The organism is Thalassospira lucentensis (genome assembly GCF_001613805.1).
In the GTDB taxonomy this organism is placed as follows: Bacteria; Pseudomonadota; Alphaproteobacteria; order Rhodospirillales; family Thalassospiraceae; genus Thalassospira; species Thalassospira lucentensis_A.
On sequence record NZ_LPVY01000002.1, the window covers coordinates 230686 to 288356 of the forward strand.

The window sequence follows — 57671 nt, forward strand, 5'->3', positions numbered from 1 at the left end:
GTCGATTTGCCCGATCGCTGCACCGTGCTGGAAGTAAGCCCGCTTCTGCGCGAACTGATCCGGGCCGCGACCGAAATCCCGATTGAATATGACGAAGCCGGTTCGGATGGTCGGCTGATCCGCGTGCTGCTTGATCAGCTAAAACCACCCAGAAACGATAACCTGCATCTACCCGCTCCCAAGGACGTGCGTCTGGCGCGTATTTGCGAACAGTTGCAGGCCAATCCGTCCGATAACCGGACTCTTGATGAATGGTCACGTGATTGCGGTGCGTCGTCACGCACCTTGGCCCGGCTGTTTCAACGCGAAACCGGCATGCCGTTTCGCGACTGGCGGCAAAAGCTGCGCCTGCTTTACGCGCTTGAAAAACTGGCTCATCATCGACCGGTTACCGAAGTTGCCCTTGATCTCGGCTATGAAAACACCTCGGCCTTTATTGCAATGTTTCGTAAGGCAACCGGCAAAACACCGGGTGGATATTACCGGTAACACAAAAACAACTCAGCAGGAGGAAATACATGAGCGAGAAATCATATACCGGCGGCTGCCAGTGCGGTGCCGTGCGCTATGCGGTCGACAAACTCGATCTTGACCACACCATCACCTGCAATTGTTCACGCTGCCAGAAACTTGGATCGGTCCTGGCCTTCACGCCGCGCGATAATTTCGTGCTGAAATCAGGCGAAAGCAATCTGACCGAATATCTGTTCAATGCCAGAAAGATCAGTCACCAGTTTTGCAAAACCTGCGGCATCCAAAGCTTCGCTTATGGCGAAATGCCCGACGGTGCCAAAATGGCCGCCATCAACGTCAACTGCCTTGACGATGTCGACCCGCGCAGCCTGACCCCGCATCATGTCGATGGCAAAGATCACTAATAGCCCACTCACAATCCTCATTCCCGCGAAGGCGGAAATCCAGGCGGCAGCGCAGGAACACATGACAAGTTGGTTTATCGACTATCCGCGATCCCAACATCGACCACTGAGTTTCGCTCCACCCTGATATGAAAAAAACTCAGTATTTCACACGGCTTATTCGGGTTACTGCTTGATTGGCGGGACATCCTTCCCGCGGAATGCAGGATGATCCCGAAAATGGGCAGTGTATGGTCCGGGATCGGCTTGCGGCTTGCCGCCACCGGTCTGTTTGCAGTGATGAGTTTGTTTGTGCGTCTGGCCTCGTTCGAGGCACCGGTCGGGCAAATCATGTTCTGGCGAAGCTCCGTCGCCCTGATCCCTATTGTCCTGTATCTGATGTGGCGCCGCCAGTTTCCGCGTGGCCTTCGCACCGCCCGCCCGTTCGGTCATCTTAAACGCAGCACATTCGGCCTTGTGTCGATGTTCTTTTCGTTCCTGTCGCTCGCCTATCTGCCGCTGGCCCTTGCCACCGCACTTGGCTTCCTTGCCCCACTTCTGGTGTTGCCGGTCGCGATGATCATGTTGCGCGAAAAGCCCGGCATGGCGGTCTTCACCGCGACCTTTGCCGGATTTGGTGGCGTGTTTCTGATGCTGTGGCCAACATTCTCGACACCGGGCATTGATACCGGCGTTCTGATCGGCATTGGAGCCGGTCTTGCCATGGCAGTCACCACCGCCTTTGCCAAGGTCCAGATCAAGGCCCTGACCAGTACCGAATCATCGGGCACGATTGCATTTTATTTTGCCGTGATCTGTTCGCTTGGCGGGTTGCTGACCCTGCCGTTTGGCTGGGCCGATCCATCGCCTGAAATCCTGATGTGGCTGATCGGGGCAGGGTTGACCGGGGGGCTCGCCCATATCTTCATGACCGAGGCACTAGCACGCGCCCCCGCTTCGACGCTCGCGGCATTCGAATATACCGCAATGATCTGGGCGTTGTTGCTGGATGTGACGGTGTTTGGTCTGCTGCCCGAACCGGTTTCCCTGTTTGGTGCCTTCCTGATCGTAATGGCAGCGGCCATCGTGATGTTTGGTGATCGGCTCGGTGTGCCGGTCCCCAAACCCGATATCGCCGCGGCACAGGCCAAGCAGGCGGAATAACGCGGACAATCCGGAAAATGACCGGTCGACTCACCGGATGCCGGGATCAATCCCGGCGTTCGCGCAACTTCGTCATCGCATGCAGTGCAAGATTGGTCGGTGTTGCAATGCCAAGCTCCGTCCCCTTGCGCACGATATAACCGTTCAGGAAATCGATCTCGCTGGTTTTGCCGCGCGCCAGATCCTGTGCGGTGGATGAATATTGCCCCGGCATGGTTTCGGCGATCTTTTCAATCGCGCCCCAGATGTCACCGGGCACTATCACCCCGCATCCCTTGGCAACCGCAAGGCATTCATCAACCGCATTGCGCATGACATCCCAAATACCTTCGCCCTGCACCAGCGCACCGTAGGGCATCTGCGATATTGCCGATAACGCGTTATAGGCACAGTTCAAAATCATCTTGGCCCAAAGTGCACCTTCGGCATTATCGGAAATCTCAACCGGGATATGTGCCGGGCGCAAGGTCTCGGCGACTTTTTCACTTTGCACAGACGTTCCGATCACCAGTTCGCCGCGCCCATGATGTTTGACATGCCCAGGACCTTCCATGCTGGTCGCGACATAGACCACCGTCGGGATCACCGGCATGCCGATCACGGCGGATAACCGTTCGGCATTATCAACCCCGTTCTGAAGACTCATGACGATGGTATCAGGGGTCAGAAACGGCTTGATCTGTGCCCCGGCATCGCTGGTATCGGTCGATTTGACACAGAACAGAACCAGACCTGCACCGGCAATCGCGCTGGCGTCCGAACTGGCGCTCATTTCGATATACTGCTGTGTTCCACCAAATTCCAAAAGCAGTCCGTCGCGATTGATGGCATCAACATGGGCAGGCCGCCCGATCAGGGTCACATCATGCCCGGCACGCGCCAGCATGGCCCCGTAATAACAGCCAACAGCCCCCGCCCCCATTACCGCGATTTTCATGTCCGATATCCTGCATTGAATGAATGTTGCTGCCGTTACCTTTTCATACCGGCGGGCATTCTGCCAAGCAGGAAGGTGGCATCAGATAATCCCGGCTTCCCGCAATCTGGCAATCTGCCCGTAGCTAAGGTCGGCGACCTTGCGCAGGATTTCGTCGCTATGCTGGCCCAGCATCGGCGGGGCGGTTTCACCGGCAATCGGCGTTTTGGAAAATTTGATCGGATTGGCAACCGTTGGCACCTTGCCCGCGGTTGGATGATCAAGATATCGCACCGTATCGCGATGTTTGACCTGCGGGTTATCAAACACCCGATCCAGCGTATTGATCGGGCCGCATGGCACATTGGCCGTTTCCAGAATGGCGATCCAGTCATCGGTGGTTTTCATCACCATCGCCTGACGGATTTGCGGCACCAGCGTTTCGCGGTTTGCCACCCGTGACCGGTTGGTGGCATATCGTGCGTCATCGGGAAAATGCCCGATCCCCGCGACATTGCAGAAGCTTCTGAACTGGCTGTCATTGCCGACCGCAAGGATGATGTAACCATCCGCTGTCGGGAACGCTTCATAGGGCACGATATTGGGATGCGCATTACCAAGCCGCCCCGGGGCCTTCCCGGTTGTCAGGAAATTCATCGCCTGATTGGCAAGGATCGCGGTCTGCACATCCAGCAATGCCAGATCGACATGTTGTCCCTCGCCCGTCGCATCACGGTGGCGAAGGGCGGCAAGGATGCCAATCGTCGCATAAAGCCCGGTAAAGATATCGGCAACCGCCACCCCGACCTTCATCGGCTGCCCACCCGGATCCTGATCCGGGGCACCGGTGATGCTCATAAGTCCGCCCATCGCCTGGATCATGAAATCATAACCCGGCCGGTCCTTGTACGGGCCATCCTGCCCGAAGCCGGTGATCGAACAATAAACGATCTTGGGATTGATTTCCGATAACGATGCGTAATCCAGCCGGTATTTGGCAAGCCCGCCGACCTTGAAATTCTCGATCACCACGTCGCATTCGGCGGCAAGTTTATGCAGGATTTCCTGCCCCTCGGGCTTGGTCATGTCAATCGTCAGCGATTTCTTGCCACGATTGGCCGACAGGTAATAGGCGGCCTCGCTGGTGTCGTTGCCTGCTGCGTCCTTGGCATAGGGTGGGCCCCAGCCGCGGGTATCGTCGCCTGCCCCTGGACGTTCGATCTTGATCACCTCGGCCCCCATATCGGCCAGCGTCTGGCTGGCCCAAGGCCCCGCCAATACACGCGAAAGATCAAGCACACGAAGTCCAGAAAGCGCGCTGGTCATCATTCCATCCCGGGATCGTCATCAAAAAGGAAAAAGGGCGACACCAAGGATCGGTGCCGCCCGTCATCGAAGTCCTTAGCCCTCAGCGCTAAACGCCTGAATGCCGGTCTGGGCACGGCCAAGGATCAGGGCATGCACATCATGCGTGCCTTCATAGGTATTGACCGCTTCAAGGTTCATCGCATGACGGATGACATGGAATTCATCGGCAATACCGTTGCCGCCATGCATGTCACGGGCAACACGCGCGATATCAAGCGCCTTGCCGCAGTTGTTGCGTTTCATCAGCGAAATCGCCTCAGGTGCGGCGGTTCCGGCATCCAGCATCCGGCCAAGCTGAAGCGCGCCCTGCAGACCAAGGGTGATTTCGGTCTGCATGTTCGCCAGTTTCAGCTGGATCAGCTGATTGGCGGCCAACGGACGGCCGAACTGTTTGCGATCAAGGGTATATTGACGTGCTGCATGCCAGCAGAATTCAGCAGCCCCCATCGCACCCCATGAAATGCCGTAACGTGCCTTGTTCAGGCAACCGAACGGCCCGCCAAGGCCCTTGGCATTTGGCAGCATGTTTTCCGCCGGGACAAAGACGTTATCCATAACGATCTCGCCGGTGATCGACGCACGCAGCGAAAACTTGCCTTCGATCTTTGGCGCGCTCAGACCCTTCATGCCTTTCTCAAGGATGAAACCGCGAATGACACCTTCGTCATCCTTGCCCCAGACGACAAACACATCGGCGATCGGGCTGTTGGTGATCCACATTTTCGATCCCGACAGGGTGAAACCGCCGTCGGCCTTGCGGGCGCGGGTTTTCATGCCGCCCGGATCGGAACCGTGGTCCGGCTCGGTCAGACCAAAACAGCCGACCCATTCACCGGTCGCCAGTTTCGGAAGGTATTTCTTGCGCTGTTCTTCGCTGCCATAGGCATAGATCGGATGCATCACAAGCGAGCTTTGCACCGACATCGCCGAACGATAGCCGCTATCGACACGTTCGACTTCGCGCGCGACAAGGCCATAGGCGACATGGTTGACACCCGGTCCGCCGTATTCTTCTGGGATGGTCGGGCCAAGCAGGCCAAGTTCGCCCATCTCGGTCATGATTTCGCGGTGGAAAATCTCGTGCCGGTTGGCTTCGAGAACACGGGTCTGCAGGTTTTCCTGACAATAGGCGCGCGCCGCGTCACGGATCATGCGTTCTTCTTCGCTCAGCTGATCTTCAATCAGCAGCGGGTCTTCCCAGTGAAAAGGTGCGCGGCTTGCCATCGTCCTGATCCCTTATGAAATTTTTGAAACCAAAGCAGGGATGACACCATAGAAGGGCGAGACGGCATCATCCCTGAAAGCTTATCGCTTCTGAGCTAAAGCTAGGGATTGGCAGGCAAGCTTGCAAATGATAAATCGGATATAGTTTATGCGTAAAACTCATAAACTAGCGATAACAAACCCAGATAAAGTGCAAATATCCTCATATTTCGAGCAATTAGATCATGAGCCGCCGCATCCCGAGCCTGAAAGCACTCAGTTGTTTTGAGCAGACCGCCCGCTTTGGCAGCGCCTCACGCGCGGCCGAGGAACTCTACCTGACACAAAGTGCGGTCAGCCGACAGATACAGGGGCTTGAAGACTGGCTGGGCTGCAAGCTGTTTGCCCGCCAGAAACAACGCCTCGTCCTGACATCAGAGGGCGAAAGCTATCTGCAGGCAATCCGCCCCGCGCTGGATCAGCTTGAAACCGCGACCCTGACCTTCCTGTCGGGCGGGGCCGAAGGCGGGGTTCTGACCATCGCCGCCCCACCGACTTTCGGGTCGCGCTGCCTGATCCCGTTGCTGCCCGATTTTCGCAGCACCCATCCCGATATTGTCATCAATTTCATTTCGCGGATCGGCATCCCCGATTTTGACCGTGAACAGATCGACATTGCAGTTCTGTTTGGCGATGGAAACTGGCCGGGGCTGGATGCGCATTTGCTGCATGGCGAGGAAATGGTGCCGATCTGCAGCCCGAAACTGATCGAGAATCTGGATTATTCACCAAAACCAAATAATCTTCGTGATTATTCACTTTTACACATAGCCACCCGCCCGCGTGGATGGAGCGACTGGCTGACCGCAAGTGGCCTTACCGATATTGATGGGGAAAACGGTCCGAAGTTCGAACATTTCACCATGGCGATGCAGGCTGCCATTGCCGGCCTTGGCGTGGCCTTGCTGCCGACATTCGCCATTGAGGACGAACTGGCCAATGGCCGGATTGTCGCACCGTTTGGTCCGCCGCGCGCAAGCCCGTTTCATTATTACGCCACCACCCCGACCGGCCGGTCACGCAACCCGAAAATCCGGGCTTTCATGACCTGGCTTGATCAGCGCAAAAATCAGGAAGCATAAAAGAAGAAAAAGAGCGACTAGCTTGCCTTTTTGCCTTCAAGCGCGCGCAGCGCATTCATGCCGCGACGGCGCAGCAGATCGGCTTCTTCGGGGCCGTCGATGATTTCAAGAAGACGGACAATCGCCATCAGGTTGCGCTGCGCATTATCAAGTTCGTCAGCATCAAGCCGTCCCATGCCATCCACGCCGGCACGGCCAATCTGGTTCAGCTTTTTCTTGAGCTCCACCACCGCCTTGGTTGCCGAACTTTGGGCCGCCAGAACGTGGGAAATGCGCGCCGTTTCAGCAATCGCCTCGGCCGATTGTTCGGCGGCAAGAACCTTTTCCTCGTCAAAGGGCTGGGCGAAAATCGGGCGCACACCCTGACGACCGGAACCCGGCCCCTGCTTGTTTTCAAGCAGGGGCAGGGCATCGATGATGCGATCCGGACTGGCGCCAAACATGGTATTGGCCATCGCCTTGGATACGCGACGGCGCGTTTCCAGAAGCTTCTCGCCCCAGCGACCATCCTTGCGGATATTAAACTCGCGCGTGATCCGGGTGAATTCGGACGCATACCAGCGGGCAAGCGACAGGATGTGATGCTCGCCCTTGCCAGTGCCGATACCCTGTTCGATCTCGGTCACGGTTTCGGCCAGAAGATCAATGATCAGATCGCCGGTGGTCGCCAGATTGGTGCTGGAAATTGTTCTGTCGTCGGCCTTGCTCGATAGCACGCGGATCAGTTTGAAAAGCTCACTCGGACGCAGCAGGCGCGCCAGAACCGCCAAAAGATAAACCGGTTCGTATCCCGGTTTTTCCTGCGAGATCTCAATAAACCGGTCGCGCAGCCAACTGATATCGGCCGTGCCCAGACTTCTGATCGGAGCCGATGGGAAACGTTTGCGCATCTGGGTGATTTCTTCGGCAACGTTCAGGATTTTGCCGATTTCCTCAAACGCGCGAAGATGACTGCGCGAACCAAGCCGCGTTGCCAATGCACGTTCGGTCTTCACCCCGTTCAGCGAATTTTCGATTTCTTGCGCAATACAGACCGACGCCAGCTTCCACATCCGGCGTTCAGCCTGTTCGAGCATATCCTGATCGCGCTTGGCAGCCGCCTTTTCAATGTCGGCAATCGCCTTGGTCATTTCAGGACCGCCGGACGTTTCGACCACCTTCCAGATCGGCATCAGTGATGAACGGCTGATGCGAATGCTTTTTTCCGCAGGTGGTGCCGACGTTAGCAAATCCTCGAACGGATCGCAGAACTGGCGCATCGGAGTTGGATATCGTTCCGGTTTTAACGATGCCAGACGCGGACGCAGAATTTGCAAAATCTGTTCATGGGGCAGCGGCAGCTTGGGGTCGGCACGGTCACTTTCGATCGCACGTGTAAAACGCGCGATTTCCGAACTGTTTAACGATTCAAACAGATCGCCAAGCTGGGAAACACCCATATTTGCGGCATTTTCAACCTTCACGCCGACTGCCTCCGGAACCGCTCCAGCCGGTCAACCATATCGGCGTCAATTTCACCACTGCCCAGTTTGCGCAATTCGGACGCCCAAAGCATCTGGTTAACACGTACATCGACCCAGAATTCATATTCAAGTTTCTCAAGCTCTTCGATTGGCAGGACCGGTGCGAAACTTGCGATTTCCTCGACAATCTCACGCTGGCGTGCCCTGTCATGCCCGGGGCGTGACCGCCACAAATCAATCAGTTCCTGCCATCCGTCAAGTACCCACCACAACCGGCCTATATCCTTTTGCAGATCGTCCCTGGCTTTGGACCAGTCTTTGAGAACCTTGCCAAGTTCATTATTCCACAAATCGATTTTGCGCAGCACCCGCACCGCATGATCGTTGGTTGCGCTGGCGGCATTGATCACACGGGTCGCCATGAAACGGAAATCTGACTGTTCGGAAATCGACCATTCCTCAACATCACCGGCAAGTTTCTGCAAACCCAGCGCAAGAAGGCGAAGCGGCCCTTCACAACCTTCGATCCCAAGGCCGACCGGCGCGCTCAGAACGCTCCATTCGCCAAGGGTATCAATGATCGAATCGTTTTCCAGACCGGCTGACGCCGCAAAGCGGTTCAATGCCTTGCGTGCGCGTATCTGGCCTTCCATCGTCAGAAGGTCTTCGCGTTTCATGTCCTGAACGTCATTACCGCCAAGCTGGCGCAATGCCTGATACAGCAGGGTCAGTTGCCCGAGTTCGCGCGCGGCTTTTTCTTCCTTGTTGCCGGTAATTCCGGCACGCGCCAGCGCAACGCCGCCAACACCGGTTACTGCCACCGCACGCGCATGTTCGCGCACAACTTCCGGGGTAAATTTTTCAAGCGTGATCAGGCGGTCAAACAGCATCCGGTCATGAACCGACAGATCAAAAACCTCGCGCAGGGTTTCAAGCGGCATTTCATAGGTGCCAAGCCCGCCCGAAAGCCCCGGCAGACTGACAAGCGTGCGACCGCTTTGGCCAATCAGCACACGGGCATAACGCAGGCTTTTGGTCGTGAAAGGTGTCCGCACACCGCGGGTAACGAATGACGCGGGCAAACAGGACAGTGCATCCGGCTGACCTGCACGACCAGAAGACGACATGCTTGCGTTATTATTTGCTAATTGCTGTTTGGTCATTCTCGGCTTTGATCAACCCATCCCGACAAATTCTATTCGTTGGCCATCTGCGCTGTCAGGTTTACGCCACGAGTGCCGCTGCCAAGCTTATACTATCGCGCAAGCCAGTCCATGACAAAGGAACCGGCATTTTGCAGATAAGCAGATTACCGGGACATGCTGATGAAACCCTTAACGTTCCGGATAGGTCAAACAAATCCGAAGATCAATGCCGAATGGTCACAAAAGTGCAGAAAGCCGCCTTGAAACAAGCACGTGCAACCATGAGCATGGCATCACAGTGTTTCTTTCGCCTTTTCCCACGTGTTGACATAGGCCTTCCATTCCGCGCCGTCCGGAATGCTTTCGTCAATATTGACCATTTCCGCACAATCAATCATCACAGCCACCTCGTCGGTTTCGACCGGCACCCTGATCATGGTTTTCTGATACGAACATGGATGCGGTCCATGCGGGAAGCCACTGGGATGGAAGGTTGCCATGCCCGGCTTGATATTGCCCCGGCTGTAGAATTCACCCCGGTGATAGAAGATGAATTCGTCGAAATCCTCGTTCGAGTGATAGAACGGCACGCGAAGCGTCCCTGATTCACCTTCGCCAATTTTCGGCACAAAGGTACTGATGGCAAACCGGTTGGCGACAAAGGTGCTGTGTGCCGCGGGCGGCACCGGCTGGCCCGGTTGGCGGTCCTGTCGCAAATCGCGCCAGTTCAGCCGCACGACACTAAGATCCCCCTGCCAGCCCACCGCATCCAGCGGGTTATAGGGATAGGTCAGTGTCGAAATCGCATTGCGACGCTTGATGTGAATTTCCCAATAGGCCTCGTCCTGCTGGGCGCGGAATTTATCGTCAATTCGTGGCACTTCAAAACGGGTCGGATTGATCGATGGATGACCGGCTGACTGGGTTTCGTTTGGCAGGCCAAAGGCATCATTGGTGGCCTCGACAAACAGGAATTCCGATGGTTCGGATGCCTCGAACCGCCAGGCCGTACCGCGCGGCAGCAGGATATAATCCCCATCACGATAGGGCATGTGACCGTAATCGCAATAAAGTGCACCATTGCCGTTATGCACAAAGGCCAGCGTATCACCATCGGCGTTACGCGCCAGCGCATGCATTTTACCATCCAGCCGCCAGTAACGGACTTCCATCACGCCATTATGCAGAATGCGGCGCGCCTGCAAGGGGCAATCCGGCCCGGCGGCAAGTTTGTTCAGATCAAAGGCACGCGGTCGAAGTGGTCCTTCGAATGATGCCCACCCTGCGGGGGGATGTTTGTGATAAATATGGGCCGATGGCCCAAGGAACCCGTTGCGTCCTATTTCGCGTTCATGAACGGTAACGGATGGGGAATTTGTTGAACCTGCGGCATTCTTGGACGCTGCAACGCAATTGCCTTCGCTGTTCGGAAGACGAATCCAGTTCTTCACCTGACACCTCCCGGCCGGATCGGCCATATGAAAGGGCTTGTCGGATTTGCCCGTTATATAAGGATATGTGCAGGCGCAAAGATCATTTCAAGACGAGCAAGATTTTGGGAAGTCACAACTTTTCGCTGTATTCGCCGCAAAGAAGCATCCTGAAGAACCGACCGCTATCGGCAATGGGTGCGTGGTCAGGCAGGTTTCTGTATTTCCTGACAGGCGAGGCCATCGCAAAGCGTGCCGGTAAATAAATGGCGGCGAACCCGGTTCCGATCGCCGCCATCATTCGCCATCTTTAATTCACAGGCCCCCTGGCCTATTTTTCGGCGGCCTTTTCGACGTTGAAACCGTCAAAATTATCAAAGACACCCATGAAACCGGGGACGGTTGCCTCGCGTGCCCAGTCCCGCTGGAGCTCGCAATACATCTGCACCCGGCTGATCAGTTTGACACCAGCCTGTTCCATACGACGGAGTGCCGCTTCGTGGGCGGCAAGCGACGTTCCACCAACCGCATCGACCGGCACGTAAACTTCATAGCCTTCCTGAATGGCATCAAGTGCCGGGAATGTCAGGCAGGCTTCGGTCCAAAGGGCGGTCATGATCAGCTTCGGACGACCGATCTCCTTGACGGCTTCCTTGAACCCGGTGTCCTCCCAGCTATTGATCGAGGTACGATCATAGGTCGGCAGATGGCCAAGCACGTCCTGAAGTTCCTGAATAGGCGGCTTGTTGCGACCGGTTTGGACATTGACGGTCGAATGGATGATCGGCAGGTCGTAATTGATCGCGGCCTTGGCGACGCTGGTGATGTTGAAGACCAGTTCTTCGCGGGGCATCGAACGGATTGAGGAAACCTGGATCGGCTGATAATCAATGACTATCAGGATCGAATTTTGCGGCGTCAGAAGTTGGTCGGTATGGGGATTACGGATTTTCTCGCTTGCCATCTGGCAGGTCCTTTTCCTTGGTTAAAGACGCGCTTCTGTTCGGGCAAATGGGATAGCGCGCGCCCCTTCACGATTTCGGCGAATTGCAGCCATGACTGCGGGCCTGGCCCTGACAATCGACGGCCAGTGAAATGAAGCTCAATGTCGGTGATATCGGTTAACCCGATCACCGGTCAGACGGCGTAAGGATAAATTGGGGATGACGAGGCAGGCCAAGGGCCAGCATTGCAGGGGGGCACTTTCGTCATCCCCGCCCGGATCAGTCCCGGGCGTTTGGAACCGGTGTGTTAAGCAGTTGCTGTTCCCACAGGAAGGCACTGCCGCTTGCACCGGCATGGTCTTTGAGGATTTCGGCCATTTCGGCAACATGTTCGGTCCGGGCCCAGTCACGTTGCCATTCGGATGCAACGGCCAGCCATGTCATCATGTTTGCCCCGGCGGCAATCATGCGCTGGATGGCGACTTCGTGGGCTTCGACCGAAACACCGCCGCAGGCATCGGTCACCACCGTCACATCCCAGCCTTCACCAAGCGCCTGTATCGTTGGCATCGCGACACAGACCTCGGTCCAAAGACCTGCAATGATAAGCTGCTTGCGACCGGTTTCCCTGACCGCATCCACCACCTTTGGATCCTGCCAGGTGTTGATCAATGTCCGGTCAATAATTTCCTGCCCGGGGAATACATCCGTAATCTGCGGGAAAAGGCGACCACCTTGGGCGGCGATCACGGTTGTCAGAATGGTGGGCACACCAAACGCCTTGGCAACCTTTGACAACCCTGCTGTATTGTTGATCACCATATGGGGATCGTGGCTGTTCAGATTTGCAAGCTGGTAGGGCTGATGATCGATAAGGACGAGTACCGAATCTTCGGGGCGAAGAAGTGAGTCAAGGCCGTTACGAAAAGTCATGATAATCCTCTGCAGCTATCGTGTGATTATTCTGCCGCAAGTCATTCTTGGGCTGCGGCTATATCCAAACTCTCATGGCTGCTGATGTTGCGGTACCGACCAACTCTGCTACGCTGTGTCGCAAAAACGGGAACACCAAATTGGACATAGAAGATCTACAAACATTCGTAGAAGTTGCTGATACTGGTGGTGTTACACCCGCCGCGCGTCGGCTTGGCGTGTCCAAGTCTGTCGTCAGTCGGCGGTTGATCCGGCTGGAGGCGGAACTTGGCGTTCAGCTTCTGACGCGCTCCACGCGCGGGGCTTCCTTGACCGAAGCCGGGGCCGTGTTCCGCGACCATGCGGCCAAAGCCTGGGCCGAAATCAACGAGGCAAGGGAAACCCTGCTGCCGACCGGCCAGCTTTGCGGACTTTTGCGGGTTTCCTTACCGCTTTCCTTTGGGCCTGATCACTTCGCGCCAATACTGTCGGAAATGGCAAAGCGCTATCCCCTGCTGCATATCCATACCTGTTACAGTGATCACGTCGTCGATCTGATCGAGGGGGGATTTGATTGCGCCGTGCGCCTTGGACATCTTCAGGATTCCAACCTGATCGCAAGACGTGTCGGACCGATCTATGGAACGGTTGTTGCGAGCCCTGACTATATCAAAGCGCACGGTGCCCCCGAAACACCGGAAGAATTGCAGTTGCATCAGGCTCTTATGAAGGGAAACGAAGCATGGCAACTTATGGATGGCGACAAAGTCATCACGGTTCGCCCGCAAGGCCGCTTCAAGGCCGATAACGGCACAGCACTGGTTGCAGCCGCACTTGCGGGGCTTGGCATCGGCTATCTTCCCGATGGCCTGATCAGCGATCATATTGCGTCGGGCGCGCTTGTTCCCGTGATGCAACGTTATCCCATTCCACCTGCGGGCATTTATGTTGTCCGCCCGCCATCCCAGCATCCCGACAGAAAGGTTCGCGCCCTAACCGACCTTCTGATCGAGTATTGTGGTACGGACGCCCGCATTCAGTAATGCACAGCAGTTTCACAAAGGAGGAAGCCAATGGACAAAATCACTGGTGGTTGCCTGTGCGGCAAAGTCCGGCTTGTGGCATCCGGAAAGCCATACCGCGTGGGCCTGTGTCATTGCCTTGATTGCCGGAAACATCACGGCACGCTTTTTCATGCATCGGCGGTTTATCCCGAGGATGCGGTAACAATCGAAGGCGACGTCCGCGATTATCAGGGGCGCTATTTCTGCCCGACCTGCGGATCATCGGTTTTCGGGCATAGCGGGGATGAAATCGAAGTCAATATCGGGTCGCTTGATGCCCCCGATCAGTTAAAGCCCACCTACGAACTTTGGACCATCCGCCGCGAAAACTGGCTGCCTGAATTTCCGCTTGCGAAGCACTATGAACGGGATCGGGAAGGTACGGGTCGTTCGGAAGAATAGCCGCCCGACAGCTAATTCTGACCATCAGTAAGGATCGCAGGCTAAGTTTTTCATGCTTTGCAAACGATTTTCATGTGCAGCACGTGATACGTGCTGCACAAGATTAAAGCCGCTTGCAATCAGGCATTTTGCATGGCCGCGACATGTCGTACCAGTTTATCGAGTGTCTGATAACCAAACTCAACGGCACCAAAGCCAATTGTAGCCTCGCGTTGCTCTTTTGTCGGGTGCAGCTGGCGCAACGTTACGACGGTTTTGCCATCGTTTTGTTCATCGAATGTGACGATGACCCGGAACCGACCGGGGTCGTTATCCTTGTCCGAACCATGGTCCATTTCCAGCAATTGCGGGGCATCAACCTTCAGAAATACCATCCGATTGTCATAGCGTTTTCCATCTGGTCCCCAAAAAATGAAACGCCAACGCCCCCCGACACGAATGTCGATTTCCAGTGTTTCGACACCAAAGCCCTCTGGCCCAAACCATTTCGGCAGGTGCTCGGGATCGGTCCAGACTTTGAATACCAGTTCTCGCGGCGCTGCAACGACGCGCGACAAGACGATTTCGCGATCACGTGACCAGATATTCAAGGCAACGTTATTTTCTTGGTTTGCTTGTGTCATGTTGTGCTTTCTCCGCATGAAGTTCGAGAGCAAGAGCTTCCATCCGATCCATGCGTCCCTCCCAAATCGCCCGTTGGTCGGCAAGCCACTTGTTCGTTTCATGCATCGCTTCAGGTTTCAGTTGACAGACCCGCTCGCGCCCCACTTTCTGCGAAGTTACAAGGCCACTTTCTTCGAGAACCCGGATGTGCTTGAGCAGTGTCGGCAGCGCCATCGGCATCGGTTTAAAAAATTCACCGACCGCGCATTCCCGTTCGCTCAGGCGCATTATGATTGCCCGCCGAGTGGGATCAGACAGCGCGTGGAAAAGACGATTCAAATGGACATCATGGTTAGTCATATGGGTAACTATATACCTTCCACATAAGTCGTCAACAATAGTTACCCATTTAGCTATCTATTGTTGACAACTTATTCTGTATAGACGGGAAATATTGGTGCTGGAAAAATGGTGCGCCCGACAGGATTCGAACCTGTGGCCCCCAGATTAGGAATCTGGTGCTCTATCCTGCTGAGCTACGGGCGCACTTTATCGGCAAGAGGCATTCAATTAGCAGCTTCGATAGCTGCGATCAATCCGGCAGCGAACCAAATTTCGCCCTTCATTGACCAGAAACGCAAAAAGCCCCGCAGATACCGGGGCTTGGTGCATCGTTCCAAAGCGAAGATCAGTTAAAGATGGCGTCGATCGGAATCGCATAGGTCAGAGACAGAATTTCCGTACCCGGGTTTTCGTCGCCGATGCTGGCATTCGAAATGTGAGCAATGCCAAGACTCAGACGTTCGCGGCTGTCAAAGCGGAAGCCGAGCTCAAGGCCCGAACGGAATTCGATCCAGTGACCAAGGTCTTCGCCGTCACCCTGATGATAGGCACCGACCGAGGTATAGATGCTTGAAACGAAGTGATCGCCCCAAAGCACATCCATCGCAATCCCGCCATAACCGTGTGCCGCCTTGTCGCTGGTGACCATCAAACCGGCAATCGGGCGGGCAACGCCAAACATCGCATGCTGGAAACGGTAATCAAGACGGAATTCAGCCGCCTCGTCATCCTGCGTGATATCGACCATACCGGTCGAAAATTCCAGCAGGCCGGAATCGTTATTATTTCCAAGAAATTGCTGCGCCTGTGCAGCGCCTGCAAATCCTGCCACCAGAAGCAAGGCAAGGATTTTCCCCAAAACCAACCGCATCAACTTAGTCCCCTCTAAGATCATGTCGGGCGTATACTACCCAACCGTATGATATAGACAACAAAACAATGAACCGGCAGTTTTAATTTTTATCAAATCCGGTGCCATTAAAGGAGTTCGTGGCGCGCACAAGTTCACGCACGATCCCCGGCTCACTTGCCGCGTGACCGGCATCCTCAACGATATTCATTTCAGCATCCGGCCATGTCGCGAGCAAATCAAACGCGGAAACCGGCGGGCAGACGATGTCATAGCGGCCCTGAATGATCCGGGCGGGCAAATGACGAATGCGATCCGTATTCTGAAGTAACTGGTCGGGCGTGAAAAACCCCTTATTGACGAAGTAATGATGCTCCAGCCGCGCCAGCGCAAGTGCGATCCCGTCGCTTTCGAAATCCTCGACCAGACTGTCATCGGGAAGCAATGTGCAGCAGGTGGCCTCATAGCCCGACCATGCACGCGCCGCGGCAATGGCAGCGGCCTCGCCTTCCTTGCCGGCAAAGACATCACCAAATCGCTTCAGCAGGGCAGCACTTCCGGGATTGCGATCAAACCCCACAGCCGCAAGGAATTTCTTCTCGGCCTCGGCAAAGATTTTGCCCATGCCATCCATGAACCAGTCGATTTCCTGATCCCGGCACAGGAATATCCCGCGCAGGACAAAGCCCAAGGCACGTTCCGGATGGGCCTGTCCGTAAGCCAGCGACAGCGTCGATCCCCACGAACCACCAAAGACCAGCCATTTATCAATACCGCGATCCTCACGAAGGGCTTCGATATCGCCGATCAGATGGTCGGTCGTATTGTTTTCAAGACTGCCGAACGGACGGGATTTACCGGCACCGCGCTGATCATGCAGGATCACCCGGTATTTTTCGGGATCAAAGAAGCGCCGCGCATTTGGCGACATCCCGGCACCGGGCCCGCCATGCAGGAAAACCACCGGAATGCCGTCGGGGTTGCCAAGTTCTTCCCAATAGATTTCGTGCCCATCGGGCCGTTCCAGCCAGCCGGAATAAGCGGGTTCAATCTCGGGATAAAGCATTGGGGAGCCTCTTGGAATCTATCGTCCCATTCTTCTACACGTCTAAAGTGTTATTGGACAAGTCCAAAGCCGTTTACGGCTGACCGACAGACTGTTCCACACACAGGGACGCCGGATTGGCGAGTTCAAGATAGGGGCCACCGCGGTCTTCGATCAGGCCGCGGACCCGGATTTTCCGGCCAATCCAGTCTTCCATATGCTGCCCGGTGGCGGCGATGACGTTACGACGGTCGCGGTCGATCATCACGGTGAAATCGTCGCGCCAGTTGGAACCGAAATTAAGATAACTGCGCCATTCCCGGTCTTCGATACGTTCAAGAATCCCGTCAATCACCGCAAACCGCCCGATGGCCTGCGCGGCATCGGGCAGATCACCCGCCAGCCCCGATGAACCGGCATAATGGTAAGCCGGGTTTTGGCTGCTCGCCCAAAGTCCGGCCTGCTGCGTCATGGCGGATTGTTCGGCTTTAATCAGGGTATCAATCGGGCGGTCGCCTTCGGGCAGAAGGATCACAAGCCCCTGTTCCAGAAGCTTTTCCTGCCACAACCCGCCTGCGTTATCCTGCATGTCGGCGACGTGACGCCCGGCAAAATCCGGATTCTGGCCATATGCGACGAGGCCGGTGATGGTATTGGCTGTGCCCTTCATCAACACAAGCGCGGCATTTTCAAATTCCGGCACAAAGGCGATATCGGCCAGACGCCATAGGATATCGGCCTGCGCGGCTGTGATCAGAGCATCAACAGCATCAAACCTTGCCATTCGGACCGGCATGACAGGAAGATCACCGCCACGCGCTCCAGCGACAACCCCATCAGCATTGGCCACGTCAATTTTGGCAGAACCAAAGTCAGGGCCACATATCCATTCCTGTGCATGCGCGGGGGTGGACGTGACTGCAATCAGGGATGCCGCAAACAGGCACCCTGCAACACGAACAGCAAAGTTCGCCGCAAAATTTCCCGATTTTTGCGAATATGTTTGATTGCTGCAAGATATTGATTGGCAAGCCAACACGCGCTACCACATCGTAAGGGATAAAATGGCGTTTCCGGCAAAGGATACGCATCGCGGGCATAAGAGGAAAGACTTCAATGAGCTGGCTTTTTCATCGCAAGACAAGACGATTGGCAACCGCCATTGGCGCACTTGGCCTGATTGCCGCCCTTGCGGGTTGCTCGACCAATCGTGCAACAGGCGAAGACAGCTTTACCGCCTTTATGTCCCCCGAGCAGGAAAAACAGGTCGGTGCCGAGGAACATCCGAAGATCGTCCGCGAGTTTGGCGGCGATTATGATGAAAAAGACCTGCAAAGCTATGTCACGGAAATCGGCAACAAGCTGGTGGCAGTATCCGAGGCACCGGATGAAAAATTCACCTTTACCGTGCTTGATTCACAGGTGATCAACGCCTTTGCACTGCCTGGCGGCTATGTCTATATCACCCGTGGTCTGGCGGGACTTGCCTCGAACGAGGCGGAGCTTGCCGGGGTTCTGGCCCACGAAATCGGCCATGTGGTCGCCCGCCATTCCGCCCAGCGTTACAGCCGCGGTGTCCTGACACAAATCCTTGCCGGGGGACTATCGGCTGCCCTTGGCAGTGGTGCGGGCGATATCGTTGGTGCCGGGGCGAATGCCTATCTGAAGTCGTTTTCGCGCGAACATGAATTTGAGGCCGACATGCTGGGCGTGCGTTACATCACGCGCGCCGGATATGACCCGGAAGGCATGGCATCTTTCCTGAAAAAACTGCGTGCCCATTCGCGCCTGCAGGCGAAGCTGGCCGGACGGTCACCCGACGAAATCGATCAGTTTGATTTCATGGCTACCCACCCACGCACCCTTGACCGGATCGAGCAGGCCCACAAAGCCGCCAACGTGACCCCGGTCGCCAATCCCGAAGTCGGCAGCGTGCGTTATATGCGTGCGATTGACGGTATTATTTATGGTGATGGCCCGGATAACGGTTATGTGCGGGGCACTGCCTTTATCCATGTGCCGCTTGATTTCCGCTTTGACGTGCCCGACGGATTTTCAATGATCAACCAGCCCGATGCCGTCATCGCCCAGGATGACGGCGGCGCGCAGATCGTGTTTGAAGGGGCGCCAAAGGCCAAGGGTGTCGGACTTGATCAATATCTGGCACGTGGTTTTTCCAGCAAGATCGCGATTACCAATATCGAGAATATTGATATCAACGGTCAGGAAGCCGCCACCGGCTATGCCGACGTCAATCTGAATTCCGGCGGGAAGGCGCGCCTGCGTGTGGTCGTGATCCGGCACGGCGAAAACGCCTATCAGTTCCTGTTCATCACACCACTTAATAAGGTCGATGATTATAACGTGGCGTTACGCCGCACGACGTACAGCTTCCGGCCGCTCACCCGCGAGGAACAGCAGAAATTCCATCCGCTGCGGATCAAGGTGCGCGCGGTGAACCCGGAATATGACCTGTCGACCTTTGTCGGTCAGATGGCGGTATCACGCGAACCATCCGAAACCTTTGCCGTGCTGAACGGGCTTGCACCCGGCCAGCCACCGGCAACCAATTCGATGGTCAAAGTTGTGATTGATTAAACAAAAAGGGCAGCAAATCCGGTTTGCTGCCCTTTTTATCTGACATTTTTCAAATCAGCTTTCGATGCGATCAATGATCGTGCCGTCACGGCCAATCGCAACCGCGATCAACTGACCACCCCGCCCGGCCCCGCCATCAATCGACAGGGTGAATTCGCGTTCCTGCAAGCCGGCATTGCCCGGTGCCGATCCGCGGACGATCCGGCGGCAATCGTAATAACGGTCCGTGATGCTTTCAAACATCGACCCGCCCCACCAGAAGGTATCCGTCTGCCCGGTCAGCGGGCGCGATCCATCGAGCCCCGCATGAACGAAAATCAGTGATCCGTCGGTGGCATAGGCCGCGTGTTTAAGATCAGACAAAAGTGAACTGTGCCCGGGCTTTCTGCGGAAGGCTTCGCCGAACTGGCCGGTCCATTGCGAAATGGCATGTGCACCCTGCCGCATCAGGGCCTGCGTATGCGACGGATCAAAGCCATAGGCCCGAAGTGTTCCGGCAATACCGCGCGACAGCATCCAGTCAAATACCTCGCCCGGGTTGGGGGCGAAATGAATCTGCTGCAATTTACTGAGCATTTCTTCGCTCGCACCGCGCAGAAAGGCGATATCGGCGATATCAACACCATCCTTGGCAAGGAAATAGCGGCGGAACAGCAGCACTTCATTGATGGCGCCCGATACGGCCTCGGCCGTGCCATCGCCCCAGTAATTGCCAAGATAGATCAGACGATCACCCGCCGCGATTTTACCCCGAAGCTTGCCATGAATGGCCTGCAGCGCGGCAAGATCGCCATTGATCGCACCAACGGTCCAAATTTTGTCCGCCGGTTTTATCGGTGCCAGAACTGCGCTCATCGCCATAACGTGCCCAAAATAAACAAAACCGGCCCAAGATTACCTTGTAGGCCGGTTTTTAAAAAGAGGTCTCTGTATAAGAAAGCTGTACAGACGTATCAGGCAGCTTTCTGCAACAGTTTTTCGAGCTTGCCCGATGCCTTGTCCTTGTCGATCTTTTCGATCGCGGCCAGTTCATCAACGAGGCGTTCAAACGCTGCTTCGTAAATCTGGCGTTCGGAGAACGACTGTTCAGGCTGGGTGGCGGTGCGATGCAGGTCACGAACCACTTCGGCGATCGAAACCGGATCACCGGAATTGATCTTTGCTTCGTATTCCTGCGCACGGCGCGACCACATGGTGCGTTTGACGCGTGCACGGCCCTTAAGGGTGATAAGCGCCGAGTCCATCTGTTTTTTCGAGGACAGCTTGCGCAGTCCGGAGTTGCCCACCTTATTGACCGGGACGCGCAAGGTCATGCGGCTCGATTCAAAAGTGATGATGTAAAGGCGTAATTCCTGACCCGCGATTTCCTGGGTTTCCAGGCCATCAACACGGCCAACACCGTGTGCGGGGTAAACAACGTAATCGCCAACAGCAAAGGGCAACTTATCCGACATCAAGCTTCCTTCCGGCCCAAACAGGCCTGGTCATTCAACTGTAACACTATAGACCCAGCGACGCGAAGAGCTTCACACGACCATGCTTTTGGCGAAGTCGCGGTTTTTGACAGGATATAATAACGGAGATCCGACTGCGCGGAGCGAGCCTGCCGAGCCCTTGAACGCGAGTTGCCCACAATAACACAAAGAGCCGGCCTATCACAGATTTTTTCCGTGCGACCGGCTCAATGCAGCCATGCGCCAATAAAATTAGGGCGCAAAAACAGTTGTTTTACAGGCGCTTAACGCGTGCGATCAATCACCGGTTCCCGGTGCTTCGCTAAGCAATTCGGTCTTGCCCGACTTGCCATTCCATTCGTCGGCATCGGCCGGTGCATCACCCTTGCGCGTAATATTCGGCCAGACTTCCGCGAATTTGCGGTTGATTTCGAGCCAGTTATCCAGATTCGGCTCGGTATCGGGAATAATGGCCTCGGCCGGACATTCAGGTTCACAGACACCGCAATCAATGCATTCGTCCGGGTGAATAACCAGGAAGTTTTCACCTTCATAGAAGCAATCGACGGGGCAAACCTCGACGCAGTCCTGATACTTACACTTGATGCAGTTTTCTGTCACCACATAGGTCATGGTGTAACTCCGTTCAGGTTGCGAGGCCGTGATGCGGCTGCGCCCGCGCTCGGCCTTGTTCTCTCTCGGGGATTGGGTTATCACGCACGACGCTTGTGTGCAACTCCAATAAAATCCCATTTTTTTTAGTAGTATTGCTCTTTCGACGCATTGCGATATCGCAGATTTTTAACGCGCATCGGACAGGCAAAATCGGCTTTGGGCGGAAAATACAGATTTCGTCGCCTTTTTCCAGTATTAGAAGCCGTGCAACAATTGCTTTTGACGCATTAAGCACATAGTCTTGACTGTGCAAATGGTCATAGAGCCATGCAGGGGTGTGGATTGGCGGAGGGTAGCCTGAAAACGCAACGGCTCAGATGGCGTGATCGCTTGTCTGTCAAACAGGCACGTGCAGCCGTCATAATCACCCTTTTGATTGGTCTGTTTTTCAGTTTTGCCCAAATTGCCTGGGACCTGCATGAAGAACGCAACCTGATCGACAGGACCGTTAATCAGGTTTTGTCGACTTTGCGCGAATCCGCGACACAGGCGGCCTATGGCCTTGATGAAACGCTTGCCGCGCGCGTTGTATCAGGCCTGTTTGAATACGAACCGGTTTACAGCGCAACCCTTCGTGACAATTTCGGCAATGTGCTGGCGCAACAGTCACGCCCGCAATCGTCATCGGGCCGCTCAGCCCTGACCGAAATGATGTTTGGTAACAACCAGCAATATGATGTCCCTCTTGAAATCGGCGAGAGTCGCGATCTTGTCGGGCATCTTGTGGTGCGGATCGATACCGATCTGATTGCTGACGGTTTTATCAATCGTGCAACCCGTATCCTGACATCTGGCATTTTGCGCAACTTCCTGCTCGGCCTTGCGCTGGTTGCATTCTTCTATCTGACCCTGACCAAACCGCTTTTGCGCATATCCCAGGCCGTCATCGGCATTGACCGCGACAATCCCGATGCCACCGGCATCACGGTTGCCCGCCATCATGAACGCGACGAACTGGGTCTGTTGTCGCACTCGGTCCGATCACTGGTTGACGGTATTGCGACCTCGCTTGGCAAATTGCGCCAGACCGAACAGCAGATGCGCGATAACGAATCCCGTCTTCGCGCCATCGTCCAGAACGTTGCCGACGGCATCCTGACGATCACACCGGGCGGCACCATTGTTGAAATCAACAACGCATCCTTCCCTTTGCTGGGACTTTCCGAAGACGAAACACCAAAAGGCCGGTCCTTTCTTGAATTCGTCGCCCCGCGTGCGATCCCGCATTTCGAAGAATGCCTGACCGAGCTTGCCGGTTTCCAAACCCGCGACCATGTGGCCGAACAACGCCTGACATTGCCGCTGGTACGTCAGGACAAGACCGAAATTGAAGTCAGCGCGGCCTTCCGCCCGATCCCCGAGGCGGAAACACCACTGATCACGGCTGTTCTGCACGATATTACAGCGCGCAAGCGCTACGAGGAACAACTGGTCTATATGGCCAACCACGATGCGCTGACGAACCTGCCCAATCGCAGCATGCTCGAATACAGTCTGAAAACGGCTCTGGAAGGTCACAAGCGCGATGCACAGGGACCGCGCGACCGGGCCACTGCCATCCTGTTTATTGATCTGGACAGATTCAAGCTGATCAATGACAGCCTTGGCCACAATGTCGGGGACTTGCTGCTTAAGGCCGTTGCCGACCGGCTGCGCCGGGTTGTCAGCCGACAGGAGGTCGTTGGCCGCCTGGGCGGGGACGAATTTCTGATCATCATTCCGCGCCTGCGCGAAACACAGGACGCCGCAACACTTTCGCAGGCGGTTCTTGATGCCCTGTCCCCGGCCTTTGATATTCAGGGGCGGCAATTGTTTATCACGCCATCCATCGGGATCGCCCTTTGCCCTGCCGACGGGGATGATTTCCCGACCCTGATGCGCAATGCCGATACGGCAATGTATAGCGCAAAGGCCCGTGGTGGCGGGACCTATCACTTCTTTACCAAGACGATGAATGAAAGCGCGGTTGCCCGTCTGGCAATTGAAAACGATCTGCGCGAAGCCCTTGCACAGGGTCAGTTCGAACTTTACTACCAGCCTAAAATAGATTTGGCTTCCGGCGGTCTTGCCGGACTGGAAGCCCTGATACGCTGGAACCAGCCGGGACGCGGATTTATTTCCCCGATGCAATTCATCCCGGTTGCCGAAGAAACCGGCCTGATCGGCAAGATCGGGGAATGGGTGCTGCGCCGGGTCTGTGACCAGATCCGCGAATGGGATCTGCTCGGCCTGCCGCCTGTCAGCATTGCGGTTAACCTGTCGCCCCGCCAGTTGATCGAAGGCAGGATTACCGAAACGATATCGCGCATCCTTGACGAAACCGCGACACCGGCATCACGTATTGTCCTTGAAATCACCGAAACGGTGATGATGCATGAAATCAAACGATCCGCATCAATCCTTGATGAATTGCGGAAACTTGGCCTGCAGATTGCCATTGACGATTTCGGTACCGGATATTCCTCGCTGGCCTATCTGAAACGGTTGCCGATCAATTCGATCAAGATCGACCGGTCGTTTGTCCGCGATGTGACGACCGATCCCGACGATGCCGCGATCACAAATACGATTATTATCATGGGTCATAATCTGGGCCTGAAAGTCGTGGCAGAAGGTGTCGAAACCCAGGAACAGCTTGATTTCCTGCGTGAACATGGCTGCGACGAAATCCAGGGCTTCCTGATTTCCGAACCGCGGCCGGCAAATATCATCGCCAAACAGATCGAACAGCTTTCGCGCAAGGTTGCGCCTACTCTATAATCGGACCTATCCTTGCGGATGGCGCTGATACCACAAAAACACAAACCGAAGATCCGAGAAAAACATGTCCCAGAAGCGATCCGTCCTGCTTGTCGATGACAGCAAATTTGCCCGACTGCTGGTTAAGGCCTTTATCACCAGCAACTTTGCCGACTGGCGGGTGGATGAAGCCGAAGAAGCCGAAAAAGCGCAGGCAATGGCGGCCGAGCACGCCTATGATTACCTTGTGATCGACTTCAACATGCCGGGCATGAACGGGCTGGAATTGGGCGAAAAGCTTCGCGCGGCTTATCCCGATGCTGCAATTGCGCTTCTGACCGCCAATATACAGAAGGAAATCCAGAACAAGGCGGCGGGACTGGGCATGGATTTCATTGCCAAACCGCCGACCGAAGAAAAGATTTGCGATTATCTGAAAGGCAAGGAAGCCGGGCGATGATCGATCTGAGCGAGCTTGAACATGACACGATCAGTGAACTGATCAATATCGGGGTCGGTCGCGCCGCCGCGTCACTTTCGGAAATGGTTGATCAGCCGGTCGAACTGACGGTCCCGACCATCACCTTTGTCGAACGGTTTTCCGATTCAAACCTGACATCGTCGCCCGAAGAAGTGGTTTCCGCCGTCAGCCAGACATTCGATGGCCCGTTCAAGGGCGAGGCGATGCTGGTTTTCCCCGAAAAACGCAGCCTTGAACTGGTGCGACGGTTGCTTAAGGTTGATGTGCCGCTTGATACCCTGACCGATCTGGAACAGGAAGCCCTGATGGAGGTCGGCAACATCATCCTGAATGCCTGTCTTGGCAGTATTGCCAACGTTCTGGGCGAGCCGATCAATTGTTCGATGCCGACCTTCCGCAAACGCGAAACCAAGGCGCTTTTGAATGATGAGGCCGCGTACGATACCACCTCGGGTAAAATGCCGGTTCTGATGATCCTGCATGTGCAATTCATGCTGCGCCAGAATGATATTGATGGTTATGTGCTGTTTGTCATGGATCTTGACTCGATCCAGACCCTGAGGGAACTCGTGCGGCGTTTCCTTGAAAACTCGCTCGGTTAACGGGCAGCAGCGCGATGACAAAACCCACCTCCCCGATTGTCGATATCAAGGATGCCGCAGAAGCCGCCGACCTTTACGGCAATCTGCTTGATACAGCCGATGTCGGCCTTGTGGTGATCGGGGCAGACCGGGCCATCTGCCACTGGAACCAGTGGATGCAAAGCCGGTCGGGGATTTTGCACGAACAGGCAATCGGTAAACGGTTAAGCGCCCTGTTCCCCGAAACCCGGTTGGGGCGCCTGTGCCAGGCCATTCAGGATTGCCTGGAATTCGGCATGCCTGCTGTGATTTCGCCGTCCCTTAATCAGGGGGCCCTGCCGCTTCGTCCGCTGCCGCAATTTGCCGCGACATTTGAACGCATGGAACAATCCATCCGTGTTCATCCGATCACGACATCGCGCGGGGACAAGCTGTGTTCACTGACTGTACGTGACGTCACACTTGCCGTGCAGCGCGACCGGCTTTTACGACAGCAGGCCGCCGAATTGGCCGAGCTGGTGACCCAGACCCGACGCAGTGAAGACCGTACACGTGCGATTTTGCAAAACACCATTGATGCGATTCTGGTCGCATCCGATGACGGCAATATCGAACCGCTTAATGCCCGTGCTCAGGAACTCTGCGGCCCCGAAGGCGACCCGGAACTGAGCAACATCATCCGGTTTTTGCTCCCCGACAGCAAACATACCCCACCGCAACGCCCGACTGCGGACCGTCTGCTGACCGATCTTGGCACAGGCGTGATCGAGGTTCTGGCCTGCACCAAAAACGGCCGCAACGTGCCCCTTGAAGTCGCAATCAGCCACTTTTCGGCTGACGGGCGATATCATTACATCATCACCCTGCGTGACATTTCCCAGCGCAAACGCCATGAAATGGAAATCCAGCGCACCATGGCGGAACTGGAACGATCCAACAGCGAGCTTGAACAGTTTGCCTATGCCGCGTCCCACGATTTGCAGGAACCGCTTCGCATGGTGTCGAGCTATACGCAGTTGATCGCGCGGCGATACAAGGACAAGCTTGACGAAACCGCCGACGAATTCATTCATTATGCGGTCGATGGCACCCAGCGCATGCAGCGCATGATCGATGATCTTCTCACCCTGTCGCGGGTCGGGCGGCATGGCAAACCGTTCCATGCAGTGCCACTTGACAGCCTGTTTGACGCGATTGCCGCCAATTTCCGGCGGGCGGGACTGGGTCCGGCGGGCAACATTGTTCGCGATGGCTTTCTACCAACCGTGACCGGTGATGCCAGCCAGCTTTTGCTGCTGTTCCAGAACCTTGTTTCGAACGGCCTTAAATACAGTGATCCCGACAAAGGCGAAGTGCGGATCTATGCCGGGGAAACCGATGAAAGCTGGAAGGTTTTTGTTGCCGATAACGGCATCGGTATCGAACCGCAATATCACGCGACAATCTTTGAAATCTTCAAACGTCTGCACGGTTACGGGGAATATGCCGGGACCGGCATCGGGCTTGCGATCTGCAAAAAAATCGCTGACCGGCATGGCGGCACGATCACGGTTGAAAGCGAACCGGGAAAAGGCAGCACGTTCTGCGTTGAATTGCCAAAAGAATTGCCGATTGTGATCGCACAAGAAAGCATGTAGTTTTCGTTTACGTAAGCGTAAACCTGAACGGGATGTCATGAACGACAGCTATTCCATCACCGACCTTGCCCGCGAGTTCGACGTCACGACGCGTACCATCCGTTTTTACGAGGACCAGGAACTGATCGCGCCAGCGCGTCAGGGGCAGACCCGCATCTATAGCCAGCGTGACCGTGTGCGCCTGCGTCTGATCATGCGCGGCAAACGGCTTGGCTTTTCGCTTAAGGAAATCCGTGATCTGCTGGACCTGTATGATACGGACCGCAGCGAAATCATGCAGCTGACCATCCTTGTCGACAAGATCAATGAGCGCCGCGATACCCTGCGCAAACAGCGTCAGGATATCGACGCGACACTCGATGAACTCGATAAGCTCGAAGAAACCTGTCAGGAAGAACTGACCCGTAAATCGGGCTAAGCGGCAATACCCCAACCCCCGACAGCATCAGACGCCTGTGCCCGGCTCCCCGCCCTGTGTTACCGGGATGGATGCGGGAATGCGCGACGGGCGTGACAGGATGAAACAGCTGACCGGGATTGCGACCAGCAACTGGATCATCACGACCCAGCGGTTTTCAACAAAGATCAGGGATGCGGCAATCACCACGACAAAGGCCGACATCGCCATGATCTTGGCCCGACGGTTGATCACGCCATGTTCGGTCCAGTGACGGATGGACGGGCCAAAATGTGGATGGTTGTAAATCCACGCATGCAGGCGCGGCGATCCTTTGCTAAACAGCCAGGCTGCCAGCAGCATGAAGGGGGTGGTCGGCAGAATTGGCAGAAATGCGCCCACAATGCCAAGTCCAACCGAAAGCCAGCCCAACGCCAGATAAAGATACGATGCCTGCACGTCTTATTTCCTGTTTACAGCCCTGCCCGCCCCTGACAGGGTAAGTGCCTTCAATGTAGGTGGAATGCGATCGATTTTCAATCGACAGCCCCCACCGGTTTCCGGGCATCCGCCGTGCAAGTTCGCCGCACAACTTATCGCCCCATTACTTAGACGATCCGCCATGCTCGAAATCTCAAATGATCTTTACCTTGATGAACGCCACCTGCAATTCCAGTTCGTGCGTGCATCCGGTCCGGGCGGCCAGAACGTCAATAAAGTATCGACCGCGGTTCAAATGCGCGTGCGCATCGATGATCTGACGGAATTGCCGCAACGCGTGCGTGATCGCCTGCGCGAACTGGCAGGCAGCAAGCTGACCAATGACGGGGAAATCATCTTTGACGCGCAGCGTTTCCGCACACAGGAACGCAACAAGCAGGACGCGATAGAACGGCTTCTGGCACTGCTGCGCAAAGCCGCCGAACGCAAAAAGTTCCGCGTCAAAACTCGCCCGTCCCTATCGGCGAAACGCAAACGGGTCGACACGAAAAAGAAACGCGGCGATGTCAAAAAGATGCGCCAGCGACCGATGGATTAGACGGCAAAGCCCGATCACGAAACCGGGCATTTATGCAGCCAGTCATCCATAAGGGCCGCCATTTCCGAATTTTCCACGCCCGTCTGTGACAGCGACTGCCATGTCGCAAATTGCACCGCGTGCCGCGCAACAGCCTTGCACATTTTGCCCTTGCGCCGGGCGTCGGGAAGGCTTGCCAGCACATCAACACACAGCATGTCGAGATAGGCATCAAAGCCCGTCATCTGTTCGTGAAGCGCCGCAACGCTCTCCCGATCCCGATAGCAATGATCCCACATATAGGCCGTCTCACCATAATAGTGATAAAGCATGCTAAGGATCGCAAGGCCCCAGTCACCCTCTGCCACCGACTCGCGCCATGATGCGGGATCAGGCGGCGGGTTAAGGCTCCGCCAATGTAACAAGCACGCATCAAGCAGTTCATTTTCTTCGGTAAAATGCCGATAGACCGTCAGGCGCTGCACCCCGGCGCGGTCGGCAATCGCGCTGATGGTTGTGCGTGCAGGGCCGACTTCACCATGCAAACTCATCGCGGCCTCGACAATCTTCAGGCGCGTTTCATCTTCTTTTTCTGCGCGTAACGTCTTGTTGTATTTTCGCTTTTCCATTTAATTAAACATCACTGTTCTTTTAAATTCAATCCAAGGGAACTGTATTCTTCGTTTTAAATGAACGCATATGTTCATTCACTTTTTTGATAGTTCCCCAAAGAGCCACAAAATACACATGATGCAGCCCACCCCTGAATTTAACCATCATCACCAGCTTTGCCGAAATGAGCAAGATGAACCTTCGGGACATCCCGGTTCGTATTGCGAATTTGCAGTCCGGATTTGCAAGCAGCCAACCGGGTTTCTATAACTGTCATCGAATGACACAGGATTGGCCGACATGATCATCGATTGGGACGAAATCGCCAGACCGGCCCTGCCCGCCAATTGCGGATGGCGCGGCACCTATCGCGTGCGATATTCGGAAATTGGGGATAACGGCCTTGCGATGCTGCCGGCCCTCGCCGATTACATGCAGGATGCGGCCGGCTGGGGCGCCCGTATCCTGAAACTGGCCTATGACGATACGATGGATCAGGGCATGGCATGGGTGCTGGCGCGCATGGTCATTCATGTGCGGCGCTATCCCGGCAATGGCGAGGATATCATTGTCGAAACATGGCCATCGGGCGTTGCAAGACGTGTTGCCACCCGCGATTTCCGTCTGATCGACGGCAAGGGTGATGTGATTGCGGTCGCGCAAAGCTTCTGGGTGATGTTCGACCTGATTGAACGGCGCGCGGCAAGCTGGCCTGACTGGATCGAGGAAAGGCTGCCAAACACGCCCGGCCCGAAACTGATCGCGCCGCCGTTTCGGCCGCCCTTTACCAGCGACCCGTTACCCGAAATCGACAGCATAAAGGCCCGGCCATCCGACCTTGACCTGTATGGGCATGTCAACAATGTCCGCCTGATGCAGTGGGTCCTTGGCGCAACCGGTGCGGATGCAAAACCGGACTTCCATCCCGAAAGCATCGATATCCAGTTCCGTACCGAATGCCGGGTTCAGGAACGGGTCACGGTGCGCCAGAAGGACGGATTTGCCGCGATTACACGCGACGGAGACGGTGTTGATCTGGTGCGTGCGCACGTCGTGCCCAAAAACCGTACCGCATTAGCCTAGGATCAGGACAGAATTCCGAGCAATTCGGCAATCGGCCTGAAACTGCGGCGGTGATGCAGGGTTGGGCCAACAATGCCAAGCCCGTCCATATGCTTTTTCACCCCATAACCGGCATTGCCATCCCAGCCGAAATGCGGATAGCGCACGGCAAGGCGGGTCATTGCGCGGTCGCGCACGACCTTGGCAACGATGGATGCCGCCGCGATGGATAATGATCTGCCATCGCCCTTGATGACCGTTTCCACCGCACAGGGCAGCCCCGGGTCACGATTGCCGTCCACCAGCGCCTGATCGGGGCATTGCGGCAGGCGCGCCACCGCACGGCGCATGGCGACATATGTTGCCTGCAGGATATTGATCCGGTCGATCTCGCGGACAGATGCCGCACCGATGCCAACCTCGGCACAGCCCATGATCAGCTCAAACAGAAAGTCGCGTTTCTTGACCGACAGCTTTTTGGAATCGTTAAGTTCCCCCAGAAGGACTTCCGGCAACCGTTCATCGCGCGGCAGAATAACGGCCGCCGCAACCACCGGCCCGGCCAACGGTCCGCGACCGACCTCGTCGATCCCGGCGATCCGCCCGCAATACTGATCTTCGATGCTGAAATCCGGCATGTGAAACGCGCCCCTCCTGCCCCTTGTCATAACAAGATCAGAGGCAGATCGGCAATGTCATCTATGAGAACGTTTTGCAAAATCATCCGCCGTGATCGCATATTGCACGATATCGTTGTCGTCCTTGTGAGGACACATGCCGATCTTTCGCGCCACCGCAAGTGACCCGATATTCCGGGCATCGATACAGGCAATAAAACCGGGCAGTTTCATTTTTTCAAACCCATGCGCCAACAGGGCATTGGCGGCTTCGGATGCGTATCCCCTGCCCCAGAAAGCCGGTTTCAACCGCCAGCCGATTTCGATCTCGGGCCCAACCGCATCCTCGGGGATCAGGAGTACCCAGCCAATGAAACGATCCGGTTCCGTTTTTAAAAACAGCGACCAGTATCCAAGCCCCGGCCCGTAATCCATGGTGATGCGATCATGGATAAAGGCACGATGTTCGGTTTCGTCCGCCCATGGCCCCTGAACAAAGTCGGTCACACCGGGTTCACGATCCATCGCAAAGCAGTCTTCAAGATCATCCAGTGTTCGCGGACGCAGCCAAAGCCGTTCGGTTTCAAGGATCATGCGGTTTTCCTGTTAACAGCATACCAAAACGGCACCGCATGAACGGTGCCGTTTGCAAATCTCCACCCGTGTTCACTTCTGATCGGGTTTGTATTCCTCGCTGGGGTCATAGCCATCCGGGCCGACCGGATCAAAGGTTGCCCAGCCTTCGTCCTGACCGCTTTTCGGAAGGTCCGCGTGCGGATCGACATGACGCAGCATATAGGCCTTGGCGATCAGGTTCGCGGTAATCGGTGCCGTCAGGAACAGGAACAGCGTGATCAGCAATTCATGTATGGTGAAATGCCCGCGTTCGATCCAGAAGAACAGCATCGATGCGATCAGGATTCCGCCAACGCCAACCGTGGTTGCCTTGGTCGGCGCATGAAGCCGCGGCAGCAATTCGCGCAGTTTGAGCATCCCGAACGACCCGATCAGCAGGAACAATCCGCCAATCACGATCAGAACGGAAATGACGAGTTCGGCAATAAACGGCATCGTCTCTCTCCCTATTCGATGATGTCGCCACGCAAGACGAACTTGCAATAGGCAACGGTGGAGACAAAGCCGAACATGGCAAACAGAAGCGCCCCTTCGAAATACATCGAGGTTGCGCGGCTGATCCCGTACAGCACCAGAAGGGCGATGGCGTTGATCGCCATGGTATCGACGGCCAGAACACGGTCCGCGATGGTCGGTCCCTTCGAAAGACGCCAAAGGTTCATCAACAGGGCGACCGCCACACAGATAAAGCCGAAATTCAGTGCATATTCGATCATTCGAAAATCTCCTTCAGACGGCCTTCATAGCGGGTCTTGATATCATCAACCACGCCCTGCGGGTCCGGCGCATGCAGGCAATGCACCAGAAGGCTTTTGGCATCGGCACTCAGATCAATGGTCACGGTTCCCGGCGTCATGGTGATCGTCCCCGCAAGGGTCGTGATCGCCTCGGGCGAGGTCAGATCAAGCGGAACGACAACGCATTTCGTTTCAAGGCTTTCGGCCTTGCGAAACAGGATCAACCCGGCAACGACAACATTCGCCACCAGAATATCCCACAACACGATCAGGCCGTATTCGCAGATCGCATAGGCATTGCCAACCTTTGGCGCCGCCGGCCAGAAACTTGACGTGATCAACGGCACCACAATCGCCAGGATCGCACCAAAGACCACGGCACCGGCCGATATTTCATTGACCAGCAACACCCAGACAACCAGCAGGGCCAGCGACAGAAGCGGGTGGGGAAGACAACGTTTCAACATCATCACTATCCTTTCATCACCGCTTACTGGCCAAGCTGTGTGGCGGGTATTTCACCCAGCACAGCCCGGATGTAATCCGTGGTGTCAAACAACTGCGCTGCCGTGCCCTGCAGGTAATCCATGATCGGTGCGGCAAACACCGTCAGGGCAACAAGTGCACAAAGCATTCCGCAGGCGGCAACGATCGGAAGAACCGGCCAATTTGCCCCCTCGACCTCGATCACACCTTCGGCCGACGCACTTTTCCAGAACAGGACACTGCCTGCACGGCCAAAACCGACAATGCACATCAGCGACGTCACAAGAATGACTGACCAGATCCAGACAGACAGGTCGCTGTCACGTGCCGCATCAAGGATCATCAGCTTGCCGATAAAACCGCTAAGCGGCGGCATCCCGGCCATGGCGATGGCCGCAACAAAGAACAGAACCGCCAGAAGCCCCGATTGATGGAAAACCGGTGCCGTTTCAAGTTTGTCGCCATAGATGGCCCCCCGGCGTGACGCCACCAGATCACCGATCAGGAACAGGGCCGCCCCGGCAAAGGTCGAATGCAGCAGGTAATAAAGACCGGCCGAAATGCTTTCGGGCGTAAACAGCGCGATGGAAATCAAAAGCGTTCCCATCGATCCGATCACGGAAAACGCAATCAGGCCGTTCAGCCGCTTGGCCGCCAGAACCCCGATCATGCCAATCGCCAGTGTCACAATCGCCGCAGGCAGGATATAGGGCTGTGCGAGCCATGCCATATCACCGGCATTTTCACCAAAGCCCAGCGAGTAAACGCGCAGGATCGAATAGGCACCGACCTTGGTCATGATGGCAAACAGGGCCGCCACCGGTGCCGGTGCATTGGCATAAGTCCCCGGCAGCCAGAAATGAACCGGCACCAAAGCCGCCTTCACACAGAACACCAGAAGCAGGATCAGCGCCCCGGCACGCAGTAACGCGGCATCACCGGCGGCCACCTGCGGCACCTGAATGGCAAGATCGGCCATGTTCAGCGTTCCGGTTACGGCATATATCATGCCGACCCCGACCAGGAACAGGGTCGAACCCGTCAGGTTGATGACGATATACTGCATGCCCGCCTTAAGGCGTTCCGCCCCGGCACCATGCAGCATCAACCCATAGGATGCGATCAGCAGCACTTCGAAGAAAACGAACAGGTTGAACACGTCACCTGTCAAAAACGCACCATTGACCCCCATCAACTGGAACTGGAACAGGGCGTGGAAATGCTGGCCACGCTTGTCCCATTCGCTCGATGCAAACAGGATGACCCCAAGACCGAGGATCGAGGTCAGAAAGATCATCATCGCCGACAGGCGATCCAGTACGATCACGATCCCGAACGGTGCCGGCCAGTCGCCAAGTGCGTACATTTCCGGGTTGTTTTTATTGGCAAAAATCACCAGCGACAGAGTGACCGCCACAAGGGCAACGGTCGAGGTGATCGAGAATATGCGCTGCAGAACAATGTCATGCCGAACCGCCAGAACAATCAGGGCGGCCATCACGGCAGGCAGCACAATGGGAACGACAATCCAGTGACCCATCAGTTTTTGTCTCCTGCTTCGGAAGGCTCGCCAACCGGGCGACCGTCAACATGGTCATTACCGATTTCAAGATAGGCGCGGATTGACAGCACAACGATAAGTGCGGTCATCCCGAACGAAATCACGATCGCTGTCAGGACAAGTGCCTGGGGCAGCGGATCGGTGTATTCCGTAACACCATCACGCAGGATTGGCGGCATATCGATGGTCAGGCGCCCCATGGCGAACAGGAAAACGTTCACCGCATAGGACAGAAGTGCCAGACCGATTACCACCGGGAAAGTACGACCACGCAGCAACATATAAGTGCCGCACATGGTCAGAAGCCCGATACTGCTTGCTACAAGAAACTCCATGATATCAGGCCTCTTTCTCAGCTGTCGCGACCTGCTGGGCCGCGGCGGACGGATCATGGTCCATCGGCTCGGGATTGATGTCGACATGCTCGGCCATTCGTTCCACCTGCGACAGTTTGGCAAGGGCGAGGGTAACCGCCCCGACAACCGTCAGGAACACGCCAAGGTCAAAGCCCATGGCAGATGCCAGTTCAAATTCGCCGACAATCGGCAGATGAACATGGACAAAGCCACTGGTCAGGAACGGCAGCCCCGCCACCCAGGCCGAAAGACCTGTAATGGCCGCGGCAATCACGCCCAACCCGATCATGCCGTGATAATTGGCTTTCATGCGGTTCTGGGTCCAGCCAAAGCCCGACGCCATATACTGCATGACCAGCGCGACCGAAACGACCAGACCGGCGATAAAGCCACCGCCCGGTTCGTTATGGCCGCGCAGGAAGATGTAAACCCCCACCAGCAGCGCCAGCGGCAACATCACCCGCGTTGCAATGACCATCATCATCGGATGGCGATCAGCCGACCGGCGATTATCGACCACCCAGCTTGCCAGACGTTTCGCCGCCTCACCCTGGGTAACCGTTTCAATCAGGGCAAAGATCGAAAGAGCGGCAATGCCAAGAACGATGATCTCGCCAAAGGTATCAAAACCGCGGAAATCGACGAGGATCACGTTGACCACGTTGGTTCCCCCGCCTTCGATTTTCGAATTGGCCAGATGATAGGCTGAAATCGAATTGGGCAATTCACGCGTCATGATCGCCCAGACAGCCCCGCCCATGCCAAGACCGGCCGCGATTGCAATGACCCAGTCGCGGAATTTGCGTCCAGGCTGGCTTTCCTTCGGGGTTTCCTTTGGCAGGATGTTCAGCGCCAGCAACATCAGGATGACCGTCACCACCTCGACCGAGATCTGCGTCAGGGCAAGATCAGGTGCCGACAGATAGATAAAGCCAAGCGAGACGATCAAACCGATGACCCCCACCAGAAGCAGGGTCAGAAGCCGGTTGTGATGCATCGCGACCGCCGCGATACAGGTCCCGACCAGAAGCACCCAGCCAATGGCGGCGGGCGGTGAAACCGCCAGAAGTTCACGTGTGCCTGCGGTATGATCCGGTTCGGCATAGAACCCCGAAAGACCGATGGCAATTGCGGCAAAGACCATGACCGCCAGATAGCGTTGCAGCGAACCGTTGTGCAGATTGTCCGATATCACACGGCAAAGCGCGACGACCTTGACGATCAGGCAGTCAAACATGGCCTTGGCATCGGGCCGCGACAGGTTGGCCGTTACCGACATCAAACCGCCATGGCGCAGCAAAAGCAACGCACCGCCGATAAGGGCAATCGTGCTCATGGCAAGTGCCGGAGTCAGACCGTGCCAAAGTGCCAGATAATAGTCCGGAAGGTTCCCGCCCGTAACCGCATTGGACGTGGCCGCCACCAGCGGCCCGGCAATTGCCGCCGGGAACAGGCCGATCAGAACCACAAGAACCGTCAGGAATGCGGGCGGTGCCCACATGCCAAAGGGCGGATCATGGGGGTGATGGGGCAGTTCATCACGGGTTTTGCCAAACCAGACATGGAAGATAAAGCGCAGCGAATAAGCAACCGAGAACAGCGCGCCAACAGTCGCCAGCAACGGCACGATCCAGTTCTGATCAAGCCAGACGGTATGCCATGCTTCTTCCAGCATCATTTCCTTGGACAGGAACCCGTTTAACGGAATGATCCCGGCCATCGATGCGGCCGAAATGATCCCGATGGTCCCGGCAATCGGCATCAGGTTCAGCAACCCGCCCAGACGGCGAATATCGCGCGTCCCGGTTTCATGGTCGATGATCCCGGCGGTCATGAACAGGGCCGCCTTGAAGGTCGCATGGTTGATGATATGAAACACGCCCGCAACGGCGGCCATCGGCGTACCGAAACCAAACAGCATGGTCACAAGACCAAGGTGGCTGACCGTGGAATAGGCCAGAAGCCCCTTAAGATCATGTTTGAAGATCGCAATCCATGCGCCCAGCACCATGGTCACAAGACCCGCGGTCGCAACGATATAGAACCATTCCGGCGTTCCCGACAGAACCGGCCACATGCGCGCCATCAAAAAGATGCCCGCCTTGACCATGGTTGCCGAATGCAGATAGGCCGAAACCGGTGTCGGCGCGGCCATGGCATGCGGCAGCCAGAAATGGAACGGGAACTGTGCGGATTTGGTAAAGCAGCCCAAAAGGATCAGAACAAGGGCTGGCACATAAAGCGGTGACGCCTGGATCAGATCGGCATTTTGCAGGATCACCGTCAGATCATAGGACCCGACGATATTTCCAAGGATCAGCATCCCGGCAATCATCGCAAGCCCGCCTGCCCCGGTCACGGTCAGCGCCATACGCGCGCCCTGTCGACCTTCGGGCAGATGTTTCCAGTAACCGATCAGAAGGAAGGATGACAGCGACGTCAGTTCCCAGAAAATCAGCAGAAGCAGAATGTTGTCCGACAGAACAATGCCGACCATCGCGCCCTGAAACAAAAGCAGGAACACATAGAACCGCCCCATCGGATCGTCTTTCGACAGATAGAAACGGGCATAAATGATGATCAGCAGACCAATCCCGAGGATCAGGGTCGCAAACAGCAATCCCAGACCATCAAGGAAGAAGGTCACGTTCAATCCCAGTTCGGTCAGCCATTCATAGCGGACCTGAAACACTTCGCCGCCAATAACGGCGGGTGCCTTGGCGATAAGCAGGATCAGGGCAAGCAGCGTGACCGAGCCGGTTGCTGTGGCGCACGCATTGCGCCCGGCCCTGATCATGACGGCGGGTAACACCGCCCCAAGGAAGGGAAGCAAAACAATGAGGGTGAGACTCATGAAAGACCCTTATATTTGGAAAACGCCGCAACGCCCCCAACGCGCAACAGCAAGAAAATTCTGGCAGAAAGTAATATTTGTGCTGAAAATGGTCAAGAAAACCCAAACGGCGCATTTTTTTGCCTTCAGGTTGTCAAGTGATGCGGATCACCGACTCTTTTCGCTATTCCGGCTCAAAACTATCGCCGTCCTCCCGCCAGTCGGATGGCTTCGGGCATGTTGCGCAATCGTCCCATGGCGATAAAGCCCAGTAATGGCCCCACCGCCAGCATGGCAAACGCCCCCCACCAGCCAAAACCATCGGCAATCACCGGCACCAGATGGATCGATCCAAGGGCAATAAGAAAGCCGATGGCATTTTGCATGGTCAGCGCCGTTCCCACCTGATGGGGATCAGCCAGTTCGATCACGCAGGATGAAAATTGCGCAGAATCGGCAATCACCGAAATGCCCCAGACAATACAGACGACAATCAGGATCGGGACCGACGCATCGCCAAGCGCCCCGGCAACAAGGGCGCAGATACCACTGACCGCCATTGCGGCCATGGTCACCGTCGTCCGCCCGATCCGGTCCGCCAGCAAACCACCCGCAAGACTTCCGAACGCGCCGATACCAACAATCGCAAATGTCAGAAGCGCCGCCCAGATACCGGGATTATCAAATTCCCGCCCGGAAAGCGCCCCATACAGGAACAACCCGATCCAGCCCCACATGGCATACAGTTCCCACATATGCCCGAAATACCCGTAGCAGGCATGGCGCAGGGGTTTGTTCGACCATATCTGCCCAACCATACGCGGATCAAATCGCGGGGATTTTCCCGGCGTCCCGCCCAGCTTGACAAACAGGATCGCCACACCGGCGATATAAGCCGAAATACTGGCGATCACGATCACCATTCGCCAGTCAAGCGGCACTGCCACGGCAAACAGATGCGGCAGGGCCGACCCCATGGTCAATGCACCGACCAGCAACCCGACCAGAAATCCCGTATCGCCGCGTGACCAGGTCGCGACCATTTTCATGCCGATGGGATAAATCCCTGCCATGCAGACCCCGGTAATCAGGCGAAGCCCGATCACAACCACCCCGTCGACCGGCACGGTCAGGATCAGAAGATTGGCGGTCGCGGCAATCAATGCGGATGCCGCCCAGAAACGCCTTGGTTCAACCCGGTCGGCCAGACCGAAAAACGCGCTGATCAAAGTGCCCAGTACAAACCCCAGCAAGACCGAACTGGTAAACAGGGATGATTGCACCGCCCCCAGATCAAACTCGGCCCGCAATTGCGGCAATACCGCCGTTGCCGAAAACCACAGCGCAAGTGCCATCAACTGGCAAATCGTGATCATGCCAACGGCAAATGGTTTGCCTGCCTGCGCCATGCTTTCCCCTGTAATCATTCAAATTTATGCGCCATCATACATTGCCAAAGGGCAATGACCAGTGGCCCATGCACAAAACAAAAAAATGCCGCCCGAACAAAGCCGGACGGCACCAAGTTTCCCGAGCGGGAATGAAACGGGTAGATACCTTTTCGCAGTATCGGTCCCGTGACGGGACAACTGCAAAAAGGGTTCTGGCGGCCGCTCAGGAATAGTCGCGCTGGTCGTCGATCACCTTGCCATCATTGGGCAGACTGCCCGGTGTTGCGATTTCGACCCTGCCGCGCAGCTTGCAGATCGAATGCAGGCTATCCATCACCGCATCGGCACTGAACCCGGCGGCATCGGTTTCACAGGCGAGCGTCATGACATCGACATCGTTTTCACGGGTCACAATCAGGCGTGCCATGCCGATATCCGCATGGCGTTTGACGACCTCGGCAATCTGGTGGGGATGGACAAACATGCCTTTGACCTTGGTGGTCTGATCCGCACGGCCCATCCAGCCCTTGATACGCATATTGGTCCGCCCGCACGGGCTTGGCCCCGATGCAATCGCCGAAAGATCACCGGTGGCAAACCGGATCAGAGGATAATCCATATTAAGGCTGGTAACGACGACCTCGCCCACCTCGCCCTCGGCTACCGGGTTGCCGGTACCGGGACGCACGATTTCAAGGATGATGTCCTCGGCAACGATCATCCCGCTTTTGGCATCGCTTTCATAGGCAATCAGGCCCAGATCGGCACTGGCATAACATTGCAGCATGGCAACACCGCGTTCGGCAAACCAGTCGCGCAATGACGGCGGCAATGCCTCGCCCGACACAAGCGCACGGGTGATGGATGAAACATCCCCGCCCAGTTCGTCGGCCTTTTCCATCAGGATTTTCAAAAACGACGGTGTTCCGGAATAGCCGGTCGGTTTCAGGTCGGTGATCGCCTTGATCTGGGCTTCGGTCTGGCCAACACCGGCCGGAATGACGGCGCAGCCGCACGCACGTGCGCCACTGTCAAAAATGAAGCCGCCCGGTGTCAGGTGATAGGACAGGCAGTTATGAATGATGTCGCCCGGCCGGAACCCGGCAGCAAAAAACGCGCGCCCCATCCGCCACCAGTCATCACCCTTGCCTTCGGGATCGTAAATCGGCCCCGGGCTTTGGAAAATACGGCCAAGGGCCGGCACCGGTGTTGCATTCAACCCGGCAAAGGGCGGATTTTTCGCCTGCATGGCGATCAGGTCGGATTTGCGCGTCACCGGCAGTTTTGCCAGTGCCTCGCGACTGTTGACCGACTGCGGATCAACCCCTTCAAGGATACGGCCAAACCCGGCGGCCTTGCTTTTTGCGTGATGAACAACCCGTGGCAATGCCGCCATCAAACCGGTTTCACGGTCTTTGGGGCTACGGGTTTCACTGGCGTCAAAGAAGGTATTAAGCATGGTGGCCGGGTCCGTTTTCTGGTCGTTACAAGGCACAGGCGCGTGTTAAAGCCAACGCTTGCGACGTTTGTACGATTTGATGTTCTTGAAGCTCTTGCGGTCTTCCGAACCGCCGCCAAGATAGAATTCCTTGACGTCTTCGTTGTTCAGAAGCTCGTCACGGGTGCCATCCAGAACCACCTTGCCGCTTTCCATGATGTAACCGTAATCGGCAACCTTCAGCGCAAAATTGGCGTTCTGTTCAACGATCAGCATGGTGATGCCCTGCTCGCGGTTGATCTTTTCGATGATCCCGAACACTTCCTTCACCAGCAAGGGTGACAGACCCATCGAAGGTTCATCAAGCAAAATCATTTTCGGACGCGCCATCAGCGACCGGCCAATCGCCAGCATCTGCTGTTCCCCGCCTGACAAATAACCGGCAAGCCCGGTGCGTTCGCGCAGACGCGGGAAATATTCAAACACCATGTCGATATCGTCCTTAACGCCCTTGTCCTTGCGGGTATAGGCGCCAAGCCGCAGGTTTTCGACACAGGTCATGTCTTCGATGATGCGGCGGCCTTCCATGACCTGAAACAGGCCGGAACGCACGATATCCTCGGGGCTGCCATTGGCGATCTGCTGCCCCATGAAATTGATGTCACCACGGGTAACCTTGCCATCCTCGGTCTTGAGCAAACCCGAAATGGCCTTAAGCGTGGTCGATTTCCCGGCCCCGTTCGGGCCCAGAAGGGTCACGATCTTGCCCTGCGGAACTTCAAGCGATACCCCGCGCAGCACAAGGATCACCTCGTCATACACGACTTCGATATTGTTGACCGACAGCAACGGTTCTGCGGTTTCGATCTTGCGGGCGGGCTCTGACATGGTGTCCCCTTCAATCACGTTCTGATTACATCTCCCGGCGCCGGGGCGGGCGCGCTTTTCGCCACCCCGCCCCGAACACCTTCGGGAGACAGCCGTCTTCTGACTACGACTTAATAGCCGAGCCAGTCGTCACGACGCGGCAGGGTTACCGTGGTCAGTTTTTCGACCGTCGGCTCTCCGCCCTTGGCACTGCCGTTATAGATATTCACGGTGTTGATGCCGCGATGATCTTCGGCCGTCCAGGTTGCCGGCATGCAGACACCTTCAAGACCTTTCGGCACCCAGTCGGTGCGGGCATACATCCCGGCCTTGATGTTTTCGCCGGTGATGCCGCCATTGGCCTTGGCCCATTCCATGGCTTCTTTCATGTAATAGACCGAGCAAATGCCGCGGATATAGTGGTGCGTACGGAACTGCTCGCCCGAGCTGTCCGACATTTTCGAGATTTCACGCACCAGTTCCATGCCCGGTACGCCCTCGTCGGTCCAGAAGCTGGTCATGGCCGGGAAGACATAGTTTTCAACATCGCCGATGGTTTTCAGCGTTTCAAAGTCACCCGCCCAGATATTGGCGAGCCATTTCGGGGACGCGCCAACCGTGTCACACGATTTCACCAGCGAAACCACCGACGGGCCGAGGTTGCCAAGATACCCATAATTGGTTCCGGCTTCCTTGATCGTCAGGCACTGCGCCTTGAAATCGCCCGGCTTCATCGAAACAACAACCGGCTCGGTCACTTCAAAACCAAGTTCGGTCGCGTATTCCGCACAGGCTTCTTTGGGGGCGTTCGGATACGGGTGGTTATCCCCGATATGCGAGAATACCGGCTTGCCAGAACCACCCGATGTTTTCCAGTCTTCGGCAGCCCACTGAACCATTGCACGGCAGGCATCGGAATAGGATGCGCCATAGAAGAAGTTATAGGGGGCCGGTTTTGCGGTTTTCGGGTTTTTCGCGGTCGGATCGGTCAGATGGCCGGAATAGGATGCGGAATAGACCGGCACCTTGTCCTGGGCCACAAAGCTGATCAGGGCTTCGGTATCGCCCGTGCCCCAGCCCTGCATGGCGACCATTTCATTGCGCGAACGCCATTTTTTATAGTTCGCAATGGCCTGCGGCACCTTGTAGGCGTAATCGACCGATTCAGAATCCAGAACCGTGCCGTCAATCCCGCCATGGGTGTTGACATAAGACAGTGCATCGCGAACCCCGTCGGCATAAAACTTGCCGATGAAGCCGGTGGCACCGGTGATATCCATCAGATGGCCGACGAATACTTCGTCTGCCTTGGCTGCCGTTACCGACAGGCCGGTTGCAACCATCGCGGTTGCAGCAATCAGTCTTTTCATCACGACGTCTCCCTTGGACGTTTTCATCAACGATATAGCCTCCCGGTCTCCCCCGATTTTGATCCTGCCCCTTTTGTGTTTTTTAGCGGGGCGGGTTTCGGCGGTAATTATCAGTACGAGAAGGGATAAAGCTTCCAGTACGCCCTGATCTGCTGCCAGCGGTGCGCGAGCCCGTCCGGTTCGAAGATCAGGAAAAGGATGATGGCCAGACCGATCGCCATCTCCTTGATATAGGCCAGTCCGTCGGTCACAGCCGTCGAATTGGCCCATTCGAAAACACTTAAAAGCCCGACACCGTTTTCCATGACTTCGGGCAGCAGAACCATGAAGACGGTCCCCATCAGCGTGCCCTTGACCGAGCCAAGGCCGCCAATGATGATCATGCCCAGAAACTGGATCGACAGCAGGATGGTAAAGCCCTCGGCCGAAACAAAGCCAAGATAGTGGCCATACATCGCCCCGCCGACCCCGGCATAGAAGGATGAAATCGCAAAGCTCATCAGACGGTATTTCGTCAGATTGATGCCCATGATTTCCGCTGAAAGATAATGATCACGTACCGCAACAAAGGCACGGCCATCACGGGTCCGCATCAGGTTCGTGCCCAGCAGATACATGATCACAAGGAAGAACAGGCAGACATAGAAGAAGCTGAAATCATCGAGCACTTCATAGCCGAACACATTGACCGGGTTTGCCGCCGCCCCATAAGACCCGCCGGTAAACCAGTCGGCCCGGGCAAAGAAATCTTCCAGGATGAACTGGGCTGCCAATGTCGCAATCGCCAGATAAAGCCCCTTGATCCGGGCAGCAGGCAGACCGAACAAAAGCCCGACAGCCGCCGTCATAAGCCCCGCCAGCGGGATCGACAGCAAAACCGGAATGCCGGTCGTATTGTTGATCCAGGCGGATGCGAATGCGCCAAAGCCAAAGAACGCCGCATGACCCAGCGAAATCTGCCCGGTGAAACCGACCAGAATATTCAGACCAAGGGCGGCAATCGCAAAGTACGAGATCTGAATGAACAGGTTGACGTAATAGCCATCCAGAACAAACGGGATCAGGGCGGTTGCAATCACACCAAGGATCGCGGCATTGCGCACAAAGGTGGTGTCGAAAATCCGCGTATCCTGTCGATAGGTGGTGCGAAAATCACCGCAGGGACGCATCGAAAATCCAGCCATAACCTATTACTCCGCCCCTTAGATGCGTTCGATGTCTTTGGTGCCAAACAGACCGTATGGCTTGATGCAAAGAATGATGATCAGCACATAGAACGGTGCGATCGAAAACAGGTTGCCCCAGTGCAGATACTGACCGTCGACAAACTCGGCGGTGTTTTCCAGAAGACCGATGATCACACCACCGACAATCGCGCCGATGATTGAATCAAGCCCGCCCAGAATGACCGCCGGGAAAACCTTGATCCCGATCACCGAAAGCGCGGATGAAACCCCGTTGACCATCCCGATCACGATACCGGCAACACCCGATACCAGCGCTGAAATCGCCCACGACATGGCAAACACGGTCTTGACGGAAATACCAAGGCTTTGCGCGACCTGCTGGTCAAAGGCGGTGGCCCGCATCGCAAGGCCCAGCTTGGAATATTTGAAGAACCAGTAGAACGCCGCCATGATCACCAGCGAGATCACGAAACTCATGATATAGGCGGTTTCGATCTGCATGCCGAAAAGGTTGATCGACCGTTCGCTGAACACCTGCGGATAGGTCGCGGTGGTCGCACCGAATATCCATTTCGTTGCCGCCTGGAAAAAGATCGAAAGCCCGATCGTCACCATGATCACCGAAATGATCGGCTCGCCAATCATCGGGCGCAGCACCACCATTTGCAGGACAATGCCAAACGCCATCATGAACAGCAATGTGAACAGGAATCCAAGCCAGAAGGGCATCTGCATTTCCACCAGAAACGCATAACAAACCCATGCCCCGATCAAAAGAAACTCGCCCTGTGCGAAGTTCACGATCTGGGTCGATTTGTAAATCAGCACGAAACACATGGCGACCACGCCATACAATGTTCCGACAATCAGCCCGTTAAGCAGAAGCTGGAACAGAAGTTCGAAATTCATGTTGCCATCCCTGTAATGGCGGCCCCGCAACCTTTATGGCATTTGGGGCGCACTGTTTTATCGCTGCCTTATTCGGCGGCTTTGGGGGCCGTCTGTGCGGCCTTGTCCCCGTCCAGATCGACGACCTTCACACTTGTCTGGATGCGGGTTTTCGACCCGTCCTGGAAGGTGATCATGGTGTCGATATCAACCTTTTCATTGCCGGCATAAATCGCGTCGATGATGTCGGCGTATTTTTCCGCAACCACGCTGCGACGAACCTTGCGGGTACGCGTCAGTTCGCCATCATCGGCATCCAGTTCCTTGTAAAGCAGCAGGAACCGTTTGATGCGCTGGGCTTCCGGAAGGGTTTCATTCACCTGACGGATTTCATCAACGATCATGTCATAGACCTGCGGCTGGGCTGACAGATTGGTATAGTTGGTAAAGGCAATCCCGCGCTGCTCGGCCCATTTCGCCATGATCGAATACCGGATGCAGATCATGGTCGACAGGAACGGCAATCCCTTGCCAAGGATCACGGCCTCGGCAATGAAGGGCGAGAATTTCAGTTTGTTTTCAATAAACTGCGGCGAGAAACGCACACCTTTGGATGTTTCCGCCAGATCTTTCAGGCGATCAATCACCACAAGATGCTTGTTGCCTTCCTTGAAGTAACCGGCATCGCCCGTATGCATCCAGCCATCCCGGACATCCTCGTCATAGGCCGCCTGGTTTTTATAATAGCTGGTAAACATGCCCGATGTGCGCGCAACAATCTCGCCAACACCGTTTTCATCGGTATTGATGATTTTGATTTCCGAATTATCAAACGCGCGCCCGACCGTATCGAAATCAATGTCGTCGGGCTGATGGATGGTATAGGCACCGCAAAGTTCGGTCTGGCCGTAAAGCTGACGCAACGGCACGCCCATGGCATGAAAGAACTTGAAGGTTTCCGGTCCCATCGCCGCCCCGCCGGTCGCAGCCGACCGCAGATTGGAAAAGCCCAACCGGTCCTTTAACGCATTCATCAACAGGACATCGGCAACCCTGGAATGGCCGCCGCCATCAAGGGCGGTGCGCGCCAGAGCCATGCCGAAATCATACATTTTCTGTTTGAACAGGGTCGCATCCATCATGCGTGCCCGCACATCGGCGGCAATGGCTTCCCAGACGCGCGGTGCCAGCAGGACGAAGTTCGGTCCGATCTCGCGAAGATCGGCCATCATGGTTTCCTGTTCTTCGACAAAATTCACGATCTGGCGACTGATCAACGACTGACCGACGACATAAACCTGTTCCATGATCCATGGCAGCGGCAGAACCGAAACATAGTTGTCACCCGGATATTTCGGATCGGCACGCAAATAGGCGGCACAGTGATCAAGGAAATCACCGGCATTCAGCATCGCCATTTTCGGCTTGGACGTCGTGCCCGACGTGGTGCACAGGATCGCGCATTCATCACCGCGCGTATCGGCCACCATCCCGTCATAGGCACCGGGGTCTTTTGCCTCGAGCGCACGGCCAAGCTCGTAAAGCTTTTCGATATCCATCAGGCGCGGGTCTTCGTATTTCCGCATCCCGCGCGGATCGCAATAAACGATATGTTCAACCGTCGGAATCTGGTCGGCCAGTTCCAGAAGCTTGTCACACTGTTCCTCGTCCTCGGCGATCAGAACCCGTGCACCGGAATAGGTGATCAGATAGGCGACTTCTTCATGAAGGCTGTCCTGATACAGGCCGACCGACATGGCACGCAGCGCATGTGCGGCAATTTCGCCCCAGACCCATTCCGGGCGGTTTTCGCCGATAACGCCGACCACATCACCGGGCTTGATGCCCATATCGCGCAGGCCAAGCGCCATCCATTTGACGCGGTCGTTATAATCTTTCCACGTGAATTCCTGCCAGATGCCGAATTCCTTTTCGCGCATGGCAATTTCGTCGCCCCAGTGGCGCGCGTTATAAGCCAGCACCTTCGGAAAGGTATCAAGCGCCTGCACATCGGCATAATCGGGGGTATTGCTGCTCATGTTCAGGCCACCTGCTCGTCTTCATCGGTTGCGTCATCATCTTCGCCGAGATAGGCCTTTTTGACATGGGCATTCGCCATGACTTCTTCGGGCAGGCCGGCCGCAATCTTGCGCCCGAAATCAAGAACCATGACCCGGTTGGAGATATCCATCACCACCCCCATGTCATGTTCGATCATGACAACCGTCATGCCCCATTCTTCGTTCAGATCGATGATAAAGCGCGCCATGTCCTCTTTCTCTTCGAGGTTCATGCCCGCCATCGGTTCATCCAGCAGGATCAGATCGGGGCGCAACGCCACCGCACGCGCCAGTTCAACCCGCTTTCGCAGACCATAGGACAGCGTTCCCGCCGTTGCCTTACGGATATGGGAAATTTCAAGGAAGTCGATCACGTCCTCGCAGAAGCGCCGATGTTCAAGCTCTTCCTTCTGCGCGCCGGAAAACCAGTAAAGCGGCCCGGTCAGGCAATTGTTTTTCAAAAGATGGTGCCGCCCGACCATGATGTTATCAAGCACACTCATATGGCCAAAAAGCGCCAGGTTCTGGAAGGTACGGCCAATGCCCAGCTCGGCACGATCATTGGGTTTAAGCCCCGTGACATCCTTCCCCTTGAAGGCAACGGACCCGGTGGTCGGCTGATAGCGACCCGAAATGCAGTTAAGCATCGATGTCTTGCCAGCCCCGTTCGGACCAATGATTGAAAACAGCTCGCCGGGCTGGACGGAAAAGCTGACATCGCTCAGCGCGCGCACGCCGCCAAATACAAGCGATACGTCGCTGATCTGCAAGATGGGACCCTGTGACGTCATAACGTCGCTTATCCTCCCTGACTTGGGCCGCAGGCATCCTTGTGTCCGTTGACCGGATCAAAGGTGGATACCTCGTGCCTCTTGTTCAGTTTCCCTGATGATGTGCCGGTTTTTATTTGCCCCGGACCTTACGGAAACCGGGCTTGACACATTTAATACGTATTTAAGTACCAATTTCAGCAAATCACGTCAACGTGTTGCACAGCAACGGATTGAGACTTTTCACAAATTCGCGCTGCACAATTTTTGCGTTCTGGTCTGATGAATGCATTTCCACCTATAATTCCGTAAGGTCATCGTGGCACAACCCGGAAACCGAAAACCCTGAAATTATTGCGCCGCACCATTGGGGTCCCTGTTCGCGCTGCACCACGTGCATTCCGGCAAACCCCGAAATTGCCCCCTTGCACAATCAGGCAGCCACCCGATTCGTTGCCGTTTGGACAGGCTTCTCCCCTTATTGGACAGGTCGCCTTCTACATTCGAGTCTTTCCAAACTGGACGGTGACCCCGTGGACTCGCAAACGATGTCCGGGCGGATTTGCGGCGTTTTTCACCGGAATCACATACCTTGCGATTGCCATTACACGCCAGCCATTCACCAATTCGTTGTTATCGCAGGGATTTCAAGAATGACCCTTTTGCGGGTCTGGACTTTCGGGGGGAATTGTGGTGTAACCCCGTGGCACATACATATGTAGCCGTGACCCGCGTCACGAGAAACAGATAGCCCACCGCTCGGCGCTCCGACGGTCGGGGTGTCTTGTCACGACAAGCCCTTTAACCACCTTGAGGAGGGTCTGATGTCCATTTGTGGCAAAGACAACCTGCAAACGCGCCGCACGCTGAAAGTCGGGGATAAATCCTACGACTATTACAGCCTTAAAGTTGCTTCCGAAAAAATCGGCGACGTTTCCAAACTTCCGTTTACGCTGAAGGTCGTTCTGGAAAACCTTCTGCGTTACGAAGACGATTTCACTGTCAAAACCGACGATGTCAAAGCTGTCGTGGAGTGGCTCAAATCCCGTACGAGCTCGCACGAGATCAACTATCGTCCGGCCCGCGTCCTGATGCAGGACTTCACCGGCGTTCCCGCCGTTGTCGACCTTGCCGCGATGCGCGATGCCGTCGTCAAAATGGGTGGCGACGCCCAGAAGGTGAACCCGCTTTCACCGGTTGACCTCGTCATTGACCACTCGGTCATGATCGACTTCTTCGGCACCGACGACGCACTCGACAAAAACATGGAAGTCGAGTTCGAACGTAACGGCGAACGCTACGAGTTCCTGCGCTGGGGCCAGAATGCGTTCAACAATTTCCGCATCGTCCCGCCGGGGGCAGGTATCTGCCACCAGGTGAACGTCGAACATCTCGCCAAGGTCGTCTGGACCGGCGAAGATGACAACGGCAAAACCGTTGCCTATCCCGATACGCTGGTCGGTACCGACTCTCACACCACCATGGTCAACGGCCTTGCCGTTCTGGGTTGGGGTGTTGGCGGTCTCGAAGCCGAAGCCGCAATGCTCGGTCAGCCGATCTCGATGCTGATCCCCGAAGTCGTCGGTTTCAAACTGACCGGCTCGATGAAAGAAGGCATCACCGCAACCGACCTCGTGCTGCGCGTCGTTCAGATGCTCCGCGAAAAAGGCGTTGTCGGCAAGTTCGTCGAATTCTATGGCGACGCGCTTGACCATATGAGCCTGCCGGATCGTGCGACCATCGGTAACATGGCACCGGAATACGGTGCGACCTGTGGCTTCTTCCCGATCGACGATGAAACGCTGAACTACATGCGTAACACCGGCCGCTCCGAAGAACAGATCGCACTGGTCGAAGCATATGCCAAAGAACAGGGCATGTGGCGCGACCCGAGCTTCGAAGCAGAATATACCTCGACCCTTGAACTCGACATCTCGACCGTCGAACCGGCCCTGTCCGGTCCGAAACGTCCGCAGGACCGTGTTCTGCTGAAAGATGCCGTTTCAAGCTTCACCAAGACCTTTGCCGATATGGCACCGGGTGTTGATGCGGATCGTTCTGTTCCGGTTTCGAACGAAAACTTCGCAATGAAAGACGGTAACGTCGTTATTGCCGCCATCACGTCCTGCACCAACACCTCGAACCCGAGCGTGCTGATCGCAGCCGGCCTGCTGGCGAAAAAAGCGGTTGAACTCGGCCTGCAGCGCAAACCGTGGGTGAAAACCTCGCTCGCACCGGGCTCGCTGGTTGTTGCCGACTATCTCGAAAAAGCCGGTCTGCAGTCCTATCTCGACAAGCTTGGCTTTAACGTTGCCGGTTTCGGTTGCACCACCTGTATCGGTAACTCCGGTCCGCTGGCCGACCCGATCATCGAGGCAATTGACGGCAACGACATGCTCGTTACCGCCGTTCTGTCGGGCAACCGTAACTTCGAAGGCCGCATCAGCCCGCAGGTCAAGGCAAACTACCTTGCCTCCCCGCCGCTGGTTGTTGCCTATGCCATTGCCGGTAACCTGAAGGTCGATCTGAACAAAGACCCGATCGGTACCGACAAGAACGGCAAAGACGTCTTCATGAAAGACATCTGGCCGACCAACAAGGAAATCGCGGACACCATCGCGTCCTCGATCTCTGCTTCGATGTACAAGGATCGTTACGACAACATCTTTGCCGGCCCGAAACCGTGGCAGGAAATCGAAGTCACCGAAGGCGAAACCTTCGATTGGGATGGCAAATCGACCTACGTCCAGAACCCGCCCTACTTCGTCAATATGGCGAAAGAACCGGGTGAGTTCTCGGAAGTTCATGGTGCGCGTCCGCTCCTGATCCTGGGTGACTCTGTCACCACCGACCACATTTCTCCGGCCGGTTCGATCAAGGCAGAAAGCCCGGCAGGTGAATACCTCAAGGCTCATGGCGTCGAAGTTCGTGACTTCAACTCCTACGGCGCACGCCGCGGGAACCACGAAGTCATGATGCGCGGTACCTTTGCCAACATCCGTATCCGCAACGAAATGGCACCGGGCACCGAAGGTGGTGTTTCGGTTCATTACCCGTCCGGCGAACAGGGCTGGGTCTATGATGTTGCCATGCGTTACCAGGCCGAAGGCACCCCGCTGGTTGTCATCGCTGGTAAGGAATACGGCACCGGTTCGTCCCGTGACTGGGCAGCCAAAGGCACCAACCTTCTTGGCGTCAAAGCTGTTCTGGCCGAAAGCTTCGAGCGTATCCACCGCACCAACCTGGTCTGCATGGGCGTCCTGCCGCTGCAGTTCAAGAATGGTGAAGGTCGTGCGACCTACAAGCTTGATGGCACCGAAGTCTTCGACGTTCTGGGTATCGGCAACGGTATCAACCCGATGCAGGACGTTACGGTTCGTATCACGCGCAAGGATGGCTCCACCGAAGAGGTCATTGCCACCTGCCGTATCGATACCGAAAACGAAGTCCTTTACTACCAGAACGGCGGCATTCTGCAGTTCGTTCTGCGTAACATGATGAAAGCGGCCTGATTTCTCCTGAAATCAGAAGCTGACTGAATGCGAAACACCCCCGCCTTTTATGGACGGGGGTGTTTTTTTGCAGGAACCTGCACCTTTAAATTGCGCCAAATCCAAACCACATCTATCCATTGATTTATAACAAGTCAGCCATCCCGACGATTTGCTAGGGATGAGGCTAGACCAGAAATGCCCGCAAACCGGGTGCCAGACAGGATTTGGACAGCAACAGGTTATTATGACGCGCCCCAGTTTTTCGGATGGCAAGCCCCCTCACCTGACCGTAGGTACGATTTCCCCCGGCATTGTGTTGCGATGCGGGCCGGAAACCGCCATTGGTCAGGCCATCGACATGATGCGCGAAGCCAATTGCAGCTCCATCATTGTCACCAGGGATCACCTGCCGGTCGGAATCTGGACGGAAAAGGACTGCCTGTCCCTGCCGGCCGACTGCGAAGCCACCCTGAACGAGCCGATATCAAAATGGATGTCGACCCCGGTCCACAGCATTTCCGTCCACGCCACGCCCGAGGCCGCGATCATCCGCATGCGCGAACGCCATGTCCGCCATCTGGTTACCGTGGACGAGGAAAACCGCCTTGCCGGAATCATCAGCCAGTCGGATCTGATCCGTCAGCAGGGAAGCTGGCGCAAGCTTGGCGATGGTGATGTCGGTGCCGCCATCCGCCGCACGACAATCTTTGTCGATGGCGATATTGCGATGTCGGAACTGCGCGCCCGCATGCATGACGCCAAATGCGACTGCGCGATTGTCTATGATCCGTCGGTTGCGACCGACCCGGTCGCGATGCTCGATCACACCGGGATCATCACCGAACGCGATATCCTGCGCAATCTGGCCAATGGCGATCACGCAACCCCCGCCATCAAGGTCGCCAGCCGTCCACTGCGCGTTATTTCCGCCAGGGCCAGCCTGAACAATGCCCGCGACACGATGCTGGCCGAACATATCCGCCATCTTGCCGTCATCGATGAAACCGACAACGTGATCGGTGTTCTGTCATTTGCCGATCTGCTGGAGTTCATCGAACAGGACTACTTCGCCCATCTCCGGTCCGTGATGGAAGGCCGCGATATCGAACTGAGTGCGGCGCGCCGGTCACTGTTTCTGGCCGACAAGATCATTGAAACCTCGCCCGACGGGATCATGGTCTGTGCCGCCGATGGCACGATCGAACTGGTCAATCCTGCCTTCACGCGCGTAACCGGCTACACCGCCAGCGATGTGATCGGCAAGAACCCGAATATCCTGCAATCCGGTCGCCAGTCCCGCGAATTTTATACCGCGATGTGGCGCGATATTGCGCGACAGGGCAAATGGGAAGGCGAAATCTGGAACCGTCGCAAATCCGGCGAGATTTATCCCGAATGGCTTTCGATCATCGCGATCCGCGATGCCGATGGCCAGATCAGTCAGTATGCGTCGATCTTCACCGATATCAGCGAACGCAAGAAAAACCGCGAGGATATCCTGCGGCTTGCCCATATTGATGAACTGACCGGCTATCCTAATCGCCGCCGCTTCCTTGAACTGCTGGCACATGGCATCGGTGAGTCCCGGCGCAAGGGAACGCGCCTGACGATCCTGCTGCTTGATATCGATAATTTCCAGCGGGTGAACAACACATTGGGCCACGGTGACGGCGACGATGTTCTGGTCGAAGTTGCGCGTCGCCTGCATCGCCGTCTGGATCAGGGTGGGGTTCTGGCACGTGTCGGTGCGGATGAATATGCCATCCTGCTGTCAGGCGGCCAATCTGCCGACGATGATGCCGCACTGGCCGACGATCTTCTAAAGGCGTTAAGCCAGCCACACCGCACCAGCAAGGGGCAGGAAATCTATCTTTCGGCCAGCATCGGCATTGCATCATTCCCCCACGATGCCAACGATACCGCCAATCTTTTGCGCAATGCCGAAATTGCCATGATGCAGTCCAAGGAACAGGGGCGAAACCGGTTCAGCCGCTATAACCGCGCCAGCCATTCGCGCAGCGATACCGACCTTGCCCTTGAAACCGCATTGCGTCGCGCCCTGGACCGGGATGAATTTCATCTGGTCTATCAACCGCAATTCGAAGCCCGCACAGGCAACCTGCACGGGGTCGAAGCCCTTTTGCGCTGGAACCATCCGGAACGCGGCCCGATCCCGCCAACCGTGTTCATTCCCGTGGCCGAGGAAATCGGCGTCATCGGGGAACTCGGCCGCTGGGTATTGCGCCATGCCTGCCGACAGGCCGTTTCATGGCGCGAAAAGGGCCTGCATAACATCACCATGGCGGTGAATGTTTCGGTTCAGCAATTCTATGGCACGGTTGATCTTGCCGACCAGATCAGAACAATCCTGGTCGAAAAGGGCATGGCGGCAGACCGGCTGGAAATCGAAATCACCGAAAGCCTGTTCATGCAGAACATTGATGAAATGCGCGCCAACATGCAGCGCATTCGCGATCTCGGCGTCAAAATCGCGCTGGATGATTTTGGCACCGGCTTTTCCAGTCTCAGCTACCTGCGCAAACTGCCGTTCGACACGATCAAGATGGATCGCAGCTTTGTAAGCGACATCAATCAGGGGCGCGAAGGCAGCACGCTTGCGATCACGATCCTCAATATGGCGCAGAACCTGCGCAAAAAATGTGTCGCCGAAGGTGTTGAAACCAATGCCCAGCTCACGCTTCTGCGCGATGCCGGCTGTGACTACATTCAAGGCTACCTCATGGGAAAACCGATGAGTGCCGATGACATTTTCGACTTGTCACAGCAAAGATCGGCCGAAGCTTCCTGACCCAGACAAAAAGGGCGGGGAAATTCCCCGCCCTTTGCATTTCGGATGCTTTGAAAAGCTGGCCTAAAGCACGCCAAGCCCCTTCAGCAGAATGAAGGCAATCGCAAGCGGTGCGATGAACTTGACGATAATGCCCCAGGCATTGATCCAGCCCGGTACCACGCCATTGTGGGCGGCGATGTCTTCCTTGGCCTTGCCCCAGACAACCCAGCCGACAAACAGCGAGATGAACAGACCACCAATCGGCAGCAGCAATTTCGAGCTGATGTAATCCATCAGATCAAAGAAGCCGAGGCCAAAGATGGTGAACTCGCCCATGATGCCAAGCGACAGCGAGGACGGAATCCCCAGCAGGAAGATAATCACACCCACCACGATTGATGCCGATTTGCGGCTGATGCCACGGTCATCGACGAAATAGGCGACAACCACCTCAAGGATCGAAACCGCCGACGTCAATGCCGCAATACCGAGCAGCAGGAAGAACATGAACGCAAAGACCGATCCCATCGGCATATGCGCAAACACCGCTGGCAGCGTAATAAAGGTCAGGCCCGGCCCCGCACTGGGATCAAAGCCGAAGGCAAACACGGCAGGCAGGATCAGAAGACCCGCCATCACCGCAACCGAGGTATCAAGCAGCGTCACCCAACCGGCCGAACTTGCGATATTTTCCTTTTTGCTCAGATACGAGCCATAGGTAATCATCGCGCCCATCCCAAGCGAGAGCGAGAAGAACGCCTGCGAAAGGGCTTCCGATACCGTCGTCCACGTGACTTTGGAAAAGTCCGGCGACAGCAGGAAGGCAATACCTTCGCCTGCACCCGGAAGCGTTACCGAACGCACGATCAGGATCAGCAACAGCGCAAACAGGGCTGGCATCAAAATCTTGGACGCGCGCTCGATCCCCGAACCGACACCCGCCAGAACCACAAAGATCGTCAGCGCCATGAACAGCGCATGATAGATCAGCGGCGAAACAGGATCGGAAATGAACCCGCCAAAGATACTACCCAATGCGGCCGGGTCTTCAATCGCAAGCGCCCCGGTGATCGATTTGACCATGTAGGAAATCGTCCAGCCGGCAACGACGCTGTAAAATGACAGGATGATAAAGGCCGCCGCGACACCACAGAAACCAACCAGCGGCCAGACGCCGCCTTTAAGCTTCGCGAACGCACCAATCGCATTCTTTTCCGCCATCCGGCCGATGACCATTTCAGCCAGCATGACCGAAAGCCCGATGGTAAAGACCAGCGCCAGATAAATCAGCAAGAAGGCACCACCGCCATTCTCGCCCGCCATATAGGGAAACTTCCAGATGTTGCCCAGCCCCACGGCCGACCCGGCAGCCGCCAGGATAAAGCCGAGGCGTGAACCCCAATGCTCTCGTTTAATCATTGCCTGCAAACCTTTCTTGGACCGGCATCCACGGAAAGTCGCTCCCGCCGCAGTGCCTGTTCCTCATTTTTCTGTATAAACGCAAAGGTGATTTCACCTCACGCATTCCGTGAAGACCTGTTGCCCCCTTTCGGAATTGACCGGAGCTAATAACACCAATCTTCCGAAATCTCCTGTCTAAATTCCCGGATTCCACGCAAAAATCAGTCGTTTCGGCGCATACGGGTCTTTCAACGCCTTGTGATTGGTGGTTGATACGCATTTTGGGGCATCATCAAGCCATGAAACAGCTTCGCCCCCTTATCATCATGCTTGCAACCGCGTTTTTCGGTGGTTTTTCGACCGCATATGCAGCCGAATCCACTTCACCCCGCGCCGTGATCGAGCTTTACACATCCGAAGGATGCAATTCCTGCCCCCCGGCGGATCGCGTCCTTTACGAATTAAATCAGGAACGTAGCGACCTTCTCGCACTGTCCTTCCATGTCGATTACTGGAACTATCTTGGATGGGAAGACCCGTTTTCCAGTGCCGCCAATACGGAACGCCAACGTGATTATGCCGGTCGCATGCGCGAACGTTATGTCTATACCCCGCAGGTCGTGATCAATGGTGATCATGTCGTTCGGGCCACCGCCAAAAGCCGAATCGTCACCACCAGCGATGAAACAACCCCGCTTCGGCAATGGGCGGAACTGGCCCTGCAATCGGATAAAAGCGCCACACCCGCCAATGGCAAATTGAAACTCGGCATGGTCGATACCCCGCCCGCCGGTCAATCCTATCAGCTTTGGCTGATCGGCTTTGATCGCGAACATGAACGCGATGTCCGGTCTGGCGAAAATGCCGGTCGGCGTCTGGTTCACGCCAATGTCGTGCGCGAAATGATCGATCTGGGTCAATGGGACGGCCAGCAGCGCGAACTTGATTTCGCCCTGAGCCAGCCTTGCGACGGCGGTGTCGTGGTCCTTGTTCAGGAAGGCCGCGGCGGCCCGGTTCGAAGCGCCTCGGTCATCCGCTTCTGATTACCCATCCCTCAACCAAACGCCGCAGCCGGTTTCTGATCGCTGCGGCGTTTGGCGTTTCTTTGGATTGATTTGAAACAATGTCATCACATCCAATGTCGGATAAAGCATGATTAATCACCCCGGACGCGTTATAGAAAACGCATATCCGGCATGAATTCCGACAGTCAAACGAGTTAGATGACAGTTTTTACCGGTTCTGATCTGACCTGTCTGCGTGGCGAACGTCTGGTCTTTGGCGATCTTTCCTTTGGCGCCAATACCGGCGATGCCGTGATGCTGCGTGGCCGCAATGGTGCAGGAAAATCAAGCCTGCTGCGCCTGATGGCGGGCCTTATGCCCCCGCGCCTTGGCACCATCCGCTGGCAGGGCGATGATATCGCCGATGATAAAATCGCCCATCGTGCCCGCCTGCATTACCTTGGTCATCAGGATGCCATCAAACCGGTTCTGAGTGTTCGTGACAATCTGCGCCTGTGGGCCGAACTGCGCGGTATTTCCCATATCGACGCCGAAATCGATCAGGCCCTTCGCGCCCTTGATATTCATCATCTTGGCAACACCGCCGGGCGATATCTTTCAAGCGGCCAGAAACGCCGCACCGCCCTTGCCCGTATCCTGCTGGGTCAAAGCGACCTTTGGCTGCTCGATGAACCAACTGTTGGCCTTGATCGCGAAAGCTGTGCTGAACTGGCCCGCCTGATTGCCGAATTCCGCGCCAAAGGCGGCATCGTGGTTTATTCGACCCATGTCGATCTGGATATCGCGGCCCCAACCATCCTCGATCTGGATCAGTTCGCCATCCCGATGATGGAATGGCTGGTCGAACAGGATAATGAAGAAGCAGACGAAAACCTGTCGCACGACATGAATCAAGGCAAGGCGACGGAGGCCGCGATATGAATGCCTTTGTCGCCATCCTGCGGCGCGATTTGCGTCTGGCCCTGCGTCAGGGGGCGGATTCCGTGATGGTGGTTGCCTTCTTTATCGTAACCACCACCCTGTTTCCGTTTGGTGTCGGGCCCGAAGCCAACATTCTGGCGCGTATCGCATCGGGGGTGATCTGGGTCGCGGCCCTGCTGGCCGCCATGCTGTCACTCGAACGCGTCTTTCAGACCGATTACGAGGATGGCACGCTGGAATTGCTGACCCTGTCGCCCGCCCCGCTGGAACTGCTGGTGCTGGGCAAGGTCTGCGCCCACTGGCTGACGACGGGCCTGCCGCTGATTATTGCCGCACCGGTGATGGCGGTGATGCTGAATATGGATCAGGACGGCTTTGGCACTTTGATGATCGCCATGCTGATCGGCACACCCGCACTCAGCCTGATCGGGGCGATTGGCGCGGCACTGATACTGGGGGCACGGCGCGGCGGTGTACTGGTGTCGCTGCTGGTCCTGCCACTATATATACCGGTACTGATTTTCGGTGCTGGCGCGGTCGAGGCCGCATTGCTTGGCATTTCCGCCCAGGCACAGTTACAGATCATGGGGGCGATCCTGTTGCTGTCACTGGCTGCTGCCCCGTTTGCCACGGCCCACGCCATCCGGCAGGCAGTGGAATGACAAAGAACACAGACTGACGATCTTCGGCGGCATCGCCGCAAACGGACGAGAGAAAATGCATCGTTTCGCCAAACCA

At 56.0% G+C, this 57671-nt stretch carries 55 protein-coding genes and 1 tRNA gene (2 of these 56 only partly in view); 20 read left to right on the forward strand and 36 right to left on the reverse strand.

The window, feature by feature from the left end; genetic code table 11:
- The 3 genes from AUP42_RS01470 to AUP42_RS01480 form a co-directional block, all read left to right on the forward strand.
- A protein-coding gene (locus AUP42_RS01470; RefSeq protein WP_062948186.1) for an AraC family transcriptional regulator crosses the window boundary here: on the forward strand, positions 1 to 489 show its 3' portion. Its footprint begins 303 nt before the window's first position; 489 of the gene's 792 nt are visible here — the last part of the coding sequence; the start codon falls outside the window, past its left edge; it ends in the stop codon at positions 487 to 489.
- A 29-nt stretch (positions 490 to 518) separates the two neighbouring features.
- Positions 519 to 878 carry a GFA family protein gene (locus AUP42_RS01475; protein ID WP_062948188.1) on the forward strand — a complete coding sequence of 120 codons (360 nt, stop codon included), beginning with the start codon at positions 519 to 521 and terminating at the stop codon, positions 876 to 878.
- Positions 879 to 1097: 219 nt separating this feature from the next.
- Positions 1098 to 2021, forward strand: coding sequence for a DMT family transporter (locus AUP42_RS01480; RefSeq protein WP_062948500.1), 924 nt, complete (start codon positions 1098 to 1100; stop codon positions 2019 to 2021).
- A gap of 46 nt (positions 2022 to 2067) precedes the next feature.
- Here AUP42_RS01480 and AUP42_RS01485 read toward each other — a convergent pair whose 3' ends face one another.
- The 3 genes from AUP42_RS01485 to AUP42_RS01495 form a co-directional block, all read right to left on the reverse strand.
- On the reverse strand, positions 2068 to 2958 hold the full coding sequence (locus AUP42_RS01485; protein WP_062948190.1) for a ketopantoate reductase family protein: 891 nt from the start codon (positions 2956 to 2958) through the stop codon (positions 2068 to 2070).
- Between the two features lie 81 nt (positions 2959 to 3039).
- Entirely contained in the window at positions 3040 to 4263 is a 1224-nt protein-coding gene (locus tag AUP42_RS01490; protein WP_062948192.1) for a CaiB/BaiF CoA transferase family protein, read from the reverse strand.
- A gap of 75 nt (positions 4264 to 4338) precedes the next feature.
- A complete protein-coding gene (locus AUP42_RS01495; RefSeq protein ID WP_062948194.1) occupies positions 4339 to 5529 on the reverse strand; it encodes an acyl-CoA dehydrogenase in 1191 nt (396 codons plus the stop codon).
- 224 nt (positions 5530 to 5753) lie between these two features.
- Between AUP42_RS01495 and gcvA the strand changes: the two genes are divergently transcribed.
- Entirely contained in the window at positions 5754 to 6650 is an 897-nt protein-coding gene (gene gcvA, locus AUP42_RS01500) for a transcriptional regulator GcvA (RefSeq protein WP_062948196.1), read from the forward strand.
- Positions 6651 to 6667: 17 nt separating this feature from the next.
- Here the strand turns inward: gcvA and AUP42_RS01505 are convergent, their stop codons facing one another.
- The 5 genes from AUP42_RS01505 to AUP42_RS01525 form a co-directional block, all read right to left on the reverse strand.
- Complete coding sequence (locus AUP42_RS01505) at positions 6668 to 8113, reverse strand: hypothetical protein (protein WP_062948198.1); 1446 nt, start codon at positions 8111 to 8113, stop codon at positions 6668 to 6670.
- Positions 8110 to 9240: a hypothetical protein gene (locus tag AUP42_RS01510; RefSeq protein WP_231858119.1), complete on the reverse strand. Its 1131-nt coding sequence runs from the start codon at positions 9238 to 9240 to the stop codon at positions 8110 to 8112. Before AUP42_RS01510 ends, AUP42_RS01505 begins: the two co-directional genes overlap by 4 nt.
- Positions 9241 to 9551: 311 nt before the next feature.
- Positions 9552 to 10709, reverse strand: coding sequence for a homogentisate 1,2-dioxygenase (locus AUP42_RS01515; RefSeq protein WP_062948202.1), 1158 nt, complete (start codon positions 10707 to 10709; stop codon positions 9552 to 9554).
- A gap of 310 nt (positions 10710 to 11019) precedes the next feature.
- Positions 11020 to 11652, reverse strand: a complete 633-nt coding sequence (locus tag AUP42_RS01520) for a hydrolase (RefSeq protein WP_062948204.1) — start codon at positions 11650 to 11652, stop codon at positions 11020 to 11022.
- 259 nt (positions 11653 to 11911) lie between these two features.
- On the reverse strand, positions 11912 to 12565 hold the full coding sequence (locus AUP42_RS01525; RefSeq protein ID WP_062948206.1) for a hydrolase: 654 nt from the start codon (positions 12563 to 12565) through the stop codon (positions 11912 to 11914).
- 140 nt (positions 12566 to 12705) lie between these two features.
- On the opposite strand from AUP42_RS01525, the gene AUP42_RS01530 reads away from it, so the two are divergent.
- Both AUP42_RS01530 and AUP42_RS01535 read left to right on the forward strand, forming a co-directional pair.
- The gene (locus tag AUP42_RS01530) at positions 12706 to 13587 is read left to right on the forward strand and encodes a LysR family transcriptional regulator (protein ID WP_062948208.1); all 882 of its coding nucleotides are present in this window, start codon (positions 12706 to 12708) and stop codon (positions 13585 to 13587) included.
- A gap of 30 nt (positions 13588 to 13617) precedes the next feature.
- On the forward strand, positions 13618 to 14010 hold the full coding sequence (locus AUP42_RS01535; RefSeq protein ID WP_062948210.1) for a GFA family protein: 393 nt from the start codon (positions 13618 to 13620) through the stop codon (positions 14008 to 14010).
- Positions 14011 to 14129: 119 nt separating this feature from the next.
- Here AUP42_RS01535 and AUP42_RS01540 read toward each other — a convergent pair whose 3' ends face one another.
- From AUP42_RS01540 to AUP42_RS01565, 6 genes are all read right to left on the reverse strand, one after another.
- Positions 14130 to 14633, reverse strand: a complete 504-nt coding sequence (locus AUP42_RS01540) for an SRPBCC family protein (RefSeq protein ID WP_062948212.1) — start codon at positions 14631 to 14633, stop codon at positions 14130 to 14132.
- Positions 14608 to 14973: an ArsR/SmtB family transcription factor gene (locus AUP42_RS01545; protein WP_062948214.1), complete on the reverse strand. Its 366-nt coding sequence runs from the start codon at positions 14971 to 14973 to the stop codon at positions 14608 to 14610. The genes AUP42_RS01540 and AUP42_RS01545 overlap by 26 nt, the downstream gene beginning before the upstream one ends.
- A gap of 109 nt (positions 14974 to 15082) precedes the next feature.
- A tRNA-Arg gene (locus tag AUP42_RS01550) sits at positions 15083 to 15159 on the reverse strand.
- A 142-nt stretch (positions 15160 to 15301) separates the two neighbouring features.
- On the reverse strand, positions 15302 to 15826 hold the full coding sequence (locus AUP42_RS01555; RefSeq protein ID WP_062948216.1) for an acyloxyacyl hydrolase: 525 nt from the start codon (positions 15824 to 15826) through the stop codon (positions 15302 to 15304).
- An 82-nt stretch (positions 15827 to 15908) separates the two neighbouring features.
- Entirely contained in the window at positions 15909 to 16871 is a 963-nt protein-coding gene (gene pip / locus AUP42_RS01560; RefSeq protein ID WP_156484552.1) for a prolyl aminopeptidase, read from the reverse strand.
- 73 nt (positions 16872 to 16944) lie between these two features.
- Positions 16945 to 17700, reverse strand: a complete 756-nt coding sequence (locus AUP42_RS01565; RefSeq protein WP_156484553.1) for a hypothetical protein — start codon at positions 17698 to 17700, stop codon at positions 16945 to 16947.
- A gap of 266 nt (positions 17701 to 17966) precedes the next feature.
- Between AUP42_RS01565 and AUP42_RS01570 the strand changes: the two genes are divergently transcribed.
- Positions 17967 to 19448, forward strand: a complete 1482-nt coding sequence (locus tag AUP42_RS01570; RefSeq protein ID WP_062948222.1) for a M48 family metalloprotease — start codon at positions 17967 to 17969, stop codon at positions 19446 to 19448.
- A 54-nt stretch (positions 19449 to 19502) separates the two neighbouring features.
- Here AUP42_RS01570 and AUP42_RS01575 read toward each other — a convergent pair whose 3' ends face one another.
- The 3 genes from AUP42_RS01575 to fdxA all read right to left on the reverse strand — a co-directional run bounded on the left by AUP42_RS01575 (position 19503) and on the right by fdxA (position 21535).
- On the reverse strand, positions 19503 to 20309 hold the full coding sequence (locus AUP42_RS01575; RefSeq protein ID WP_062948224.1) for a hypothetical protein: 807 nt from the start codon (positions 20307 to 20309) through the stop codon (positions 19503 to 19505).
- A 92-nt stretch (positions 20310 to 20401) separates the two neighbouring features.
- On the reverse strand, positions 20402 to 20902 hold the full coding sequence (locus tag AUP42_RS01580; protein ID WP_062948226.1) for a CarD family transcriptional regulator: 501 nt from the start codon (positions 20900 to 20902) through the stop codon (positions 20402 to 20404).
- A gap of 297 nt (positions 20903 to 21199) precedes the next feature.
- Complete coding sequence (gene fdxA, locus AUP42_RS01585) at positions 21200 to 21535, reverse strand: ferredoxin FdxA (protein WP_007090191.1); 336 nt, start codon at positions 21533 to 21535, stop codon at positions 21200 to 21202.
- Positions 21536 to 21907: 372 nt separating this feature from the next.
- Here fdxA and AUP42_RS01590 point away from each other — a divergent pair, with 372 nt between their 5' ends.
- The 5 genes from AUP42_RS01590 to AUP42_RS01610 all read left to right on the forward strand — a co-directional run bounded on the left by AUP42_RS01590 (position 21908) and on the right by AUP42_RS01610 (position 27433).
- Positions 21908 to 24337, forward strand: a complete 2430-nt coding sequence (locus AUP42_RS01590; RefSeq protein ID WP_062948502.1) for a putative bifunctional diguanylate cyclase/phosphodiesterase — start codon at positions 21908 to 21910, stop codon at positions 24335 to 24337.
- Between the two features lie 64 nt (positions 24338 to 24401).
- Positions 24402 to 24776, forward strand: a complete 375-nt coding sequence (locus AUP42_RS01595; RefSeq protein WP_062948228.1) for a response regulator transcription factor — start codon at positions 24402 to 24404, stop codon at positions 24774 to 24776.
- Positions 24773 to 25399, forward strand: coding sequence for a chemotaxis protein CheC (locus AUP42_RS01600; RefSeq protein WP_062948230.1), 627 nt, complete (start codon positions 24773 to 24775; stop codon positions 25397 to 25399). The genes AUP42_RS01595 and AUP42_RS01600 overlap by 4 nt, the downstream gene beginning before the upstream one ends.
- A 14-nt stretch (positions 25400 to 25413) precedes the next feature.
- Positions 25414 to 27015 carry an ATP-binding protein gene (locus AUP42_RS01605; RefSeq protein WP_062948232.1) on the forward strand — a complete coding sequence of 534 codons (1602 nt, stop codon included), beginning with the start codon at positions 25414 to 25416 and terminating at the stop codon, positions 27013 to 27015.
- A gap of 37 nt (positions 27016 to 27052) precedes the next feature.
- Complete coding sequence (locus tag AUP42_RS01610) at positions 27053 to 27433, forward strand: MerR family transcriptional regulator (RefSeq protein ID WP_062948234.1); 381 nt, start codon at positions 27053 to 27055, stop codon at positions 27431 to 27433.
- 27 nt (positions 27434 to 27460) lie between these two features.
- Here the strand turns inward: AUP42_RS01610 and AUP42_RS01615 are convergent, their stop codons facing one another.
- Entirely contained in the window at positions 27461 to 27871 is a 411-nt protein-coding gene (locus AUP42_RS01615) for a YbaN family protein (protein ID WP_062948236.1), read from the reverse strand.
- 163 nt (positions 27872 to 28034) lie between these two features.
- On the opposite strand from AUP42_RS01615, the gene arfB reads away from it, so the two are divergent.
- A complete protein-coding gene (gene arfB, locus AUP42_RS01620) occupies positions 28035 to 28451 on the forward strand; it encodes an alternative ribosome rescue aminoacyl-tRNA hydrolase ArfB (RefSeq protein ID WP_062948238.1) in 417 nt (138 codons plus the stop codon).
- A 14-nt stretch (positions 28452 to 28465) separates the two neighbouring features.
- Here the strand turns inward: arfB and AUP42_RS01625 are convergent, their stop codons facing one another.
- Positions 28466 to 29059, reverse strand: coding sequence for a TetR/AcrR family transcriptional regulator (locus tag AUP42_RS01625; protein ID WP_062948240.1), 594 nt, complete (start codon positions 29057 to 29059; stop codon positions 28466 to 28468).
- A 283-nt stretch (positions 29060 to 29342) separates the two neighbouring features.
- Between AUP42_RS01625 and AUP42_RS01630 the strand changes: the two genes are divergently transcribed.
- Positions 29343 to 30125, forward strand: a complete 783-nt coding sequence (locus tag AUP42_RS01630) for an acyl-[acyl-carrier-protein] thioesterase (RefSeq protein ID WP_062948242.1) — start codon at positions 29343 to 29345, stop codon at positions 30123 to 30125.
- 2 nt (positions 30126 to 30127) lie between these two features.
- On the opposite strand, the gene AUP42_RS01635 is transcribed toward AUP42_RS01630, so the two are convergent.
- The 16 genes from AUP42_RS01635 to AUP42_RS01710 all read right to left on the reverse strand — a co-directional run bounded on the left by AUP42_RS01635 (position 30128) and on the right by AUP42_RS01710 (position 47322).
- Positions 30128 to 30742 carry a ribonuclease HII gene (locus AUP42_RS01635; RefSeq protein WP_062948244.1) on the reverse strand — a complete coding sequence of 205 codons (615 nt, stop codon included), beginning with the start codon at positions 30740 to 30742 and terminating at the stop codon, positions 30128 to 30130.
- Between the two features lie 57 nt (positions 30743 to 30799).
- The gene (locus tag AUP42_RS01640; RefSeq protein ID WP_082824643.1) at positions 30800 to 31315 is read right to left on the reverse strand and encodes a GNAT family N-acetyltransferase; all 516 of its coding nucleotides are present in this window, start codon (positions 31313 to 31315) and stop codon (positions 30800 to 30802) included.
- Between the two features lie 72 nt (positions 31316 to 31387).
- Entirely contained in the window at positions 31388 to 31792 is a 405-nt protein-coding gene (locus AUP42_RS01645; RefSeq protein WP_062948246.1) for a Na+/H+ antiporter subunit G, read from the reverse strand.
- An 11-nt stretch (positions 31793 to 31803) separates the two neighbouring features.
- Positions 31804 to 32073, reverse strand: a complete 270-nt coding sequence (locus AUP42_RS01650; RefSeq protein WP_062948248.1) for a K+/H+ antiporter subunit F — start codon at positions 32071 to 32073, stop codon at positions 31804 to 31806.
- Entirely contained in the window at positions 32070 to 32564 is a 495-nt protein-coding gene (locus AUP42_RS01655; protein ID WP_231858121.1) for a Na+/H+ antiporter subunit E, read from the reverse strand. The genes AUP42_RS01650 and AUP42_RS01655 overlap by 4 nt, the downstream gene beginning before the upstream one ends.
- Positions 32565 to 32584: 20 nt before the next feature.
- Entirely contained in the window at positions 32585 to 34120 is a 1536-nt protein-coding gene (locus AUP42_RS01660; RefSeq protein WP_062948252.1) for a monovalent cation/H+ antiporter subunit D, read from the reverse strand.
- Complete coding sequence (locus AUP42_RS01665; protein ID WP_062948254.1) at positions 34120 to 34476, reverse strand: Na+/H+ antiporter subunit C; 357 nt, start codon at positions 34474 to 34476, stop codon at positions 34120 to 34122. The genes AUP42_RS01660 and AUP42_RS01665 overlap by 1 nt, the downstream gene beginning before the upstream one ends.
- A 4-nt stretch (positions 34477 to 34480) precedes the next feature.
- Positions 34481 to 37351: a monovalent cation/H+ antiporter subunit A gene (locus AUP42_RS01670; RefSeq protein WP_062948256.1), complete on the reverse strand. Its 2871-nt coding sequence runs from the start codon at positions 37349 to 37351 to the stop codon at positions 34481 to 34483.
- A gap of 179 nt (positions 37352 to 37530) precedes the next feature.
- Positions 37531 to 38739 (reverse strand): MFS transporter, encoded by a 1209-nt coding sequence (locus AUP42_RS01675; RefSeq protein ID WP_062948258.1) that lies wholly within the window; start codon positions 38737 to 38739, stop codon positions 37531 to 37533.
- A gap of 205 nt (positions 38740 to 38944) precedes the next feature.
- Positions 38945 to 40180: a phenylacetate--CoA ligase family protein gene (locus tag AUP42_RS01680; protein WP_062948260.1), complete on the reverse strand. Its 1236-nt coding sequence runs from the start codon at positions 40178 to 40180 to the stop codon at positions 38945 to 38947.
- 45 nt (positions 40181 to 40225) lie between these two features.
- A complete protein-coding gene (locus AUP42_RS01685) occupies positions 40226 to 41047 on the reverse strand; it encodes an ABC transporter ATP-binding protein (protein WP_097052096.1) in 822 nt (273 codons plus the stop codon).
- 110 nt (positions 41048 to 41157) lie between these two features.
- A complete protein-coding gene (locus AUP42_RS01690) occupies positions 41158 to 42396 on the reverse strand; it encodes an ABC transporter substrate-binding protein (protein WP_062948262.1) in 1239 nt (412 codons plus the stop codon).
- A gap of 110 nt (positions 42397 to 42506) precedes the next feature.
- Entirely contained in the window at positions 42507 to 43580 is a 1074-nt protein-coding gene (locus AUP42_RS01695) for a branched-chain amino acid ABC transporter permease (RefSeq protein WP_062948264.1), read from the reverse strand.
- Between the two features lie 18 nt (positions 43581 to 43598).
- On the reverse strand, positions 43599 to 44492 hold the full coding sequence (locus AUP42_RS01700; RefSeq protein WP_062948266.1) for a branched-chain amino acid ABC transporter permease: 894 nt from the start codon (positions 44490 to 44492) through the stop codon (positions 43599 to 43601).
- A gap of 68 nt (positions 44493 to 44560) precedes the next feature.
- Positions 44561 to 46510 carry a long-chain fatty acid--CoA ligase gene (locus tag AUP42_RS01705; RefSeq protein ID WP_062948268.1) on the reverse strand — a complete coding sequence of 650 codons (1950 nt, stop codon included), beginning with the start codon at positions 46508 to 46510 and terminating at the stop codon, positions 44561 to 44563.
- 2 nt (positions 46511 to 46512) lie between these two features.
- Positions 46513 to 47322, reverse strand: a complete 810-nt coding sequence (locus AUP42_RS01710; protein WP_062948270.1) for an ABC transporter ATP-binding protein — start codon at positions 47320 to 47322, stop codon at positions 46513 to 46515.
- An 803-nt stretch (positions 47323 to 48125) separates the two neighbouring features.
- On the opposite strand from AUP42_RS01710, the gene acnA reads away from it, so the two are divergent.
- Both acnA and AUP42_RS01720 read left to right on the forward strand, forming a co-directional pair.
- Positions 48126 to 50813 carry an aconitate hydratase AcnA gene (acnA, locus tag AUP42_RS01715; RefSeq protein WP_062948272.1) on the forward strand — a complete coding sequence of 896 codons (2688 nt, stop codon included), beginning with the start codon at positions 48126 to 48128 and terminating at the stop codon, positions 50811 to 50813.
- Between the two features lie 226 nt (positions 50814 to 51039).
- Positions 51040 to 53604 carry an EAL domain-containing protein gene (locus AUP42_RS01720; RefSeq protein WP_062948274.1) on the forward strand — a complete coding sequence of 855 codons (2565 nt, stop codon included), beginning with the start codon at positions 51040 to 51042 and terminating at the stop codon, positions 53602 to 53604.
- Positions 53605 to 53667: 63 nt separating this feature from the next.
- Here AUP42_RS01720 and AUP42_RS01725 read toward each other — a convergent pair whose 3' ends face one another.
- Positions 53668 to 55005, reverse strand: a complete 1338-nt coding sequence (locus tag AUP42_RS01725; RefSeq protein WP_062948276.1) for a sodium-dependent transporter — start codon at positions 55003 to 55005, stop codon at positions 53668 to 53670.
- Between the two features lie 281 nt (positions 55006 to 55286).
- Between AUP42_RS01725 and AUP42_RS01730 the strand changes: the two genes are divergently transcribed.
- The 4 genes from AUP42_RS01730 to AUP42_RS01745 form a co-directional block, all read left to right on the forward strand.
- Positions 55287 to 56030: a DUF1223 domain-containing protein gene (locus AUP42_RS01730; RefSeq protein ID WP_062948278.1), complete on the forward strand. Its 744-nt coding sequence runs from the start codon at positions 55287 to 55289 to the stop codon at positions 56028 to 56030.
- Positions 56031 to 56210: 180 nt separating this feature from the next.
- Positions 56211 to 56933, forward strand: coding sequence for a heme ABC exporter ATP-binding protein CcmA (ccmA, locus tag AUP42_RS01735; RefSeq protein ID WP_062948280.1), 723 nt, complete (start codon positions 56211 to 56213; stop codon positions 56931 to 56933).
- Positions 56930 to 57595 carry a heme exporter protein CcmB gene (gene ccmB / locus AUP42_RS01740; RefSeq protein ID WP_062948282.1) on the forward strand — a complete coding sequence of 222 codons (666 nt, stop codon included), beginning with the start codon at positions 56930 to 56932 and terminating at the stop codon, positions 57593 to 57595. The genes ccmA and ccmB overlap by 4 nt, the downstream gene beginning before the upstream one ends.
- Before the next feature lie 55 nt (positions 57596 to 57650).
- Positions 57651 to 57671, forward strand: the start of a protein-coding gene (locus AUP42_RS01745) for a heme ABC transporter permease (RefSeq protein ID WP_062948284.1). It continues 771 nt past the right edge of the window; the window shows 21 of its 792 coding nt (coding positions 1-21); it begins with the start codon at positions 57651 to 57653; its stop codon lies off the right edge, out of view.

Excerpts from the sequence above, each read along its gene's own strand:
- AUP42_RS01705 (WP_062948268.1), bottom strand. The coding sequence starts at position 46,510 with ATGAGCAGCAATACCCCCGATTATGCCGATGTGCAGGCGCTTGATACC.
- AUP42_RS01570 (WP_062948222.1), top strand. The coding sequence starts at position 17,967 with ATGAGCTGGCTTTTTCATCGCAAGACAAGACGATTGGCAACCGCCATT.
- AUP42_RS01690 (WP_062948262.1), bottom strand. The coding sequence starts at position 42,396 with ATGAAAAGACTGATTGCTGCAACCGCGATGGTTGCAACCGGCCTGTCG.
- gcvA (WP_062948196.1), top strand. The coding sequence starts at position 5,754 with ATGAGCCGCCGCATCCCGAGCCTGAAAGCACTCAGTTGTTTTGAGCAG.
- acnA (WP_062948272.1), top strand. The coding sequence starts at position 48,126 with ATGTCCATTTGTGGCAAAGACAACCTGCAAACGCGCCGCACGCTGAAA.
- AUP42_RS01710 (WP_062948270.1), bottom strand. The coding sequence starts at position 47,322 with ATGACGTCACAGGGTCCCATCTTGCAGATCAGCGACGTATCGCTTGTA.
- AUP42_RS01670 (WP_062948256.1), bottom strand. The coding sequence starts at position 37,351 with ATGAGTCTCACCCTCATTGTTTTGCTTCCCTTCCTTGGGGCGGTGTTA.
- AUP42_RS01475 (WP_062948188.1), top strand. The coding sequence starts at position 519 with ATGAGCGAGAAATCATATACCGGCGGCTGCCAGTGCGGTGCCGTGCGC.
- ccmB (WP_062948282.1), top strand. The coding sequence starts at position 56,930 with ATGAATGCCTTTGTCGCCATCCTGCGGCGCGATTTGCGTCTGGCCCTG.
- AUP42_RS01635 (WP_062948244.1), bottom strand. The coding sequence starts at position 30,742 with ATGCCGGATTTCAGCATCGAAGATCAGTATTGCGGGCGGATCGCCGGG.
- AUP42_RS01665 (WP_062948254.1), bottom strand. The coding sequence starts at position 34,476 with ATGGAGTTTCTTGTAGCAAGCAGTATCGGGCTTCTGACCATGTGCGGC.
- AUP42_RS01720 (WP_062948274.1), top strand. The coding sequence starts at position 51,040 with ATGACGCGCCCCAGTTTTTCGGATGGCAAGCCCCCTCACCTGACCGTA.
- AUP42_RS01595 (WP_062948228.1), top strand. The coding sequence starts at position 24,402 with ATGTCCCAGAAGCGATCCGTCCTGCTTGTCGATGACAGCAAATTTGCC.
- AUP42_RS01610 (WP_062948234.1), top strand. The coding sequence starts at position 27,053 with ATGAACGACAGCTATTCCATCACCGACCTTGCCCGCGAGTTCGACGTC.
- ccmA (WP_062948280.1), top strand. The coding sequence starts at position 56,211 with ATGACAGTTTTTACCGGTTCTGATCTGACCTGTCTGCGTGGCGAACGT.
- AUP42_RS01485 (WP_062948190.1), bottom strand. The coding sequence starts at position 2,958 with ATGAAAATCGCGGTAATGGGGGCGGGGGCTGTTGGCTGTTATTACGGG.
- AUP42_RS01700 (WP_062948266.1), bottom strand. The coding sequence starts at position 44,492 with ATGAATTTCGAACTTCTGTTCCAGCTTCTGCTTAACGGGCTGATTGTC.
- AUP42_RS01535 (WP_062948210.1), top strand. The coding sequence starts at position 13,618 with ATGGACAAAATCACTGGTGGTTGCCTGTGCGGCAAAGTCCGGCTTGTG.
- AUP42_RS01685 (WP_097052096.1), bottom strand. The coding sequence starts at position 41,047 with ATGTCAGAGCCCGCCCGCAAGATCGAAACCGCAGAACCGTTGCTGTCG.
- AUP42_RS01555 (WP_062948216.1), bottom strand. The coding sequence starts at position 15,826 with ATGCGGTTGGTTTTGGGGAAAATCCTTGCCTTGCTTCTGGTGGCAGGA.
- AUP42_RS01605 (WP_062948232.1), top strand. The coding sequence starts at position 25,414 with ATGACAAAACCCACCTCCCCGATTGTCGATATCAAGGATGCCGCAGAA.
- AUP42_RS01495 (WP_062948194.1), bottom strand. The coding sequence starts at position 5,529 with ATGGCAAGCCGCGCACCTTTTCACTGGGAAGACCCGCTGCTGATTGAA.
- pip (WP_156484552.1), bottom strand. The coding sequence starts at position 16,871 with ATGCTTTATCCCGAGATTGAACCCGCTTATTCCGGCTGGCTGGAACGG.
- AUP42_RS01625 (WP_062948240.1), bottom strand. The coding sequence starts at position 29,059 with ATGGAAAAGCGAAAATACAACAAGACGTTACGCGCAGAAAAAGAAGAT.
- AUP42_RS01680 (WP_062948260.1), bottom strand. The coding sequence starts at position 40,180 with ATGCTTAATACCTTCTTTGACGCCAGTGAAACCCGTAGCCCCAAAGAC.
- AUP42_RS01540 (WP_062948212.1), bottom strand. The coding sequence starts at position 14,633 with ATGACACAAGCAAACCAAGAAAATAACGTTGCCTTGAATATCTGGTCA.
- AUP42_RS01730 (WP_062948278.1), top strand. The coding sequence starts at position 55,287 with ATGAAACAGCTTCGCCCCCTTATCATCATGCTTGCAACCGCGTTTTTC.
- AUP42_RS01545 (WP_062948214.1), bottom strand. The coding sequence starts at position 14,973 with ATGACTAACCATGATGTCCATTTGAATCGTCTTTTCCACGCGCTGTCT.
- AUP42_RS01490 (WP_062948192.1), bottom strand. The coding sequence starts at position 4,263 with ATGACCAGCGCGCTTTCTGGACTTCGTGTGCTTGATCTTTCGCGTGTA.
- AUP42_RS01520 (WP_062948204.1), bottom strand. The coding sequence starts at position 11,652 with ATGGCAAGCGAGAAAATCCGTAATCCCCATACCGACCAACTTCTGACG.
- AUP42_RS01725 (WP_062948276.1), bottom strand. The coding sequence starts at position 55,005 with ATGATTAAACGAGAGCATTGGGGTTCACGCCTCGGCTTTATCCTGGCG.
- AUP42_RS01695 (WP_062948264.1), bottom strand. The coding sequence starts at position 43,580 with ATGGCTGGATTTTCGATGCGTCCCTGCGGTGATTTTCGCACCACCTAT.
- AUP42_RS01655 (WP_231858121.1), bottom strand. The coding sequence starts at position 32,564 with ATGATGTTGAAACGTTGTCTTCCCCACCCGCTTCTGTCGCTGGCCCTG.
- AUP42_RS01630 (WP_062948242.1), top strand. The coding sequence starts at position 29,343 with ATGATCATCGATTGGGACGAAATCGCCAGACCGGCCCTGCCCGCCAAT.
- AUP42_RS01660 (WP_062948252.1), bottom strand. The coding sequence starts at position 34,120 with ATGGGTCACTGGATTGTCGTTCCCATTGTGCTGCCTGCCGTGATGGCC.
- AUP42_RS01525 (WP_062948206.1), bottom strand. The coding sequence starts at position 12,565 with ATGACTTTTCGTAACGGCCTTGACTCACTTCTTCGCCCCGAAGATTCG.
- AUP42_RS01640 (WP_082824643.1), bottom strand. The coding sequence starts at position 31,315 with ATGATCCTTGAAACCGAACGGCTTTGGCTGCGTCCGCGAACACTGGAT.
- arfB (WP_062948238.1), top strand. The coding sequence starts at position 28,035 with ATGCTCGAAATCTCAAATGATCTTTACCTTGATGAACGCCACCTGCAA.
- AUP42_RS01510 (WP_231858119.1), bottom strand. The coding sequence starts at position 9,240 with ATGTCGTCTTCTGGTCGTGCAGGTCAGCCGGATGCACTGTCCTGTTTG.
- AUP42_RS01575 (WP_062948224.1), bottom strand. The coding sequence starts at position 20,309 with ATGGCGATGAGCGCAGTTCTGGCACCGATAAAACCGGCGGACAAAATT.
- AUP42_RS01675 (WP_062948258.1), bottom strand. The coding sequence starts at position 38,739 with ATGGCGCAGGCAGGCAAACCATTTGCCGTTGGCATGATCACGATTTGC.
- fdxA (WP_007090191.1), bottom strand. The coding sequence starts at position 21,535 with ATGACCTATGTGGTGACAGAAAACTGCATCAAGTGTAAGTATCAGGAC.
- AUP42_RS01580 (WP_062948226.1), bottom strand. The coding sequence starts at position 20,902 with ATGTCGGATAAGTTGCCCTTTGCTGTTGGCGATTACGTTGTTTACCCC.
- AUP42_RS01645 (WP_062948246.1), bottom strand. The coding sequence starts at position 31,792 with ATGCCGTTTATTGCCGAACTCGTCATTTCCGTTCTGATCGTGATTGGC.
- AUP42_RS01650 (WP_062948248.1), bottom strand. The coding sequence starts at position 32,073 with ATGATCGAATATGCACTGAATTTCGGCTTTATCTGTGTGGCGGTCGCC.
- AUP42_RS01480 (WP_062948500.1), top strand. The coding sequence starts at position 1,098 with ATGGGCAGTGTATGGTCCGGGATCGGCTTGCGGCTTGCCGCCACCGGT.
- AUP42_RS01600 (WP_062948230.1), top strand. The coding sequence starts at position 24,773 with ATGATCGATCTGAGCGAGCTTGAACATGACACGATCAGTGAACTGATC.